The 55,459-nt window shown below is 62.5% G+C and carries 60 protein-coding genes (2 of these 60 cut by a window edge); 34 read left to right on the plus strand and 26 right to left on the minus strand.

The window, feature by feature from the left end:
• The 3 genes from OO306_RS00535 to OO306_RS00545 form a co-directional block, all read right to left on the minus strand.
• Positions 1-8, minus strand: the beginning of a protein-coding gene (locus OO306_RS00535; RefSeq protein ID WP_259139763.1) for a replication protein P. It extends 679 nt beyond the left edge of the window; only the first 8 of its 687 coding nucleotides appear in the window; its start codon is at positions 6-8; its stop codon lies off the left edge, out of view.
• On the minus strand, positions 5-733 hold the full coding sequence (locus OO306_RS00540) for a DnaT-like ssDNA-binding domain-containing protein (protein WP_265967370.1): 729 nt from the start codon (positions 731-733) through the stop codon (positions 5-7). The genes OO306_RS00535 and OO306_RS00540 overlap by 4 nt, the downstream gene beginning before the upstream one ends.
• 194 nt (positions 734-927) lie before the next feature.
• Entirely contained in the window at positions 928-1,152 is a 225-nt protein-coding gene (locus OO306_RS00545; protein WP_265967371.1) for a Cro/CI family transcriptional regulator, read from the minus strand.
• 109 nt (positions 1,153-1,261) lie between these two features.
• Here OO306_RS00545 and OO306_RS00550 point away from each other — a divergent pair, with 109 nt between their 5' ends.
• The 9 genes from OO306_RS00550 (at position 1,262) to OO306_RS00590 (ending at position 6,995) form a co-directional block, all read left to right on the plus strand.
• Positions 1,262-1,909 (plus strand): LexA family transcriptional regulator, encoded by a 648-nt coding sequence (locus OO306_RS00550; protein WP_259139767.1) that lies wholly within the window; start codon positions 1,262-1,264, stop codon positions 1,907-1,909.
• Positions 1,910-2,075: 166 nt separating this feature from the next.
• Positions 2,076-2,324, plus strand: coding sequence for a DUF1654 domain-containing protein (locus OO306_RS00555; protein ID WP_259139768.1), 249 nt, complete (start codon positions 2,076-2,078; stop codon positions 2,322-2,324).
• A 639-nt stretch (positions 2,325-2,963) separates the two neighbouring features.
• Positions 2,964-3,275: a hypothetical protein gene (locus OO306_RS00560; RefSeq protein WP_265967372.1), complete on the plus strand. Its 312-nt coding sequence runs from the start codon at positions 2,964-2,966 to the stop codon at positions 3,273-3,275.
• Between the two features lie 349 nt (positions 3,276-3,624).
• On the plus strand, positions 3,625-4,476 hold the full coding sequence (locus OO306_RS00565) for a ParB N-terminal domain-containing protein (RefSeq protein WP_265967373.1): 852 nt from the start codon (positions 3,625-3,627) through the stop codon (positions 4,474-4,476).
• Positions 4,477-4,482: 6 nt separating this feature from the next.
• The gene (locus OO306_RS00570; protein WP_265967374.1) at positions 4,483-4,866 is read left to right on the plus strand and encodes a response regulator transcription factor; all 384 of its coding nucleotides are present in this window, start codon (positions 4,483-4,485) and stop codon (positions 4,864-4,866) included.
• A 19-nt stretch (positions 4,867-4,885) separates the two neighbouring features.
• Positions 4,886-5,155, plus strand: coding sequence for a hypothetical protein (locus OO306_RS00575; RefSeq protein WP_085273453.1), 270 nt, complete (start codon positions 4,886-4,888; stop codon positions 5,153-5,155).
• Positions 5,152-5,697, plus strand: coding sequence for a hypothetical protein (locus OO306_RS00580; RefSeq protein WP_265967375.1), 546 nt, complete (start codon positions 5,152-5,154; stop codon positions 5,695-5,697). Before OO306_RS00575 ends, OO306_RS00580 begins: the two co-directional genes overlap by 4 nt.
• A gap of 93 nt (positions 5,698-5,790) precedes the next feature.
• Complete coding sequence (locus OO306_RS00585; RefSeq protein ID WP_186678569.1) at positions 5,791-5,979, plus strand: hypothetical protein; 189 nt, start codon at positions 5,791-5,793, stop codon at positions 5,977-5,979.
• A gap of 257 nt (positions 5,980-6,236) precedes the next feature.
• A complete protein-coding gene (locus tag OO306_RS00590) occupies positions 6,237-6,995 on the plus strand; it encodes a hypothetical protein (RefSeq protein ID WP_265967376.1) in 759 nt (252 codons plus the stop codon).
• Positions 6,996-7,020: 25 nt separating this feature from the next.
• Here the strand turns inward: OO306_RS00590 and OO306_RS00595 are convergent, their stop codons facing one another.
• Positions 7,021-7,317, minus strand: a complete 297-nt coding sequence (locus OO306_RS00595) for a hypothetical protein (RefSeq protein ID WP_265967377.1) — start codon at positions 7,315-7,317, stop codon at positions 7,021-7,023.
• Between the two features lie 73 nt (positions 7,318-7,390).
• Positions 7,391-7,570 carry a hypothetical protein gene (locus OO306_RS00600; RefSeq protein ID WP_265967378.1) on the minus strand — a complete coding sequence of 60 codons (180 nt, stop codon included), beginning with the start codon at positions 7,568-7,570 and terminating at the stop codon, positions 7,391-7,393.
• A 128-nt stretch (positions 7,571-7,698) separates the two neighbouring features.
• Here OO306_RS00600 and OO306_RS00605 point away from each other — a divergent pair, with 128 nt between their 5' ends.
• Positions 7,699-8,460, plus strand: coding sequence for a GIY-YIG nuclease family protein (locus OO306_RS00605; protein ID WP_265967379.1), 762 nt, complete (start codon positions 7,699-7,701; stop codon positions 8,458-8,460).
• Between the two features lie 33 nt (positions 8,461-8,493).
• On the opposite strand, the gene OO306_RS00610 is transcribed toward OO306_RS00605, so the two are convergent.
• The gene (locus tag OO306_RS00610) at positions 8,494-9,042 is read right to left on the minus strand and encodes a hypothetical protein (protein WP_265967380.1); all 549 of its coding nucleotides are present in this window, start codon (positions 9,040-9,042) and stop codon (positions 8,494-8,496) included.
• 101 nt (positions 9,043-9,143) lie between these two features.
• Here OO306_RS00610 and OO306_RS00615 point away from each other — a divergent pair, with 101 nt between their 5' ends.
• Positions 9,144-9,923, plus strand: coding sequence for a DUF2786 domain-containing protein (locus OO306_RS00615; protein WP_265967381.1), 780 nt, complete (start codon positions 9,144-9,146; stop codon positions 9,921-9,923).
• A 47-nt stretch (positions 9,924-9,970) separates the two neighbouring features.
• On the opposite strand, the gene OO306_RS00620 is transcribed toward OO306_RS00615, so the two are convergent.
• The 3 genes from OO306_RS00620 to OO306_RS00630 form a co-directional block, all read right to left on the minus strand.
• Positions 9,971-10,243: a hypothetical protein gene (locus OO306_RS00620; RefSeq protein WP_265967382.1), complete on the minus strand. Its 273-nt coding sequence runs from the start codon at positions 10,241-10,243 to the stop codon at positions 9,971-9,973.
• A gap of 1 nt (position 10,244) precedes the next feature.
• Positions 10,245-10,679 (minus strand): DUF6864 domain-containing function, encoded by a 435-nt coding sequence (locus OO306_RS00625; protein ID WP_265967383.1) that lies wholly within the window; start codon positions 10,677-10,679, stop codon positions 10,245-10,247.
• Positions 10,680-10,933: 254 nt separating this feature from the next.
• Positions 10,934-11,236, minus strand: a complete 303-nt coding sequence (locus tag OO306_RS00630) for a hypothetical protein (protein ID WP_265967384.1) — start codon at positions 11,234-11,236, stop codon at positions 10,934-10,936.
• Between the two features lie 204 nt (positions 11,237-11,440).
• Here OO306_RS00630 and OO306_RS00635 point away from each other — a divergent pair, with 204 nt between their 5' ends.
• The 9 genes from OO306_RS00635 (at position 11,441) to pbpG (ending at position 16,666) form a co-directional block, all read left to right on the plus strand.
• On the plus strand, positions 11,441-12,040 hold the full coding sequence (locus OO306_RS00635) for a hypothetical protein (RefSeq protein WP_265967385.1): 600 nt from the start codon (positions 11,441-11,443) through the stop codon (positions 12,038-12,040).
• Positions 12,037-12,363 (plus strand): hypothetical protein, encoded by a 327-nt coding sequence (locus OO306_RS00640; protein WP_099453626.1) that lies wholly within the window; start codon positions 12,037-12,039, stop codon positions 12,361-12,363. The genes OO306_RS00635 and OO306_RS00640 overlap by 4 nt, the downstream gene beginning before the upstream one ends.
• Complete coding sequence (locus OO306_RS00645; protein ID WP_265967386.1) at positions 12,360-12,872, plus strand: hypothetical protein; 513 nt, start codon at positions 12,360-12,362, stop codon at positions 12,870-12,872. Before OO306_RS00640 ends, OO306_RS00645 begins: the two co-directional genes overlap by 4 nt.
• The gene (locus OO306_RS00650) at positions 12,869-13,291 is read left to right on the plus strand and encodes a phage protein NinX family protein (RefSeq protein WP_265967387.1); all 423 of its coding nucleotides are present in this window, start codon (positions 12,869-12,871) and stop codon (positions 13,289-13,291) included. The genes OO306_RS00645 and OO306_RS00650 overlap by 4 nt, the downstream gene beginning before the upstream one ends.
• A gap of 43 nt (positions 13,292-13,334) precedes the next feature.
• Complete coding sequence (locus OO306_RS00655) at positions 13,335-13,646, plus strand: hypothetical protein (protein WP_265967388.1); 312 nt, start codon at positions 13,335-13,337, stop codon at positions 13,644-13,646.
• Positions 13,647-13,697: 51 nt separating this feature from the next.
• A complete protein-coding gene (locus OO306_RS00660) occupies positions 13,698-14,195 on the plus strand; it encodes a hypothetical protein (RefSeq protein WP_265967389.1) in 498 nt (165 codons plus the stop codon).
• A 37-nt stretch (positions 14,196-14,232) separates the two neighbouring features.
• A complete protein-coding gene (locus tag OO306_RS00665; RefSeq protein ID WP_265967390.1) occupies positions 14,233-14,577 on the plus strand; it encodes a hypothetical protein in 345 nt (114 codons plus the stop codon).
• Positions 14,478-15,611: a tyrosine-type recombinase/integrase gene (locus OO306_RS00670; RefSeq protein ID WP_323055819.1), complete on the plus strand. Its 1,134-nt coding sequence runs from the start codon at positions 14,478-14,480 to the stop codon at positions 15,609-15,611. The genes OO306_RS00665 and OO306_RS00670 overlap by 100 nt, the downstream gene beginning before the upstream one ends.
• A gap of 131 nt (positions 15,612-15,742) precedes the next feature.
• Positions 15,743-16,666 carry a D-alanyl-D-alanine endopeptidase gene (pbpG, locus tag OO306_RS00675; RefSeq protein WP_027593731.1) on the plus strand — a complete coding sequence of 308 codons (924 nt, stop codon included), beginning with the start codon at positions 15,743-15,745 and terminating at the stop codon, positions 16,664-16,666.
• A 35-nt stretch (positions 16,667-16,701) separates the two neighbouring features.
• On the opposite strand, the gene OO306_RS00680 is transcribed toward pbpG, so the two are convergent.
• The 4 genes from OO306_RS00680 to OO306_RS00695 form a co-directional block, all read right to left on the minus strand.
• Positions 16,702-18,552: a DUF3857 domain-containing transglutaminase family protein gene (locus OO306_RS00680; RefSeq protein WP_265967391.1), complete on the minus strand. Its 1,851-nt coding sequence runs from the start codon at positions 18,550-18,552 to the stop codon at positions 16,702-16,704.
• 97 nt (positions 18,553-18,649) lie between these two features.
• Positions 18,650-19,129 (minus strand): isochorismatase family cysteine hydrolase, encoded by a 480-nt coding sequence (locus tag OO306_RS00685; protein WP_265967392.1) that lies wholly within the window; start codon positions 19,127-19,129, stop codon positions 18,650-18,652.
• A 111-nt stretch (positions 19,130-19,240) separates the two neighbouring features.
• Positions 19,241-20,473, minus strand: a complete 1,233-nt coding sequence (locus tag OO306_RS00690) for a type II toxin-antitoxin system HipA family toxin (protein WP_265967393.1) — start codon at positions 20,471-20,473, stop codon at positions 19,241-19,243.
• Positions 20,457-20,711 carry a helix-turn-helix domain-containing protein gene (locus OO306_RS00695; RefSeq protein WP_027593735.1) on the minus strand — a complete coding sequence of 85 codons (255 nt, stop codon included), beginning with the start codon at positions 20,709-20,711 and terminating at the stop codon, positions 20,457-20,459. The genes OO306_RS00690 and OO306_RS00695 overlap by 17 nt, the downstream gene beginning before the upstream one ends.
• A gap of 167 nt (positions 20,712-20,878) precedes the next feature.
• On the opposite strand from OO306_RS00695, the gene OO306_RS00700 reads away from it, so the two are divergent.
• Complete coding sequence (locus OO306_RS00700; RefSeq protein WP_265967394.1) at positions 20,879-21,319, plus strand: GNAT family N-acetyltransferase; 441 nt, start codon at positions 20,879-20,881, stop codon at positions 21,317-21,319.
• Between the two features lie 51 nt (positions 21,320-21,370).
• Here the strand turns inward: OO306_RS00700 and OO306_RS00705 are convergent, their stop codons facing one another.
• The 4 genes from OO306_RS00705 to OO306_RS00720 form a co-directional block, all read right to left on the minus strand.
• The gene (locus tag OO306_RS00705) at positions 21,371-23,848 is read right to left on the minus strand and encodes a TonB-dependent siderophore receptor (protein WP_265967395.1); all 2,478 of its coding nucleotides are present in this window, start codon (positions 23,846-23,848) and stop codon (positions 21,371-21,373) included.
• 323 nt (positions 23,849-24,171) lie between these two features.
• Positions 24,172-25,119, minus strand: a complete 948-nt coding sequence (locus OO306_RS00710; protein ID WP_265967396.1) for a FecR domain-containing protein — start codon at positions 25,117-25,119, stop codon at positions 24,172-24,174.
• A gap of 3 nt (positions 25,120-25,122) precedes the next feature.
• Positions 25,123-25,632 carry a sigma-70 family RNA polymerase sigma factor gene (locus OO306_RS00715; protein WP_027593739.1) on the minus strand — a complete coding sequence of 170 codons (510 nt, stop codon included), beginning with the start codon at positions 25,630-25,632 and terminating at the stop codon, positions 25,123-25,125.
• Positions 25,633-25,742: 110 nt separating this feature from the next.
• Positions 25,743-26,669: a LysR substrate-binding domain-containing protein gene (locus tag OO306_RS00720; protein ID WP_027593740.1), complete on the minus strand. Its 927-nt coding sequence runs from the start codon at positions 26,667-26,669 to the stop codon at positions 25,743-25,745.
• Positions 26,670-26,861: 192 nt separating this feature from the next.
• Between OO306_RS00720 and OO306_RS00725 the strand changes: the two genes are divergently transcribed.
• The 3 genes from OO306_RS00725 to ttdB are packed head-to-tail and all read left to right on the plus strand — an operon-like array spanning position 26,862 to position 29,765.
• Positions 26,862-28,211: a dicarboxylate/amino acid:cation symporter gene (locus tag OO306_RS00725; RefSeq protein ID WP_265967397.1), complete on the plus strand. Its 1,350-nt coding sequence runs from the start codon at positions 26,862-26,864 to the stop codon at positions 28,209-28,211.
• Between the two features lie 49 nt (positions 28,212-28,260).
• Positions 28,261-29,160, plus strand: a complete 900-nt coding sequence (gene ttdA / locus OO306_RS00730) for a L(+)-tartrate dehydratase subunit alpha (protein ID WP_238212120.1) — start codon at positions 28,261-28,263, stop codon at positions 29,158-29,160.
• Positions 29,157-29,765 (plus strand): L(+)-tartrate dehydratase subunit beta, encoded by a 609-nt coding sequence (gene ttdB / locus OO306_RS00735; protein WP_265967398.1) that lies wholly within the window; start codon positions 29,157-29,159, stop codon positions 29,763-29,765. Before ttdA ends, ttdB begins: the two co-directional genes overlap by 4 nt.
• A 144-nt stretch (positions 29,766-29,909) precedes the next feature.
• Here ttdB and OO306_RS00740 read toward each other — a convergent pair whose 3' ends face one another.
• Both OO306_RS00740 and OO306_RS00745 read right to left on the minus strand, forming a co-directional pair.
• Entirely contained in the window at positions 29,910-30,974 is a 1,065-nt protein-coding gene (locus tag OO306_RS00740) for a sigma-54-dependent Fis family transcriptional regulator (protein ID WP_265967399.1), read from the minus strand.
• A 76-nt stretch (positions 30,975-31,050) separates the two neighbouring features.
• On the minus strand, positions 31,051-31,308 hold the full coding sequence (locus OO306_RS00745; protein WP_265967400.1) for a hypothetical protein: 258 nt from the start codon (positions 31,306-31,308) through the stop codon (positions 31,051-31,053).
• On the opposite strand from OO306_RS00745, the gene OO306_RS00750 reads away from it, so the two are divergent.
• From OO306_RS00750 to OO306_RS00775, 6 genes are all read left to right on the plus strand, one after another.
• A complete protein-coding gene (locus OO306_RS00750; protein WP_265967401.1) occupies positions 31,307-32,380 on the plus strand; it encodes a PhnD/SsuA/transferrin family substrate-binding protein in 1,074 nt (357 codons plus the stop codon). The genes OO306_RS00745 and OO306_RS00750 overlap by 2 nt on opposite strands.
• 11 nt (positions 32,381-32,391) lie before the next feature.
• A complete protein-coding gene (locus OO306_RS00755; RefSeq protein WP_099429799.1) occupies positions 32,392-33,615 on the plus strand; it encodes a lipase family protein in 1,224 nt (407 codons plus the stop codon).
• A gap of 12 nt (positions 33,616-33,627) precedes the next feature.
• The gene (locus OO306_RS00760; RefSeq protein WP_099429800.1) at positions 33,628-34,827 is read left to right on the plus strand and encodes an LLM class flavin-dependent oxidoreductase; all 1,200 of its coding nucleotides are present in this window, start codon (positions 33,628-33,630) and stop codon (positions 34,825-34,827) included.
• A gap of 4 nt (positions 34,828-34,831) precedes the next feature.
• On the plus strand, positions 34,832-36,385 hold the full coding sequence (locus tag OO306_RS00765) for an ABC transporter substrate-binding protein (protein ID WP_265967402.1): 1,554 nt from the start codon (positions 34,832-34,834) through the stop codon (positions 36,383-36,385).
• A 213-nt stretch (positions 36,386-36,598) separates the two neighbouring features.
• Entirely contained in the window at positions 36,599-39,175 is a 2,577-nt protein-coding gene (locus OO306_RS00770; RefSeq protein ID WP_265967403.1) for a TonB-dependent siderophore receptor, read from the plus strand.
• Between the two features lie 28 nt (positions 39,176-39,203).
• Positions 39,204-40,292 (plus strand): LLM class flavin-dependent oxidoreductase, encoded by a 1,089-nt coding sequence (locus OO306_RS00775; RefSeq protein ID WP_265967404.1) that lies wholly within the window; start codon positions 39,204-39,206, stop codon positions 40,290-40,292.
• 161 nt (positions 40,293-40,453) lie between these two features.
• On the opposite strand, the gene OO306_RS00780 is transcribed toward OO306_RS00775, so the two are convergent.
• The 7 genes from OO306_RS00780 to OO306_RS00810 form a co-directional block, all read right to left on the minus strand.
• A complete protein-coding gene (locus OO306_RS00780) occupies positions 40,454-42,235 on the minus strand; it encodes an ABC transporter ATP-binding protein (RefSeq protein WP_265967405.1) in 1,782 nt (593 codons plus the stop codon).
• Positions 42,232-43,059, minus strand: a complete 828-nt coding sequence (locus tag OO306_RS00785) for an ABC transporter permease (protein ID WP_186703315.1) — start codon at positions 43,057-43,059, stop codon at positions 42,232-42,234. The genes OO306_RS00780 and OO306_RS00785 overlap by 4 nt, the downstream gene beginning before the upstream one ends.
• Positions 43,052-44,131, minus strand: a complete 1,080-nt coding sequence (locus OO306_RS00790) for an ABC transporter permease (RefSeq protein ID WP_265967406.1) — start codon at positions 44,129-44,131, stop codon at positions 43,052-43,054. Before OO306_RS00790 ends, OO306_RS00785 begins: the two co-directional genes overlap by 8 nt.
• Positions 44,124-45,698 (minus strand): ABC transporter substrate-binding protein, encoded by a 1,575-nt coding sequence (locus OO306_RS00795; protein WP_265967407.1) that lies wholly within the window; start codon positions 45,696-45,698, stop codon positions 44,124-44,126. Before OO306_RS00795 ends, OO306_RS00790 begins: the two co-directional genes overlap by 8 nt.
• Positions 45,699-45,708: 10 nt before the next feature.
• Positions 45,709-46,896, minus strand: coding sequence for an LLM class flavin-dependent oxidoreductase (locus OO306_RS00800; RefSeq protein ID WP_027593756.1), 1,188 nt, complete (start codon positions 46,894-46,896; stop codon positions 45,709-45,711).
• A gap of 174 nt (positions 46,897-47,070) precedes the next feature.
• The gene (locus OO306_RS00805; protein WP_027593757.1) at positions 47,071-47,802 is read right to left on the minus strand and encodes a class II aldolase/adducin family protein; all 732 of its coding nucleotides are present in this window, start codon (positions 47,800-47,802) and stop codon (positions 47,071-47,073) included.
• 27 nt (positions 47,803-47,829) lie between these two features.
• Positions 47,830-48,885, minus strand: coding sequence for an ABC transporter substrate-binding protein (locus tag OO306_RS00810; protein ID WP_265967408.1), 1,056 nt, complete (start codon positions 48,883-48,885; stop codon positions 47,830-47,832).
• A gap of 378 nt (positions 48,886-49,263) precedes the next feature.
• On the opposite strand from OO306_RS00810, the gene OO306_RS00815 reads away from it, so the two are divergent.
• The 4 genes from OO306_RS00815 to OO306_RS00830 form a co-directional block, all read left to right on the plus strand.
• Positions 49,264-50,496, plus strand: a complete 1,233-nt coding sequence (locus OO306_RS00815; RefSeq protein WP_265967409.1) for an acyl-CoA dehydrogenase family protein — start codon at positions 49,264-49,266, stop codon at positions 50,494-50,496.
• A gap of 133 nt (positions 50,497-50,629) precedes the next feature.
• Positions 50,630-52,405 carry an ABC transporter ATP-binding protein gene (locus OO306_RS00820; RefSeq protein ID WP_265967410.1) on the plus strand — a complete coding sequence of 592 codons (1,776 nt, stop codon included), beginning with the start codon at positions 50,630-50,632 and terminating at the stop codon, positions 52,403-52,405.
• On the plus strand, positions 52,398-54,257 hold the full coding sequence (locus OO306_RS00825) for an ABC transporter ATP-binding protein (protein ID WP_265967411.1): 1,860 nt from the start codon (positions 52,398-52,400) through the stop codon (positions 54,255-54,257). Before OO306_RS00820 ends, OO306_RS00825 begins: the two co-directional genes overlap by 8 nt.
• Before the next feature lie 503 nt (positions 54,258-54,760).
• Positions 54,761-55,459, plus strand: partial view of an LLM class flavin-dependent oxidoreductase gene (locus OO306_RS00830; RefSeq protein ID WP_099429813.1) — the 5' portion only. Its footprint extends 453 nt past the window's final position; 699 of the gene's 1,152 nt are visible here — the first part of the coding sequence; the start codon lies at positions 54,761-54,763; the stop codon falls past the right edge of the window.

Consider the following 55,459-nt stretch of genomic DNA (forward strand, 5'->3'; position numbering starts at 1 on the left):
GGGTTCATTGGGCGCTCCCTTGCTCGATCCACGACGTATCACTGTCGTCGAGCTGCAGGCCACCAGGCCCCGCCCTCAGAGGAACGACCTTCGCTGCATTCGCAATGTCGCGCTTTCTCCAGCCCACCAGATCGGCGATCCACTGGCTCTCGGTTTTTGCCAGCCCCTTCGCGTCGTGATGGACGACAAAGCCCGAAATGGCCTTTTCCGAGAACTCCTCGATGGCCACCCCTGAGCGCTTGGAGTAAGCCTCAAGCTGAGCCTGGTCAGGAATCCATTCGAGGAACATCGCGAACGGTTCACGCGGAGAGTGTGTATTACTTCCCCTCCCTTCCCTTCCGGGGGTGAGGACTCGGTCACCGCTAGGCGAGCCTTCGCCGGCCCCTCGGAGAGTGCTCGGCGATGACTCAACGAATTCAGGGTGTTTTACCGTAGGCCTGTCGATCTTTTGGTGGTGCCATCCGTTGACGTGCAGGTACTGCTTCGATGCTGCCTCGTAGAGAGTAATCAGTCGGTTCGTTACCAGCTCAGTGAGCAGCCCTTCCACCGCAAGCGCAGTGATGTCGTCGCCAGGGAAAACGAGAGCCTTGATGGTCTTGGGGGACATGGGGTGGTTGCCTGCGTCGTCGCAGAAGTTCCAGATCCCGATGAACAGGAGTCGAGCCATCGCCGAGCACTCCATGACCTGCTCACTGGTCCAGAACTCAGGCTTGATAGTGCGAATACGAGCCATTACGAACGCCCTCCATGACTAACTGCCTGACGCGTCAGATTTGGCGAGATGCCGAAACATGACGTGGAATGCGCGGTGTTGCCTGCATCGTCTGTGCGGTGCATAATTCACCTCGATGTTGTTTCAAGAAGACCGCCCTGCCAGGCGGTTTTTTTTCGCCTGCGATTCCGGTACTGGATGGATTCGCAGGTGTTTCAGTCATCTACTGGCGCAACGCCAGCCTTGTCAGACTTAACGCACTCCTCAGCAGATGGATTTGCATCTGCCATGAGCACTCCGTCCGAGAGAATTTGGAGCTGGTACTGGCGAGAGATCGGCACGACCTCTCCCCACATAGTCACTGCGCTTGGCTGAATACCGAGCGCGTCGGCGAGCTTCTTCTTGCTGCCGAAATGGCTAGCGGCGTCACGCGTTTTCATTGCGCTTCCTCGATGGTGCGTCCGTGAATTTCAGCATGCTGAAGATCCATAGTCAACGACACCGTTCAGTGAACTGCATACTTAAATTCAGTTAACTTAAACTCAGCGCATGGAAAGACACGAGCGTATAGCCAAGGCCATTGCGGTCAGCGGCATGAAAAAGGGTGAAATTGCAGCCGCTTGCGGCGTCGCAAACTCAGCCGTAACTCAATGGATTTCAGGCGAAAGCAAAAGCCTCAGACCCGAGAACCTCTATGCCCTCGCGAAAGCGACTGGATTCCGAGCAGAGTGGCTTGCCATCGGCGAGGGTCCTGAGGTCGAGGAAAGCAACGTCGAAGCCATACCGCAACCCAAGATGTCGTTTCGGTACCCCGTGATCAGCTGGGTCGCCGCCGGTGCCTGGGCAGAAGCTGTCGAACCCTTCCCGCCTGGGTTCTCGGACAGGTACGAAGTTTCGGACTACGATTCGAAAGGCGTTGCATTCTGGCTTGAGGTCAAAGGTGACTCCATGACTTCGCCAGTAGGGACAAGCATCACCGAAGGCATGATGATCCTGGTAGATACCGAGGCAGACGCCATCTCTGGGAAGCTGGTCGTGGCAAAGCTAGCTGACAGCAATGAAGCTACTTTCAAGAAGCTGGTTGAAGATGGCGGAAGACGATTCCTCAAGCCGCTGAACCCTGCATATCCGGTTGAGATGTGCGCAGAAGGTTGTCGCATTGTTGGTGTAGTCGTTCGTGCGATGATGAAGCTATAGCCATCACCTCCCCCGAAAGCCCGGCCTTGAGCTGGGCTTTTTTTTGCCTTGCTGGACTCCATCTGTATCGATTTTTACAGGTAGCGCCGAATTACACATCTAGGGGCTTGAAAAATCTCCCTGCAAAGGATAACTGTATGCATATACAGTAAAAGGAGTTTTACAGATGTTGTCGCTCGCGTTCTCCCATTCGCCTTCTCGGTCGTATGAGCGCCTTGGATATCGAATCCAGCAGGCCATTGCATCGCCTCATGTGCAGAAGCGTCAGTTCATTGAGCTTACGCCGACGTCAGATGAGTGTTCAGCGGACTGGGCCAGGATCATCAATGACCTGGAGGAAACGACAGGCATTCGGGTCGAGCGACTGGAGTCAGGCGTGGTCAGGATTGGTTGGCGAGAATTCACTGAGATATGAAGACATTGGCCCGCCATGAGCGGGCCTTTTTTCGGGCGCTAATTTCAGTTTGCTTAAAATATTTATTCAGCATGCTTGACCTGTGTATTTCAGATTGCTTAAATTCACTCAACGCCGGGCCACACCGGCCGGCAGCTCCGGCAGCCACCGCTCTTTACACAACCAGACGTGACCACCTCGACGCACCCAGGCCATTACCTGGGTCGGGACAAGCTAAGTCGTCGACCACGCAGCCTCTGGATAGCTGCCGGACTCCCCCATGGGAGGACGCCAAACCATGCGAGCCACCTGATGCGTAGCCAGTAGCTGCAGCAGGCAGTGGTGGGGAAACCCGGCGACGAGCATGGAGCGGATCAAAAACCATAGGAGGAACCTGCCAATGAAGCATTAAGCCCAGCCGACAAAACGGGTCGGCAATCCGCGCATACGTGCCCTACTCAGCCGGCCAAAGGGCTGCACTCAAGCGCGGAGCAACATGATCCCCAACGACCACCGCCGTATTCAGATTGAAGGCGATGCGAGGGAAGCCCAAGGCCAACGCAATGAGCGCAGAGCTGCCATCTGAGGCGGTGACGCCAGACGATTCCCCGGTGCGCCTCAAGCGGGGCGCATCAGGGGGAATCCACTGGGAGAACGAGCGTGAACAAAGAAGAAATCTACGACGAGCAGATCAGCCCTCTGATGAAGCAGATCATCGCCATCTGCAAGGACAAGGGCATCGCAATGCAGGCCAGCTTCGACATCGCTCACGATGGCGAGGGTCCGAACGGTGAGGACTGCTCCAGCTTGGTCTGCTCAACCAACCTTCCCAATGGCGATGGGAAGTTCAATGAGCGTTTCACCAAAGCCAACGCGATTATTTGCCAGGGTCACAGATCGCAAAACTCTCCAGTGGTGCACCTCACCACCATGAGCGCCGACGGTTCCAAGACCCTGACGGCGATCATCTGAACAACCAGCGCTACGACAGCCTGTCGTTAACTGCCCGACCCACCTGGTTCCCCATCACCAGGCTGCATCGGTGTGTGATCTGAATGCGCAGGCTGATGTGCAAACCGCACCTCGTTTGGCAGCTACTGAGGCATATCGAGTTAGGCGCCAATGCCGGAGATCAGCGCCGGCCAGATCACACACCCGTGCGGATTCTAAGGCTCACCGCCGTGAGCCTTACGCATCATAAGAATTACCATCGTTAACCTTATTTAGACTGCATCGGTCGTGACGTTCGCCCTCCCCTGGTCCGGGAGGTTCGCGGCAGCGAGCGTCACGACCGATGCAGCCCCAATGGAAGTGAATTGCAATGGCAAAGTCATTCAAACAGATGATCAAGGATGGCGAGGTTCGGCGCGCCGACGCTATGAAGGTGCAGCTAGAAGACCTTCACGAAGAACCAGGCTTCAACCTTCGAACGGAAGGCGATGCCCTGGAGTCGAGCATCGATCTGCTAGCGGAGTTCATAGCCGGCGGCGGCCAAATTCCACCGCTAGAAGTCCGGCCACGGGCAGAAGGTGGTGTGTGGGTTGTCGATGGCCACCGTCGACGACGCGCGCTACTCAAGCTGGACAACGCGGGACGTTTGCCACGAACGCCGAGCAAAGCGAACCCGGCAATCTTGGAAGCGTGGATCCCAGTTAACTCGTTCGAAGGCAGCGATGCAGATCGCGTTGCGAGGATTATCACTAGTCAAGAGAACGAGAAGCTGTCTCCACTTGAGCTCGCTGAAGGTTACAAGCGGCTCAGGGCATTCGGCTGGACTCCTGAGCAGATTGCCAAGAAGGTCGGCAAGACCCGTCAGCATGTCGAGCAGGTGCTCACAGTGGGAAACGCGAACACCGATGTACAGAACCTGGTAGCCGCCGGCCACGTTTCAGCTACGACAGCTGCACAGGTTGTTCGGGAACATGGCGACGGCGCAGGGCAAGTACTGGGCGCTGAGCTGGAAAAGGCCCAGGCGAGCGGTAAAAAGCGAGTAACCGCCGGATCTATGAAGGGCCCATCCATACCGAAGCCCAGGCTTGAAGCAGTGCACACCGCGTCACGCAATTTAATTGCATCGCTGGACTCGATCGATGAGGACAGCCGCTCCCTTTCCATTCCCACTGCGCTTGTCCTGCAACTGCGCGAAGCCCTGGACGGCGCCAAACCGAGATAACAACTCATGGACACGATCACTTGCGGCTCATGGATTGGCCAGCTCGGCAAGGCGCTGGCTCCGCGTGAGCTCGAAGCATTGCTGTGGGTGGCCCAAGGCCTCACCACCAAAGAAATCGCCCGCCAGATGGCGGTCAGCCCAGGCACCGTGGCCAACCGAATCGAGGCCGCACTGTTCAAGCTGGAGGCCGGCCGCCGCATCGAGGCTGTCACCAAGGCCATGCGCCAACAGATCATCAGCCCGATCTGCATCGCCCTCGCCGGCCTCATCGCAATGCATGCGGTGATCAACGACAGCGACCCCATGCGCCGCGACCGCCGCGCGCCGGAGCGCCGCACCGCCCAAGTTCGAATCGTTCGCAAGGCCGAGGCCTTCGAGTATCACGCCTGACCCTACCGAGGATCACCCCATGCAGACAGCAATGCACCCTGCTTTTGAGCAGAAGCTTGCCGTGCTCGCGGCCTTGCTCGAGCGCAGTAAGTCAGTGAGGGCCGAGGCGCACGCCAAGGTCAACCAGCCCGCACCGCGGTACCAGGCATCGGGCAAGGACGGTAAATGGGATGTGGTGGAGATCTCCACTGGCGCCGTTCAGGGCTACGCCTTCACCTATCGGGCCGTCATGCGCTTTGTTAACGCGATGGAGGCAGGTGCGGCGAGCAAGGGAGGCGGACTTCAATGATCGGCAGCCCAAATCAAGACCAGCGCAGTGCAGTGCTAGCCCAGCTCAATGCGAGCATCGACAGCTTCTTTCTCGACGGCGGCCAGGTGCAAAGCCTGCCGACCAAAGGCTATGTGCCGCGGCGCGCGCACCGTGATCTTGAGCCGGCACGAGCGCAAGCCGATCCGCTGGATACCCGCTCTGAAAGACGCCGGATGCGCATTGAAGAGGTCCGTGAGCTGGCGAAGCGCATGACTTATGCCGAAGCCGCTGCATACACCGGCCTGTCATTGAGCTGCCTGAGCCGTTACGCCTTGGACGGCCAATTCAAATTCAAGACAGATCCAAGACGCGGCAAGGGCAACCTGGGCAAGAAGCTCAGCGACCCGGCGGCCGACAGGGACAAAGCGGATCAGATCATCGCCTACCGCAATCTCTGCATGACCAGATATCAGGTGGGGCGGCTGATGAAGATCTCCGAAAAGCAGCTAAAGCGGCTGCTGCGTGAGTTCGAGATCAACTTCCCGACCACCGCCGAAAAGCGAGAAGCCAACACAGCATGAAACGCATCACCGCGCGCGTCCGGCACGGCCGGCGCCAGCAGCACATCAATCTGCCGCCCAGCGGGCTCGCAAAAGATCGAGGAGACGCGACGCATGAGAGTCGACCTTCCGGGCCAATTCGACCTACCTATCCAGGTTGCCCATCAATCGCCGCCAGACCCCACCGGTAGCAAGGAAGAACTGGCCGTGCGCATCGCCAAGGCACTGGCCAAGTACGAAGCGCGGCCTTCTTCAGCGCTCTGGATCGAGATTCAGGCCTGCGCGCGCGCAATCCTCAAGTAACCAACATGCCGCATCTGGCCCAGGTCTGGGTGTGCAATAGCCCAAGGGCGGGCTCAGCTGATGGCCTCAAGAAACACCCAGGTCGCCCCTAAAGTAAGCATCAGCACAGCAGCCACAACGAAGATCATGTAACGGCAATCGTCATCAGTCATAACCGCGCTCCCCCAAATTTCTCAATGTTTAAGGGTTCGAGCAATTCCCATTCCAACACCATGCCGCATCCGGCCACGGAGGGCGGCGCATGCATGGAGAAAGCCATGAACGACGAACAACGCCACCAAGAGTGGATCGCTCAACGCAAGGCCGAAGAAGCCAAGCGCCGCGAGCGGGCCGCCGAGTGCCTGAAGGATCACGAATTCACCGTCCTGGCTGACACCGATCAGCTGAAGGCATGGCGCTGCAAGGCTCCGCGCTCCACCTGCTACGCCTTCGACATCCTGATCACCCAATTCGGCATCGCCACGATCGGTGATATCGACGGCCTGACCTTCAACGTCGGCCTTTCCTACGGTATCGAGTTCCTGGCCGGTGACGACATCGGCTACTACATCCATTCGAAGCTCGAAGAGCACTGCCGCGAGCGTGAATTTGATGAGCAAGCCTTCCGCGCGGCACTGGTGACTGGCGTATGCAACCAGGTCTGCGAGCAGATCGACGAGGATCAGTACAGCGCCCTTCCCGAGTGGATGCGCAACGACGGCGGGCGCCACGAGGCCGGCCGCTGGGACGAGCTCCGGAAGCTGGTTAAAGAGCATCTCGCAGCCATTGAATCTGGCGGGGATGGCCGCGACTTCTGGGACTCGCTGAATGACCGCCTGAGCGAGGCCGACGACATCAGCTACGTCGAGCAAGCCAGCATGTTCATGGGCGAGCACCACGAAGAGCTTGGCCTGGGCTGCGACTACTGGGAGATCACCATCGACAAGCCGCGCGACAGCCTGATCAACCGGCTGTACCTGATCAACCACGCCGCTAAGGCAATCGTCGCCCAGCAGGGCGAGGTCAAAGCCGCCTGACCCTTCGGCGCTGCCCGCCAGCGCCTCAGGAGCCTTCGCTTTTCACCTGGCAAATCCCGTTGGCCCGATTCTTCCCGGTATACGAGACATCAGGCGAGCCGTCCGGGTTGATCGACAATGAGATTGTCACCCCACTGCCTTTGGCTTCGAAGTAGTTCTCGTTGAACTTCTTCAGCTTGCCTTCCTTGCCATTGATGTAAATCGGGCCGCCCTTGTCGGCGTGTACCTCGATGTTGCCTGGGCACGTGGCATTCACCAGCGGAATACCAGCCTGGACCGCGCCCGACACCGCCAGCAAAGCACCAATCATTAGTCGCTTCATCTAACGCTCCTTGAGTGGATTGACCGAGATCGAAGCAATAGCCCAATTCGGCGCTGCCCGCCAGCGCCTTCCCCTATTCAACGGCAGGGTTGGCGCCCAGGCCTTTTCGGTAGCGGGCAATCGCAATGATCTGGCGTAGGCAGATAACCATGTCCTTCTCGAGGTGGTCATCCGGCAGGCCGATCTTTTTCAGCATTGCCTGAGCTTCTTCCTCGATCGAGGCAAGGGCCTCGGTATCGCTTTTCAGTGTCATGGCGACCTCCATCAGGTCGAGTCGACCATGAATTGATAGCTCAGCAGAACAATGCGCGCCACTGCGGCGCCTTCCCCTATTCAACGATAACGCCTCCCCGGCGAGGGCGGCGCCTGCATGGAGCATCCATGACCAAGTTCTACTACCAGATCAAGGGGCGCCGCCCGGCAACAAGCGCATATGGCGAGGCTGAGTGGGCTTGGCCGCCAGTGTTCAGCGGAATGGTCGAGGCGACAGACCGCAAGGCGGCGAAGGCTATGGTCGAGGAGCAATACGAACGCCAGTTTCCATCGCGCGTGCTGCGCAAGGACATGGACGCGCACGAGTATCTGCTGCACATCCAGCCGATCGACGAGAACGACAGCTACCTGCTGGGTCGCTTCGAAAACAGGCCTTGCAAGGAGTGCGGCACCGTTTTCAAGCTAATCGACAAGTACAACGACCCGCACACCGAAACGAAAAGCCACGACTACTGCACCGAGAAGTGCCAGGCGGCCGCTAAGTTCCGCGACCTTTCCGAGTTCCGCATGGCCAGTGAGGGTCGGTCTCCGCCGGTGATTTACCAGGTACGGCAGAAGTCCAGCGGCCGCGTTTACGTGGGCCAGACGACCCAGCCATTCACGCTGCGATGGTGGCAGCACCTGAGCAACCCAACCAGCTGTAAGTTCCACGCGGCCCTGGGCGGCTCAGACATAACCGACTGGGAGTTTTCCGTCATCGAGGTGATCGCTTACCCGGATGATTGCAAAAACCGGGCAGCCTACATCACTCAGCGGGAAAGCCACTGGATAGAGGTCCTCGCGGCGGTAGAGATCGGGTTCAACACCGTTCGTCCTACCGGCGCTGTCGATCAAGCTCAGGTGCCGCTGCCTCTCATGGACCTAGCCTGACCCTGCGGTGCTGCCCGAGAGCTACCCTGCACACTACCTTTTCATCCGGATCCGCTTCAGCTCAGCGCGCTCTTGAAATTGAACCCAGTCGACCTTAATCATCGCTGATAGCTGCTTCAAATTATCATAAGTATGGGGTTTCGAATCCGCAGTCGGCGTCGCAGCCATGTATTTCTCAACTTCGTGATGAATTTTATAGATCGAGCCCATCAGGCCGCTGTAGTACACAACAAGCTTATAGTCGGAGAGCTCGTGCACCAGAATCGCTTTGGCTGCCTCCAAAGAGGTCCTCAACGATTCACTCAGATACTTATCCCAAACCGAGCGAAACTCTAAATCAGCAACCTCATTGTATGCAAAGCTGGAAACCGACTGTGCGCTTTCGACCGCATTTTTAATGACAGCACAGTAGGCGTCGAAACGATCTATAGCATTTCGTTTTGCAAGCCTGCTTTGGCGCCTGTTTTGCCCACTGCTGATTGCAAAAGCACCAAAAATCGCACCAATCGAGCCAACTGCCTGCACCCAAGACGCAAGACCCGGATGATGTTCAACCCAAAACAAAACGCCTTCCCAGCTCACTCATATCCCCTTTAGTTCATCACTGCGTCGGGCACTCATACCCGACTTCACCAACTTACGCCACCCCGGCGAGGGCGGCGCCTGCACGCAAGGACCACAATATGACCGAACAGCAGCAAGACGAGAGCAAGCTCGAGCGGGTCATCCGCAAGATCAAGCGCTGTCTGGCCCTATCCAAAAGCTCGAACGAGAACGAGGCGGCCACGGCAATGCGGCAAGCCCAGGCTCTGATGCGCGAGTATCGCCTCACCGAGCTCGATGTCCGCCTGAGCGATGTGGATGAGGTCCAGTCGGAGAAGTCCAGGGCGCACCGCCGGCCAACCTGGGATCGGCACCTAAGCGCAATTGTGGCCCGAGTGTTTAGCTGCCGACCACTCTCGTATCGCCACTGGTGCGGAACCTCCGGGCGCATGGTTGAGCGCGCCTTGTTTGTCGGTGTCACGCCAGCACCCCAGATTGCGATGTACGCCTACGAAGCCTTGCTTGCCAAACTGACTCAGGCCCGTCTTGACTATGTGTCTCGTGTCCGATCCGGCAAGAGCCGCAGCACCTACTCGCCAGAGACAGCCGGCGACCATTTCGCAATCGCTTGGGTTTCAGCGGTGCACGGCAAGATCCATGAGCTGGTTCCCCGCGGCGAGGAAGATCTGGCTATAGAACAGCACTCCAAGGGGAGTGGCCTGGTGGCAGTAGAAAGCCGGGACAACGCACTGATTGAGCAGTATCTGGCCGGTAAGGAGATCGGCAAGCCTCGCAAGGCCCGCGCCGTTGAGCTTGATATGGCGGCGCAGATCGCTGGGATGCTCGCCGGGCAGCTCGTCGAGATCAACCCGGGCCTGGCTAATGGTGGCGAAGCCCAGCGCCAACTTGCAAGCGCATAAAGAGGAACCATGCCCATAGAAAACCGATCCAGCAACACCAAAATCGTTTATTTCTTGCCGCCGGTTAGCAGCCCAAGGAAAACACCCAAACATAACTTTGCCGCATCAAAAAACCAAACGCTAGACTTAACCACTTCAGCCCCTCCAAGACACAAAGTTGCCACACCCGCAATAGCGAAAACAAGCATAACGCAAACCACAACTACAGCAATCCAATTGTCGGCAAGTTTGATTGAAAGATATTCAGAAACACTTGGCTGCGCCCCACTACCAGGTGCGATCGCCGCGCGAGACTGCGCATAAGTTTTCCAGTCATTCATTTTAATACCCCCAGCCGACAGGGCACTCATAGAATGAATAGACCATTAAGTAAGTTGGGGCCCCAGAGTTTCTTTCGATGTGAAAAACGAGTTGTAAATCTGTGCCTTGGAAGGCAACAACACTTAGCGGAACACCCATACCACTAGGACCGTTCCTTGTGCAATTATGGAAATTTACTACTACTTTATTATCTTCAATTTCACCCACTTCAGTTGTTGCCGGGCTTTTATCCGACCCATCCACTAGGCGAAATTCAACGGTTAGTGGCGCATCAATGTCTGGCACACTCACTTCAAATAGTAACGAATGACCCTCATCACCAATAACAACACCATTGGCTATAAGCTTCCTTCCATTTGTACTGCCAGTACAACTAACCGAAAACATTCCAATATCCTTTGATAAAAAAACGGATTTGACCACAATGGCCATCATTTTGCCAGCTCAGCAATCCCTTTAGCGGTGGCCAGAGAAGCCCGGCCGCTGCACCAGCTGCGATAACTGCAAAGGCTTCAACACTGGGCACGACAGCAGCCAGCAGAAGCCATACAGCATCCGCTGTGACAACTGCAACAAGGAAGCCCGAGCGGCTGATTACGCAGGCCTGGCCAAGGCCTGGAACGCGGTCAATCAAGGCGAATGATCGAAGGAGTACATCCGTACTCTTTCCGCTGTAACCCCTCTCCCCTCTATTTCGAGCAGGCCGCAATCTTGTCCGTTGCAGCCAGGCCTTCGGTGGCAATCCGGCGTGCACGCCCTACACCCCAGGCCAATGCCCTGGTCATCGATTCGCCTGGGCGGGAGTCGAAAGCTTCCTCGTGGAGCGCAGCACCAGAGGCCGCATAGACGCCGATGAACATCTGCGTGTTGCCCGTGCGAGACAGCCGCACCTGCACATCGATAAACGTGCCGTCATCGAGAGTTTCGTCGTGGTCCCGGTGGTGCAGGGTTGGGTCCGACCACTGCCAATAAACGTCGCCGCGCATGCGCATGCCGCCTCCTAGGACTGATGTCTTTTTGTTTAGGGCCAAAGACCACCATAGCGAAGCGGTACCAGTGCACAACCGGTAAAGGCCGAACTGTGAGCTGAATCGGACCACCGGCCCAATAACCTCTACAAAATCAATATTTTGTACAACTAACTGCCGCGATATGGCGGCCCAGGCGAAGCTATGTCTCAAGTGAAGGAACGCCCGATGCTGTTCAACGGGCCGATGGCCAGCGCTGTGCTGGATGGCCGCAAGACGGTTACCCGCCGCGTGGTCAGCGCAAAGTCACTCAAGGAAATTGGCTACGGCGTTCAGTTAGGCGAATGCCATGAGCTGCCGGCAGATGGCAATCTGCACCCGAACAGCGCCGGCTACTACGCCGACCTTTGCCCTTATGGCCAGCCAGGCGACCTGCTGTGGGGGCGCGAGGCGTGGGCGACTGACTCCCAGCTAGACGGGATAGCGCCACGCGAACTGAGCCGGGGCGAGCCTATTCGGTATCTAGCCGATGGAGCTGTACGCGCAACCGGCAGTTGGATGATTGCGCCAGGCCGAACAGGCCCCAGCATCCACATGCCACGCTGGGCAAGCCGCATCCTGCTGGAAATTACCTCAGTCCGCATCGAGCTTTTGCAGCACATCGCCATGGGGCAGATCTGCAAAGAAGGCCTGGCCCGCTCAATGTACGAGTTCAAGCCCGTCACCCAGGCCTTTGATGCTTTCGCTGAGCTGTGGAGCTCCACAGGCGGGGATTGGGACGCCAATCCCTGGGTCTGGGTCGTCGAGTTCAAGAGGATTCAGCCATGACCCGCCTCGCCCTCTGCCTCCTGCTGCTGGCCACCCTGGCCGGCTGCATCGAGCAACCAGGCCATCTGGAAGTGAAGGAAGACACGACGCGCGCGGTCACTTGCTGGCAGTCGGATAGCGGCATGGCCTGCCTGCCCAACTGGATGCTCAAGAAGCCTGAGCCAGAACGGTGCATGACGCATGACCTCAAGTCCGAGGCCTGCCGCAAGCTCTTCAGGGAGAACGCCGGCAACCAGCGCCAGCTCTCCCCGCACGAAACCCAACCCGAACCTACACCCGCTCTGGCGCCTGGGCGCTGGATTGATGAGAGGTATCAGCTGTGAAAGAAGACGACATCATCAAGCTGTCGGCTAAGGCCATGGGTTTTGACCTGGAGTACCGGCGCGGCAGTGACTCCTTCTACTACGACGACCCCGAGACAGGCCGGGAGGTTTGGCTGCCGATGCAGGATGACCGGCAGACGATGCTCATCATCGCAAAGCTCAGGATGGACATCTGCTGCTTGCACCACCTCGCTCGAGCAACAGCCCATGTGCCGTATGTCGGCTTTAAGCAAAGTGAGGTATCGCATGCAAACGAACCCGGAGCCCGGATGAACGCGCTGCGCTTGGCAGTGGCAACAGTGGCTGCCAAGTTTGGCCAGGGCATGCTCGTCGGCGGGACAGATGAGCGAGTTCTGGGGCACTTGATTGGCATTGAGGGCTCAACTGCCCACGCCATGCGCGGCGCCATCCGCGAATCTCGTGAAGAGATCAGCAAGGCATGTCAGCGACTGAAGCGAAAGGGTCTGGTGACCAACAAGGGGCCATTCTGGCAGGCGGTGCAGTCATGACCGACCTGATCGAAGTGAGGGTATCCAACCTTTCCGGTGAGGCGCTGGGCTGGGCAGTCGGCAAGGCCGAAGGTCTGGATGTGTACTTGGAGCCGCCCGGGTACAACGGCATTCCTTGGCGGGTGTTCGCCCTGTACCAGGGCCAGGCCATCGAGCACGCCAAACGCTTCAACCCTTGGGAAGACTGGGCGGTAGGCGGGCCGCTGATCGACAAACACCACATTCAAACAAGTTTCAATGGAAGCGGCTTCAGTCGTAGCCCGACCGGCGAGTACTGGTGCGCGTATGTGTGCAAGCCAAGCGGCCAGCAGGAACTCCCAAGCGGCGGCGGACCTAACGCGTTAACTGCCGCTTGCCGGGCAATAGCGCAGGCAAAGCTCGGCGATACCGTCCAGGTGCCCAAGGAGCTGATGCCATGATCGCCCTCGCCTACATGGCCTACCTGATCTACAGGGGGCCGAGATGACAGCCGAAGTTTTCCAGTTCCCCACCACCCGCCGATTGCACAACAACCAGGTTGCGGCCAACCAAGCCGAGCGCAAGAGGCTGGCCGATTGGTTTCGGGCCATCGCCCAGCACATCGAGGGTAACGAGGTCGAGCACGAACCGCTCGCAGCCATGATCGTGCTCAGCAGTGCCGCTGGCGACGAAGTTCTGCATGTGGGCTATGCGGCGGATGCCGTATGCATCCGTCAGGCCGGCAGCGCCGCTTCCCGCTGGTCGGGGCTCTCGTATCAGCGTCGTGGCGGCAACTTCTTCGACCGCATCAAGTAACCCCTCCCCCTACTACTCAAGCCCGCCGACATGCGCGGGCGAGGATGACCTATGTCCGCAACAGAACGCTTCCACCACACCGCGAACGACTGCCTGGAGCGCCTAGCCGCCGACCTCTGGCCTGATGCCAAGTTGGCTCTGGTGATCTACACCGCCGGCAAGCCGGAGCTCGACATTGTCCTCAAGGACAGCGGCCTGAACGTCGACGAGGTCGTGAGCACCCTGCGGCGGCGCGGTGGACTCGGCCTGGATGGCGAGAACATCTACAAGCGCTTGCTCTGTGACGCAATCCTCGGAGCCATGGTTTTCGGCAAGCAGAACAGCAACCCTCCGCCTGCTGGGCATTGGGGTCAGGAGTTCTGGGACATCGGCCGAGCCGAGGGAGCCCTGCAGGAAGAGCTGGTGCACGCGCTGCGCCTAGTTCGCAAAGAGCTGGATTCCTGCCAGCGAGTGATTCACTACGCCGGCGGCTTCAATCCGGCCTACATCAACGACGCCCAGGCCGCTATCAAAGTGGCTGACGCCGTGCTCGAGAAGATCCCCGCCTGACCACCAACCTGCCGCCACCGGCGGCGTGGAGACCATTATGCAAAACGAAGATCGTCAGCCGGTGGCCTATGTATCCGACAAGGTCCCTGAGGAGAAAATGGCCGAGCTGGTCGGAACGACCAAGCGAGCCTTGGAAGGCAAGCGAAGCCGCGGCGTGATCCCCGAGGGGGTCTGGAAGAAGATCGACGGCCGGATTTTTTACAGCATCAGGAGATACGAAGCGTGGCTGGAAGGAAGCTGGGGCTACCCACTGGAGTTGAACTCATCGGTAAATCCATCCGGATCCGTTTTACTTGGAACGGTGAGCGTCGGTCCGAAACTCTCGCGTATCCCCAAACCGCCAAGGGGATCAAAGCGGCAGCCGATTTACGCGCTCAAGTAATCAGCCTTGCCAAACACGGGGTGCTGGACGAGAAGCGGTATGCCGAGCTATTCCCCACGTCCAGTTATCTCGCGCATGTGAATGAAATCATGTTCGGCGAGTACGCCCAGACCTGGCTAAATAGCCTGGAAGTGGTGCACGACACCCGCGTCAACTACAAGGGGTTGATGAACAACTATTGGATGCCCCATCTGGCAACGCTGCCGATCAAGGCTGTCACACCGATGGTGCTGAGGGAGGTGGTCGCAAAGACCCAGTGGAAGAGTTCGACAGTCAAACGCGCCGCTATCGCCAGAGTCAAGGCGATGTTCCGAGCAGCGGTGTATGACGAGGTGGTAGACAGAAACCCGGCTGCTGCGATCCAACTGCCTCAGAAAAACAAGAAGCAGGTGGATCCGTTCACGGTGGAAGAAGCTGATGCTCTGATCGCGTGGATGTATGCGAACTTCTCCCGATGCAACCAGGTATTCGCCGCGTTCTATGAGTTTGCCTTCTACACTGGCATGCGTACTGGAGAGGTCATGGCGCTGCGCTGGGACGAGATTGATTTCAACAAGAGGACGGCACACATCTGCCGGATCGTGGTGGAAAAGCAAGTGGTCGAACGTACAAAGACGAAGTACACCCGGACCGTGATGCTCAACAGTCGAGCTTTGGGCGCCCTGGCTAAGGCAAAGGAGATCGCACACTATCGATCCAGACAGAAGCGCCGAGTCTCTACAGAGTCATCCTACGTATTTCAGCCTTCCGGCTCATCGCCGTACATGAAGGGCACCGATACCCCCGGGGTACACTTTAATGAGGCTATCGCGGCATTGAAGATTCCTGCGCGCCCTCAGTACAACTGCAGGCACACATATGCCACGATGTGCCTCATGTCTGGGATGAACCCTGCGTTCATCGCGGGGCAGCTTGGGCACTCGGTCCAGGTGCTGTTGACGACGTACGCGAAGTGGCTGAATTCAGCCAACGATTGGTCCGAATTGGCCAAGCTTGAACAGCAGGTAATTGGTACAGAATTGGTACAGGATTAAATTTCGTTCACGTTACGCCCTTTAGTCATAAGGCATTCGACACGGTTTAGGCCATACTCCACAATGCAGCGGTTTTTTGGGGGAAAACCCTTGCACAGCCAACGACATACCAACTTTTAGTGAGCCTCAACGTGAAAACATCCCTGTCCATCCTCAGCCTGCTGCTGTTGCTCACAGGTACCGCGACCCTTCCGTCGACTGCTGCTGCACAACCCCCGGCCCAGGTGCAACGTGACCCGGCCAAATTGCACTTGGCTTCGGGCAGCGCATTGCTGATCGACCTGAACACCAATCAGGAACTGTATGCCAGCCACGCCGACCGCGTGGTGCCCATTGCCTCGGTGACCAAACTGATGACGGCGATGGTGGTGCTGGACGCCAAGCTGCCCATGGATGAAATGCTCACCATGACCATCGCCAACAACCCGGAGATGAAGGGTGTGTATTCGCGGGTGCGCCTGGGCAGCCAGCTGAACCGCCGCGAGACCTTGCTGATTACCCTGATGTCGTCGGAAAACCGCGCGGCCAACAGCCTGGCCAACCACTACCCCGGCGGCTACCCGGCGTTCATCAAGGCCATGAACGCCAAGGCCCGCAGCCTGGGCATGGCGCACACCCGCTATGTCGAGCCGACTGGCCTGTCGACGCAGAACGTGTCCAGCGCCCGCGACCTGTCCAAGCTGTTGATGGCGTCGCGCAAGTACCCGATGCTGAGCGAACTGTCGACGACCCGCGAGAAGACCGTGGCCTTCCGGGCGCCCAACTACACCTTGGGCTTCCGTAATACCGACCATCTGGTGAACAAGAGCAACTGGGACATCAAGCTGACCAAGACCGGCTTCACCAACGAGGCTGGCCACTGCCTGGTGTTGTTGACCCGCATGGACAACCGCCCGGTGGCCATGGTGATCCTCGATGCCTTCGGCAAGTACACCCACTTTGCCGATGCCAGCCGCATGCGCCAGTGGCTGGAAACCGGTGCAGCCAAGCCTGCGCCAGCAGTGGCAATGCAGTACAAGGCTGACCGGGTGAAGGGGCGCTTGGCGGCCGAGTAAGCCAGGCGCGTTGCTATTGGCGTACGACCTGGGGGCTAGCTCGCTTGCACGATGATCTGGCTCTGCAGGTCCTTGACCATCGCCTCGAGCGTCGGCTTCATGGCGGCAAAATCCTCGGGTGAACACACCACGTTCGGGCGGCTGAACTTGAAGTGCCGCTCGATCACCACCGCATTCCCCTCCTGAGCGTAACGCGCGCTGTATTCCACATTGGCGTCTTGCAGACGCACCTGCTTGGGGATTGCCAGCACGCTGACCTCCGGTGGGAATTCGAAGCGCGATGTTTCCACGGTGTCGTTGGAAATGCACACGAAGTGCTGGCTGCGTTCCTTTTCCATGGCGAAGCTGTAGACGTTCTGCGAGATGCCCCCTGCCAGGCTGCTCAAGGCCACCACCCCCACCGGCCCGGGCAAGTTGACGAGGTTTTCCGTGCGCCCATCGACGGTGCTGACAAACTCGCCACTGGCGCTCGGCGGGCGTACCTCGAACGTGCCGCTGCCGCGCTGCCCATAGGCGCCGAGCACTTTTTCGACGAGCAGTTCACGGTCGGCCGGCTTCATCGATTTAACCCCGTAGCGGCTGACCTCGCTGGCCCAGCCTTGCACGGTGGCAACGTTGGTGAAGTCCGCCGCTCCCTTGCCGTTGACCTTGAACTTCAGTTCGCTGGACACCTTGTTGAGCTGGATGGCCGGGGTACGCCCGAACTCGCCTGTGGCAGTCAGCAGCACGCGCTTGTTCAAGGTGCCCAGCGGCAGGTAGCCTGCGGCAATCGAAGGGTCGGTGGAGTCCAAATACAGGTCCAGGCTCGGCACGTAGGTGATCACGTGGTTCAACACCCCCAGCGCAGGGACCTTGGGGAACACATAAGCATTGCCCAGGTTGATCAAGGCCGGCGTGCTTTTGATACCCGCCGCCGTCAGCAGCGCTTCAAGCAGTGCCACATGGTCCTTGCAATCACCGTAGCGGTTGTCCAGCACGGTCTGCGCGGCATGTGGCACCACCCCACCGGCACCGACATACACGGCGACATAGCGAATGTTCTCACGTACCCAGTCGCTGAGCGTCAGCGCCTTTTCCCGTGCGGTAGGCAAATGGGCCGTCAGGCGGTGCGCCAACTCGGTGATCGGTGCCGTGACCTCGACCTTGGCCCGTGCCTGGTAGGCCTCGGCGAACTGTTTGAAATCGGTGAAGGTCGAGACGGCCAGATAGTGCCCGTAGTCCAGGTAGGACACCGCACTGGCTTCGATCCGCGCCCGGTCCGCCGGTACGTAATCCCAGCGGTAGACCTTGCGCCCGGGTGCAGCCGCTGGCATCGACGCCTTGAAGCTGCGCGCGTCCGCTTGCAGGGGCATGTCCTCGGGCATGTCGTAGGTCAGAGTGAACTCCCCGACCGGGTGGAATTCCGGCACGGTGATGTCTTCGAACTGCCCCGGGAACAGCGGCGTGACACGGTTGCGCTGGTAATGCAGAACCAGGCGATCCCCCACCGCGACCTCAGGGAAGATGATCACCTTATTGACGCTGTCCTGAAACATCGGCGCCTGCACAGACGCCTGCTCTTGCTGTTCCTTGATGTGCGCGGCATCCACCCGCACTTTGCGCCCATCGGGCTTTTGCGTGTAGGCCTCGATCACTTCCAAGGTTTCCAGCGAGCGGTTGAAGCTCACCGGCTGCTGGGCGCGGGCCTTGATGGCGCGCTCGTCATTGATCAGCAAGACGCTGTCGACGTCCAGGCGGTGGCTGCCATCCTTCTGCACGACAAAGGTCTGCTCGACCTTTTCCAAGGTCACGGAGCGGTCAGTGCCATCGGTGAAGGCTTGCGCCGAGCCACACCAGCTCATTGCAAGCGGCAGCAGCACAGCGACAAGGTAAGACTGTTTCAGCATGGAGATCCTTCTCAATCCAGGTGTATCGAGGCCGTCATTAATCGACAATGATACTCATTGGCGTAGAAAGATAGCAAAATGATTGCACTTCCTGTGCTCACATCGCCAGCGCGGCCAACACCTCGGCAGACGTCGTCACCTGGCGGAAGTGGTGTTTCCACAGGTCGATGCCGATCTTCCCGGACCTGTCCAGCGACGACCCTACCGTCATGTCGGTCACCAGGGTTGGCGTGAGCCCCGCATCGAACAACGCAAAGCCTGCAGCCAGCACGCAGGTTTCGGTTTGCATGCCGCACACCAGCACCCGCTCCACGCCCAGTTGCTTGATGTATTCGAGGGTTTCGACGGTCTGCCCGTAGCCATGCTTGACGAACACCTGGTCCGCTTCGATCAGGCTCTCGTCCTCGGCTGCCGGGTGCCAGCCCAATTGACGCTGGAACGGCGTGGCCTGCTCATCGTGCAGTTCGACCGAGGCGATGGTCGGGATATTCGCCGACAACCGCCGCAAACCGTCGACCAGCCATTCGGGCGGGCTGAAGGTGGATTGAACATCGACGATGAGCAAAACCTGGCGCATAAGGGTCTCCGGCCATGGGCAAAAAGCGCCGAGTATAACGTGGTGCTAGCACTGCGGTTTGCTGAAAACAGTGCCTGCATGACCCGCATCGAGGCTACCGCCGATGCAATGCTAAGGTCTGATACTTCTAGCCATCCCCGCGATCCACGCAGCTTCCATCTTTGCCCCAACCACCTCGAATTCAGGATGGTGGTTTCGGTACTCGGAAATCTCCGCCAGTGCAGAGTTCATCCCTGTATGCACTCTACCGAGCAATTCGTTGCAGCGGGCTTCTGTGAAATTGCAGGTGCTACGCCCGAACTGAACCAGCATCTTGCGCTTCGGCCACGCCTTGGACCCTCCCAGCAACAGCCCCATGATGTCATTGGCTTTGTACACGGTTGTCGTCACTAGGTCGTAAACCGGTGCGAGCCAGATGTCGGCGTCTTCAGCGCAGTTTTCATAGAGCAAACCAAAATTCTTCAAATGCGCGTCGCCGTTCTGAATACCCGCAGAAAGCGCCACCATGATGAAAAAGTCCTCCAGCGCCTTGGTCACTCGGCTAGGCGTGACGTAGGACTTGATCAGCTGTGCGCAGCCCTGGTAGCTGCCGTCATACTTCTTTCTTGTCCCCCAGCCGGATAGCACGCACATGTCCTCGAAGCCGAGGTAGTTGCTATCGCCGATGTCGAACCGCTTAACAACCAGGAACCTTGCATGCTGACTGAGTTGAAACTCAGGGACCTCTAGACCGCAATAGAATGCTGCCCGCATACAAAAAAACTCATTCGCCGCCAGTTGCGGGAAGTCAGATTCGTTGAACGCCTTGACTATGTGCGTGGCACCACGATGCGTGAGCCGCTCAACCTCGACCTCGGCATCGCCAATGTCACGTACCAATACCTTAGGTTGTACACCTGACACCCCGGAGTACGACGCGTAAGTTCTCATCAGATCATCAAACAGATCCTTTGCCCCATCATGAATCAATAACGAGGCGAGCTTGACCCCCGGCAGCGGCTCGCCATTTACTTGATGGGCGATGCTGATACGGCCCAACTGGTGCGGACCAACGATACCGAGCAAGGCGAAGTCGTCAAAACCGCGTACTGACTTGCTGAAACGCCGCACGAGTTCGTCTCTGAGGTATCCCTCAGGGATGTGCATTTCGAACAGTGGATGGATTCCGTATTCCCAGGTATAGCTCTCAAGACGTACTGGCATGGTCAGCGAGACTGCTTGCTCCTGAGCGACCGCCCCGTTATAGGAGAAGATCGAATCGCGCGTATTGGCCTCGCTGCGCCCGAGCGTGCCGACGGCCACACCGCTGGCACCAATATACAAACGATCAGCGACCATGATCATGGACACTTGCGGATTTTAGTTCGTCGAGCGTCATGCGTCGACGCTTGGGTATAGCCGTCAGCTCATACCCCAATCCCTCCAGGATCGCTGCAACCTTGCGAATCCCGACCTCCGCAATCGTATTGTTTTCAATCCCCGAGATGGTCGCGCGGCTCATGCCGTGCCGTAGAGCAAGCTGCGCTTGGGAAAGGCCTGCCTCTTTACGCAATTTTTTGATCAGAAGCCCTAGGTCGCCCATATCGCCACGCATCATATACAGTGCATTAATTGAAGAATCCGATAAATGCATCGTATTTGATTCAAAAAACGCTGTATAGCGTTTTATAGATCAAATCGGATGAGTGCTCGCAGCTTACTCGTCTTCGCCGCTAAACTCGCCACTCTCCTTCCATGGCAGCCCGCACAATGGATTTGCACTCAACCCCACGCCTCGCTCAGCCCGAAGACGTCGATGCGCTTATAGCGCTGGACGCCATTGCCCGGCATGCGCCGCAACGGCGGTCCTTCATCGCCCAGGCAATCGCCAGTCGCCAATGCTGGGTAGCTGCGGACGCGCACGATGCCTCGCTACTGACGGGGTACGGCGTGCTCAACGACGCCTTCTACGACCATTCCTTCATTGCGCTGGTCGTGGTGAGGGAGTCGGCACGCCGCCGCGGTATTGCCGGAGCCATCATGCGGACATTGGAGGCGCAATGCAGGGGTAGCAAGTTGTTCACTTCGACGAATGCATCGAATGCTCCGATGCAGGGTCTTCTTAGCAAACTGGGCTTCATCAGGAGCGGGCAGATCGACAACTTGGATGAAGGCGATCCCGAGCTCATCTTTGTCAAATTCCTCTCGTGAGGCGGGTGTTCGCACGCGAACCCGCGAACACCGGTCATGGCTACCCCCCGATCACCAATCGTAGGTCATCTCCACCGACGCCACGCGCTCTTGGCCGTAATAGCAACCGAACGCGTAGTTGCAGTCCGACACATACTCGCGGTCGAAGATGTTCTGTACATTCAGGCTGGCCTGCAAACCGCGAAGGCTCGCGTCGAATTTGCCCAGGTCGTAGCTGACGGTAGCGTCATACACCGCGTAGGCCGGCACGTCGAACGAGTTGGATGAATCACCCGGTTTACGGCCGGTGTAGCGGGCACCTGCGCCGAAGGTGAGGCCGTTGAGCATGGCCTGGGTAAAGTGGTAATCCACCCACAGGGACGCCGATACCGGCGCCTGCGACTCGCTGCGGTTGCCTTGGTCGCCGTAGTTGCTCTTGGTGTAGAACGAGTCGATGTAGGTGGCTGCCGCCAGCACGTCGATGTTGTCGAGGGTGGACTTGAGTTCAAGTTCAACGCCACGCGAGCGCACCTCACCGTCCTGCGCCTGGTACTGGGGGTTGTCGTCGTCCTGAGTCAGCACGTTCTTCTGCTTGACCTGGAACACCGACGCGGTGAGCAAGGTGCCCTCGACCGGCTGATACTTAACCCCCACTTCGTACTGTTCACCCTCGGTCGGCTCAAACGACTTGCCGGCGCTGTCCGTGCCCAGTGTCGGCAAGAACGACTGGGAATAGCTGACGTAAGGCGCCAGGCCAAACTCGGTGACGTAGGTCAGGCCGATACGGCCCGTGAACTTGTTGTCACGCTGTGAAGCGATGCTTTTGGCCAGCAGGTCTTTGTTGTCGATTTCTGCCCAGTCCTGGCGGCCACCAACGGTCAGGATCCACTGGTCGAGCTTGATCTGGTCCTGCACATACACCCCAGTCTGGCGAACGGTATTGTCCCATTGGGTGTCCAGCACAGGGGTCACGCTGCTGGTGTCGTAGTTGTTCTTGCCGTAGAGGTCGACCGGCAACACGTTGTAGGCGTTGTAGCCATCGTATTTGCGGGAGAAGTGGCGGTAGTCCACGCCGGCCAGTGTGGTGTGCTGCAGCGCGCCGGTATTGAATTTGTACTCAAGATTGTTATCGAGGGTGTAGGCGATATTGTGCTGGCGCCAGTCGAGCTTGACCCGGTTGGCCCGGGTGTAATCCACCCCCTCGTCGTCCGTAACGAAACTGCGCAGGTAGAAGCCTTTGTAGCGGTCACGCACATCGGTGTAGCGCGCTGTGGAACGTAGCGCCAGGTCATCGCTGAAGCGGTGGCTGAAGTCGTAGCCGAAGATGTACTGGTTACGCTTGTAATCGTTGTAGTGCGAGTCGCCCGAGAAGAAGTCGCGGTCGATGCGCTGGCCCGTCGGGCCACGCTTGAGCGAACCGATCATCGGCAGCGACTGGTAGTCGGCAAGGCCGTCGTCGCGCTGCACCTGTGCCAGCACCGTCAGGGCGGTGTCTTCGTTCGGCGCCCAGGTCAGGCTCGGTGCCAGCAGCAGGCGCTCGCTGTGGGTGTGCGCCACCTGCTCATTACCTTTGTCAGCCACACCGACCAGGCGATAGGTGAACGTGCCCTGCTCATCCAATGGGCCGCTGGTGTCGAACGCACCGTTGGCCCGGTTGTAACTGCCGGCACCTAGCTTGACCTGGTTGCGCTGCTCGCGGGTCGGGCGTTTGGAGACCATGTTGATCAGCCCGCCCGGCTGGTTTTGCCCGTAGAGCACCGACGATGGGCCCTTGAGCACCTCGATGCGTTCCAGGGTATAGGGGTCGATCTGTGGCGCGCCGCCCAGGCTGCCCGCATACGGCAGGTACGCGCCATCCAGGTACAGCGGGGTCGGGGCGAAGCCGCGGCTGGTGATTTCGTCGGCAATGCTGTTGCGATCGGTGAACCCCCCCGTTGCCAGCCCCGGCGTATAACGCAATGCCTGGGTCAGGTTGCGCGCGCCCTGGGCCTGTACCTGGTCAGCAGTGACGACGTTGATGGCCTGCGGGATTTCCAGAATCGGCGTATCAGTCTTGGTCCCCGTCGCGCTGCGGGTGGCGACATAACCGGTTACCGGCCCGTAGGCCGACTCCACGGACGTGCCAGTGATGCTGGTACTGTCGAGTTGCAGCGTCGACGCGTCCCCGACCATGGGCAACAGCGAATAGCTGCCATTGGCCTGGCGCAGCACCTGCAACTGGCTGCCCACCAGCAATTGGCGCAGGCCGGCCTCGGCACTGTAGCGGCCATGCAGGCCTGGCGACTTCAACGACTGCACGTAGGACGGTTCGAACGACACGGTCACCCCCGCCGCCTCCGCGAACTGGGTGAGCGCAGCGCCCAACGGGCCGGCCGGGATGTCGAATGCGGCTTCGACACGGGTCTGGGCCATGGCTGGCGGGGCGATCATCGCCGCAGCCAGAGGCGTCGCGAGCGCGATGCTGAACAGCGCGCGATTGACCGCCCGCGTCAAGGGGTTTTTGGCACAGTTGATGAGGATAACGGGGTTGCGAGTGTCTGAAGGGAGCATGGGTATTCCTTTCGCCCTGCGGCAGTTTTTTACGGCGTCTGATGCGCCTCTACTTAACAAGTCGAATGAGAATTGAAATCGATAACCCCCCTTGGGTAAAAGAGTGCCTGCTTTTGGTTTTGATGTGAGGCATATATCGAGCGCCGCACGCGGCGTTTCGCAGCACAAGGCTGCTCCTACATTTTTTCGGGCCAATTATTCCTGCGCACAGGCGCGACTGGCCCGAAACAACTGTAGGAGCAGCCTTGTGCTGCGAAGCGCCGCGCGGGCGGCGCTCGATCTCATAGGCGCTGAAAATGCTGAGCGAACACCTTAAAAAACCCTCAAACAGCCTCGACCCGCGTCCAGAATCGGCTGAACCGCCGAATGCGTACCGGCAAGGTGCGGGTGAGGTTGTCCAGGGCAGTATCGATATCGCCCAGCTGAAACGCGCCGGACAGGCGCAGCTCGCTGACGGCCGCGTCACACCCCAGATGGCCGGCCCGATAACGTTGCAGTTCGCTGACAACATCGGCAAGGCGCCAGTCGTCCACCACCAGCATGTCGCGGGTCCAGGCATCCGCCAGCGCTGTCGCGGGCTGCACCAGGCCGGCTTCATCCGCGCGAAAGATTAGCTGCTGACCGGCCTCGACACGCACGGCCGCCAGCGAGTGCGCCGTGCGTACCTCCACGGCATGTTCCAGCACGCAAACCCGAGTGACGTCAGCATCACAGCGGACAGTAAAACGCGTGCCCAGGGCGCGAATGCTGCCTTGTTCGGTGTGCACGATGAACGCTCGGGCCTGCGCGTCGCGCGCGGTTTGCACAAGGATCTCCCCGCCCAACAGGTGCAAGGCGCGCCATTGGGCGGTGTAACGGATATCGACAGCGGTGGCGGTGTTCAACTGCAAGCGGCTGCCATCCTCCAGGCGCAGCGAACGGCGCTCGCCAACCCCTGTGCGTTGGTCGGCCATCAACCGCGCGATGCCCCCCTCGTGCCAGGCCAGCCCCCCTGCCCCACCCGCAGCCAGCACAATCGACATCACCTTGAGCACTTCGCGGCGCTTGGCCCTGGCACTGCTCAGGGTTGGCCGAGCGATGCCCGGTGCCACGTGCTCGAACGTGCCCTGCAAGCGCGCCAGGCGCTCCCAGGCCTGCCGGTGAAGTGGATCGCTGAGCAACCAGCGCTGATGCGCGGCGCGCGTACGTTCATCGGCATCGCAGCGCAACTCGACATACCAACTCGCCGCGGCTTCGAGCACGTTCCGATCCAGTGGCGGGGCCCCGGCCACGGTTCAGTCCTCAGCCAGCATCAGGCAATGGGTCAGTGCCCGCACTGCATGCTTCTTGACGGTGGTAACCGAAATATCCAGGCGCCGCCCGATCTCGACATAGCTCAAGCCATCCAGCTGGGCCATCAGAAAAATCTCCCGGGTGCGGGCGCCCAGGCCGTCGAGCAGGCGGTCGATTTCCATCAACGCTTCGATGATCAACGTACGCGCCTCGGGCGAGACGTCGACCTGCTCGGGGCGGGCGGCAAGCGTTTCCAAATAGGCCTGCTCAACAGCACGGCGGCGGAACATGTCGATCATCAGGCTACGGGCGATGCTGGAGAGGTACGCCCGTGGCTCGCGCAGCTCGGCCGCCTTGCGCAGGGTCAGCACGCGGATGAACGTGTCCTGGGCCAGGTCCGCCGCATGTTCGACACACCCGAGCTTGTTACGTAGCCAACCGCACAGCCAGGGATGGTGCTCCGCGTAGAGGGTATGCACGGTTTTTTGCAGGGAAGGGTCAGCGCAGGACATGGGGTGAACCGGTCAGGACGTCTTTAATAATGACTCTCATTTAACATGAGCCATCCAACGCTGTGCAACTCTTCATTCACGCGACATCATTCATGGCTTCATTCATGCCGCTACTGCCATGCCGCCAAGCTGTCTTCCGGCCCATCGGCATGGCTTTTAAAAAACGCCCTCAAGTGCTCGATGAAACACGACACCTTCGCGGACAGGTTCAAACGCTCAAGGTAAACCGCGTAGATATCCGCCGGCGGTGTCTGGTAATCACCCAACACCTCCACCAGGCGCCCGCTGCGCAAGTGGTCCGCCAGGTTCCATTCGGCCCGCATCAGGATGCCTTGCCCCTCCAACGCCCAGTTCAACGCCACCTCACCATCGTTGGTGCTCAGGCTTCCACGCACCTTGACCGATTCTGACTGCTTGCCACGGCTCAAGCGCCAGACGCCAAAGGCGGCATCGTTCTGGCGTAACACGATGCAATTGTGTGCAGCCAGGTCCTTGGGCACCTCGGGTGTGCCGCAGGCTTCCAAGTAGCTGGGTGCGGCACACAGCCTGCGGCGGTTGGCTGCGATCTTGCGCGCGATCAGGCGCGAGTCAGGCAGTTCACCAAAGCGGATGGCCACATCGATTGCGTCATTGGGCAGCTGGATGGGCCGATCGGTCAGGTGCAGTTGCACCTCCACCTCGGGGTAACGCTTGGCAAACGATGAAATCGCCGGCCCCACATGGGTACGGCCAAAGCCCAACGGCGCATTGACCCGCAGCAGGCCCTTGGGCTCGGCGCGGCTGCTGGACACCTGACGCTCCATCTCCTCGATCTCACCCAGTATGCGCCGGGCATTGACCAGGTAGGTCTCGCCCTCGGCGGTCAGGCTGATGCTGCGCGTGGTGCGGTTGAGCAACCGCACACCCAGCCGCTGTTCCAATTGCGCCAGGCGCTTGGAGACCGCAGGTGGGGTCAGGTTCATCTCACGCGCGGTGGCAGCCAAGCTGCCCACGCGGATGAGCTGGGTGAAAAAGGCCAGCTCGGACACTGGGTTCATAATTAACCTGAAGGAAACAATGAGTTGAATTTCATTGTATTACACGGTTTTTGAAAAACCATTACCTTGGCCCTGCGTGATTAACCCTAAAAAATCTGGGCTATCGAGCTGCCACGGCCAGGTGTTGCCTGCCGCCACCGATAAGCCCAGCCGCCACAAGAACCGACTCACAACAATAATTCGGAGACGGCAATGGCCAAGCGAGTGTTAGGCAAGTTGTACGTGCAGGTGCTGATCGGGGTAACCCTCGGGGTACTGATCGGGGTGTTCTGGCCACAGGTCGGCGCAGACCTCAAGCCGGTGGGCGATGCCTTCATCAAACTGATCAAGATGGTCTTCGCACCGATCATTTTCGCCACAGTGGTGCTGGGCATCGCCAAAATGGAAAACATGAAAGAGCTCGGCCGCGTGGGCGTGCGTGCGCTGATCTACTTCGAAGTACTGTCCACCTTTGCCCTGGTGCTGGGCCTGGTCGTGGTCAACCTTGTACAGCCTGGGCAAGGCATGAACGTCGACCCGGCCACGCTCGATGCCAAAAGCATTTCCACCTACACCGCGGCAGCTGCAAACAGCTCGGGCGGGTTCATCGACTTTCTGTTGCATGTCATCCCCGGCAGCGTGACCGATGCCTTTGCCAAGAATGAGATCTTGCCGATCCTGCTGTTCTCGACCTTGTTCGGCATCGCCCTCTCGCACCTGGGCCCGCGCGGCAAACCGATGGTCGATGTGCTTGAAGCGTTCTCCCACGGCATGTTCTTCATCGTCGGCATGATCATGCGCGTGGCGCCGCTCGCGGCCTGCGGTGCAATGGCATTTACCGTCGGCAAGTACGGGCTGGGCTCGATCGTCTCGCTCGGCAAGCTGATGGCAACCATGTACCTGACCTGCTTCCTGTTCGTGGTGATTGTGCTGGGCGCCATCGCTCGGCTGTCCGGTTTCAGCCTGTGGAAGTTCCTCAAGTACCTAAAGGAAGAACTGTTCACCGTACTGGGCACCAGTTCATCGGAGTCGGTGGTGCCGCAACTGATGAACAAGCTGGAGAAGGTCGGCGTGTCCAAACCGGTGGTGGGCCTGGTGATTCCTTCCGGCCTGACCTTCAACCCGGACGGGCAATGCATCTACTACACCATGGCGGCCATTTTCATCGCCCAGGCCACCAACACGCCACTGACGCTGATGGACCAGTTGATCGTGCTGGGCGTGCTGCTGCTGACCTCCAAAGGCTCTGCAGGTGTGACCGGCTCCGGCTTCATCACCCTGGCCGCGACCTTGGCAACCATGGACAACATCCCCGTGGCCGGCATGGTGCTGCTGCTGGGCGTCGACCGCTTCATGTCCGAGGCCCGCGCCATCACCAACACCATCGGCAACGCCGTCGGCACCGTGGCCATCGCGCACTGGGTTGGCGCGTTGGACAAACCGCGCATGGCCCAGGTGCTGGACGGCCAGCTACCCGCAGAACCCGAAAAACCCGAGGCCGCTCAGCTACACACCCCGCTTCTACACAGGGAGGCCAGCACCAGCGGCACCCTGGCCCCCTGAAAACGCAGACATCGAACAATCAGCCTTGTGATGCAGTGAGGAAAAAACCGTGGATAAAGAATCAGCCGTGTCATCGCTCACCGACGTGATGGCGAAGTTCACCGCCTATATCGGCAAGCGCCTGCCCAAAGACGTCAAGGAGAAAACCGCAAAACTGCGCGCCGCAGAAACCAACCCACTGGCCATCGCCGTGTATGACTCGATGGCCGACAACCAGGAATACGCCGACAAGCTCGACCGCCCCAGCTGCCAGGACACAGGGGTCATTCAGTACTTCATCTCGGCGGGGGCCAGGTTCCCGCTACTGAGCGAGCTTGAAGGCATTCTGGAAAACGCCACCAAAGAGGCCACCATCAAGGGCCCGCTGCGCCACAACGCGGTAGAAACCTTCATCGAAAAGAACACCGGCACCAACACCGGCTCGAAGATCCCGTGGCTGGACTGGGAAATCATCCCGGATGCCGACTACGCCATTGTCGATGTGTACATGGCCGGTGGTGGCTGCACCTTGCCAGGCTCGGCCAAGGTACTGATGCCAGGCCAGGGTTATGAAGGGGTCACTGAGTTTGTTTTCGACGTGATCACTTCGCGAGGCGTCAATGCGTGCCCGCCCCTGCTGGTTGGCGTTGGCGTGTCGACCTCGGTGGAGACCGCTGCGCGCCTGTCGAAAAAGGCGATCCTGCGCCCGGTCGATTCCAGCCACCCGAACGAAAGCGCCGCCATGATGGAACAGCTTCTGGAAGACGGCCTCAACGAAATCGGCATCGGCCCGCAGGGGCTGACTGGCAACAGCAGTGTCATGGGCGTGAACATCGAGTCTTCCGCGCGTCACCCCTCGACCATTGGCGTCGCGGTATCGACCGGTTGCTGGGCGCACCGCCGCGGCAAGATCCGCATCAACGCCGACCTGTCCTACGACATCCTCTCGCACGAAGGGGTAGTACTGTGAAAAAGATCCTGACCACCCCGATCAAAGACGAAGACCTGTCCAACCTCAATGTCGGCGACGTGGTTTATCTCACCGGCCAGTTGGTGACGTGCCGCGACGTCGCGCACCGTCGTTTGATCGAGCTCAAGCGGGAGTTGCCGGTTGACTTGCGCGGCGGTGCGATCTTTCACGCTGGGCCTATCGTGCGCAAAAAAGACGATGGCAGTTTCGAGATGGTGTCCATTGGCCCGACCACCAGCATGCGCATGGAGAAGTTCGAAAAGCAGTTCATCGAGCAAACCGGCGTCAAGCTGATCATTGGTAAAGGCGGCATGGGGCCGGAAACCACCACCGGCTGCCTGGAAAACAAAGCCGTGCATGCGGTGTTCCCAGGGGGCTGTGCGGTGCTGGCTGCAACGCAGGTAGAAGAGATCGAACGTGCCGAGTGGCAAGACCTGGGGATGCCTGAAACCCTGTGGGTCAACCGGGTACGGGCGTTCGGCCCGCTGATCATTTCCATCGACACCAAGGGCAATAACCTGTTCGAACAGAACAAGGCCCGCTTCAACGCGCGCAAAGGGGCGGTGATCGAGAAGATCAACAGCCAGGTTCGCTTTATCAAATAACCGCGCCAAATCGGGGCCGCTAGGCGGCCCATCGCCGGCAAGCCGGGCTCCCACCTCGACTGCACAGACCTCAAGCCATGTGCAGTACCTGTGGGAGCCAGGCTTGCCGGCGATGGGCTGCGCAGCAGCCCCCATACAAGCACCTCATGCCTTCGACAATTCGCCAATCTTCTCCAGCCGCGCCCGCACGATGTTGCGGCTGATGTTCAACAACCGCCCGGTCTGCAGCTGGTTCCCGTGGCAATACCGATACGCCGCCCGGAACACCGTCTCCTCGATGTGCTCATACAGGTTCGGCACGTTCTGCTCGAACAACGCCAACAAGGCGCTTTCAAGGTTAAGCGGCGCCGCGAGCGCGGCCGGGGCGTTGGCCTGCGTGGCATACACCTGGGCCGCACCTTGCGGCCTCATGTCCACCAGGTGCAGGTCTGCGGGCGCTACCACCTGGTAGCGGCATACCAGCAAGGCATGGTGGATCGCGTTCTCCAACTCGCGGATGTTGCCCGGCCAGCTGTGGGCCAGCAATTTGCGCTCGGCATCCGGGCTGAGCGACGCACGTTCATAACCCAGGCGCCGGCAATGCTCTTCGATGAAAAATTCGGCCAAGGGCAGGATGTCGCCGGGCCGCTCACGCAGCGGTGGCAGGCGGATGGTGGCGACGTGCAGGCGGTAGAACAGGTCTTCGCGAAAATGCCCCGCCACCACGGCGTCGGCCAGGTTGACGTTGGTCGCGGCCACCAGGCGCACGTTGATCGGGATCGGTGTACGCGAGCCCAGCCGCACGACTTCGCGCTCCTGCAGCACCCGCAGCAACTTCACCTGCATGTTCAACGGCAGGTCCCCAATCTCGTCGAGGAACAGCGTGCCGCCATTGGCCGCCTCGAACCAACCGGCCTTGTTCGAGGTGGCACCGGTGAACGCCCCTTTCTCATGGCCGAACAGTTCGCTTTCCACCAGGGTTTCGGCAAAGGCACCGCAGTTCACCGCCACAAACGGTTCGCGGCCACGGCGGCTCAGCTGATGGATGTGGCGAGCGACAAGTTCTTTGCCGGTACCGGTTTCGCCGATGATCAGGGTATTGGCCTCGCTGGGCGCCAGGCGCTCGATACGGCTGAGCAGCTCCTGGGAGCGAGGGTCCTTGAACACAAGCACGGTGGCACGTACCGACTTGGTCAGCTCTCGGGCATTAGGGTGGGTGATCAGCGACATGGGGGCATTCCTGGCAATTGACGCGCAGCCCCATAGTGCCCGAAACAAATTAGATCAAAAAATTATTAATTCATCTTTATATATTCCATTTTTGAATATTTGATTTTCCAGCAGCCGACTGCTGCTGCAGCAGCAACGCGCCAGCACTGCCCTGCGTGCCGATCAGCAGGCTGGGCTGCCCGCCGCGCCCCTCCCATGTGCTGAAGGCCCCGCCGTTAAAGGCCTGCAGCCACCTTTTCAAAGACTGGCATGCATTTCGCTCCTGGCCTGGCAATGCCTGGTTCGCTGCAGCACGCGGCCCAGACCTGTTGAACCCTTGTTTGGAGCCCCACATGAACACATTCTGGCGTCACGGCCTGGCCCTGTTGGGCGGCCTGTTACTCAGCCTGACCACATTGGCCGCCGAACCACCGGCAACGGTGCGCATCGCCATCGTTGCCTTCACCCAAGGCGGCGCGCCGGTCTTCGGGGGCATCCCGGGGCGGGTGATCGAAGACGGCTGGCTCGAACAGCAGTTGGCCGCCCGCGGCGTGAAACTGCAATGGACCGCCCTGCCCCACGCCGGCGCCGGGCCACAAATCAACGAAGGCTTCAGCAACGACAGCCTGGACTTCGCCGTACGCGGCGACCTGCCCTCGGTCATCGCTGGCGCCGGCCAAGTGCCCGGCAAGCTGATCGTGCCGGGTGGCAGCGGCAACAACATTTACCTGGTGGTGCCCAGCGGCTCTGCGGTGCGCAGCATCCAGGACCTCAAAGGCAAGCGCCTGGCCCTGCACCGCGGGCGGCCATGGGAATTTGCCTTCAGCAACTTCCTGGAAAGCCAGGGCCTCAAGCTGACCGACTTCAAGATCGCCAACCTCAACCCACAGGTCGGCGCCGCCGCCGTGTCGGCCGGCAAGGTCGATGCCGCCGTCCTGCTCAACGAAGCCTACGCCCTGGAAGACAAAGGCGTGGCGCGGATCCTCTGGTCGACCAAGCAAGGCGCCAACGACTGGCGGCTGGTGTCCGACCTGTGGGGCACCGACCGCTTCGTGCAGCAGCACGCCGACCTCACGCAGCTGGTGGCCACGGCCTGGGTGCGCGCGGCCTGGTGGATCTCCCAAGCGCAGAACCGCGACGCCTATTACGCGCTGTCGTCCCGCGCCGGGGTGGCCGAAAGCGTGCTGCGCCGCGATGACCAGGACGACCCGGTGGCCTGGAAAGCGCGCTGGGCGCCGAAAAGCGATGCCCAACTCAAAGCCCACTACGACGCCCTGGGCCACTACGCCTTGGCCAACCGCCTGATCCGCACGCCCTACGACATCACCAGCGACCTGGCCACTGGCTTCACCCGCCAGGCGCTGATCGACCTGCAGCTCACCCACTACTGGCCGTCCCTGGACGCTCAAATCAGCCAACAACCTTGAGAACATCTTCCATGAAATTGCCTGTTTCCATCGTTTTCGGCCTCAGTGCCCTGGCCTTTTCCATTGGCGCCCTGGCCGCCGACACCTACGCCCCCAAACCCGACCCGCAACAAGGCGACGGGCGCGTTTCGAGCTTCTACACCTGGTCCAAGGCAATCCCGGCCACCCCCGGTAAACTGCTGCGCAGCGAGCCGCTGGACTCAGCGCTGAGCTTGCCCAACGCCGCCAGTGCCCAGCGCATCCTCTACACCTCGCTGGACGGCATCGACGGCAAGACGCCAATCGTGGTCTCTGGCGCGCTGTTCATTCCCAAGGGCCCGGCGCCCGCCGGTGGCTGGCCGGTCGCCAGTTGGGGCCACGGCACCGTCGGGGTGGCGGATATCTGCGCACCGTCCTGGGCCGGGCGTTCCTACCGCGATGTGCAGTACCTGAACCGCTGGCTCGAAGAGGGCTATGCCATCGTCGCCACCGACTACCAAGGCCTGGGTGTGCCCGGTGGCCACCCGCTGCTGAACAACCGCATGGCCGCCTACGGCATTCTCGATGCCGCCAAGGCCGTGGTCGCCGGCGTACCGGGGCTGGCTGACAAGGTCCTGATCATCGGCCAATCCCAGGGTGGCGCTGGTGCCTTTGCAGCCGGTGCCTATGCCGCAACCTATGCACCCAAACTGGGGGTCAAGGGCAGCATCGGCACCGGCGTGATCTACACCGTGGGGTCGAAAAACGTCGGTGAGCAGGACCAGAACAAGGTCGACCCGGCCCTGGCCTACGGCTTCTACACCTTGCTCGCCGCACAGCAGTACGACCCGAGCATCGACCCGCGCGACTTCTACACCGACAAAGCCCTGCCGCTGTTCGAGCAGGCGCGCACCAGTTGCCTGTCGGCACTGGTCAGTGATGTGGTCGGCACCGGCCTGACCCCCGCCAACGCCAAAAAGGACTACCAGGGCGACCAGCTCAAACCGTGGCTGGCCCAAGTGTCGTACCCCACCCTCAAACTGGCCCAGCCGATCTTCATCGGCACCGGCGCCGAGGACAAGACCCCTGCCGCCGCGACCCAGGTTGCACTGATGCAGGATGCCTGCAAGGCCGGCTCGGTGGTGCAGGGCCATCTGTACAAAGGCCTGGGCCATAGCGAAACGGTCAACGCCTCGCTCAAGGACTCGATCCCCTTCGCCCGCCAGGTCATCAGCGGCCAGCCAGTCACGCCCAACTGCAGCCCCAGCGTCCAGTAAGGAGGCCACCCCATGAGCATCGAATTCTTCACCCGCCTGCCACTGCATGGCGAAACCCAGTACCTACCTGGCGACCCGCGTAACCGCGGCGACTGGCACGCGGGTGGCGACAGCAGCGGTGCGGTTTCCGGGTTCGCGGTAGGTGATCACTTCACCTACATCGATTACCTCGGGCAAATCGCCCGCGCTGCGGAAATCAACGGCTTCGGCGGCGCGCTGATGGTCAATGCGCCCACCGGCGAAGAGCCGTGGACCGTGTGCTCGCTGCTGGCACGGGAAACCCGCACGCTCAAATTCGTCACTGCGTTCCAGCCCTATCACTACACGCCCTGGGTGGCCGTGCAACAGGCCGCAACCTACCAGCGCGCCACCGGCAACCGGCTGGTGTGGAACATCATCAACGGCGGCTCCGATGCCCTCCAACGCCAGGTCGGCGACTTCGAGGGCCACGACGAGCGTTACGCCCGCGCCACCGAGTTCATGGACGTGGTACGCGGCTACTGGCACAACGAGCAATTCCACTACGAGGGCACCTATTACCGTGCCGAAGGTGGCGGGCTGCGCGGGCCGCTGAAAAAAGCCGAGCTGCCGCTGATCTGCACCGCCGGTTCTTCGCTGGCCGCGCGCGAGTTCGCCGCCAAGCATGCGGACTTCTACCTGATGCGTGCCGAACACCCGGACGAGATCGCCGCGCTGATCGCCGACATCCGCGCCCGCGCCTTGAAGTGGGGGCGTACCGACATTCGCTTCGGCCTGTCCATCGACGTGATTGCCCGCGAGACCGAAGAGGCCGCGCGGGCCGAGGCCAAACGTTTCTTCGACGAAGGCGTGGCCAAGGGCACGGTCAAGGCCCGCGCCGCCCACGCGGGCCTGCGCACGGCACGCAAGCTGAGCTACGAGCACGGCTACAGCGACAAGGACGAGCAGCAGGCCTTCGACGATTTCTTCATCCACCCCAATGTGTGGACCGGCTTCGGCTATATCGGCATCCCGCCAGGCTGCGCGCTGGTGGGCAGCTACGCCAACGTGGTGGCGCGCATCCGCGAGTACCACGGCATCGGCATCGACCTGTTCTTCCTTGCCGGCTACCCGCACCTGGAAGAAGCCTACCGCCTCGGCGAGCACATCTTGCCGCACTTCCGTGGCCAGCGCGCCGCCCTCGCCCGCCCGGCGCCCACCCCCGTGCAACTGCACGCCAGCAACGGGGGCTGACACCATGGCCTGGGACGGTTACCCATTGAGCCGGCGCGCCTTCATTGGCCATGCCGGCGTACTGGCCGGTGGGCTGCTGGCCGGCTGTGGCCCAAGCGACAGCCCTGGCGACGCGGTCGCCGACCAGCCACGCCATGGCGGGCGCCTGCGTCTTGGCATCATCGATGGCAACCAAAGCGGCAACCTCGACGCCCATAAACCGGTCGGCAGCGGCATCGTCCGCGGCTTTGCCTTGTACAGCAAGCTGTGGGAGTGGGACGAGCAGATGCAGCCGCGCCTGGCCCTGGCCGAGTTCGCCGAGCCCAACGCCGACGCCAGCGGCTGGACGTTGCGGCTCAAGCCTGGGCTGGAGTTTCACCACGGCAAGACCATCGACGCCGACGACCTGATCTTCTCCATCAGGCGCCTGACCGACCCGCAGCTGGCCTCGCCCTATGCGGCGCTGCTGCACTGGGTCGACCGCGACAACCTGGTCAAGCTCGACGATCGCACCGTGCGCCTGGCTTTTCGCGAAGGCCGCAGCTACCTGCCGTTGCCCGAGACGTGGGTCAACTTCGGCGGCATCGTGCCGGTGGACTACCACCCGGTCACCAACCCGGTCGGTGCCGGCCCTTACAAACTCAAAAGTTTCACCCCGGGCCAACGCTCGCTGTTCACCCGTTTCGACAATTACTACAAGCCCGGCAAACCGTATGCCGATGAACTGGAGATCATCGACTTCAAGGACCAGACCGGCCGCCTGGCGGCCTTGCGCGCCGGGCAGATCGACATGGCCAACGTCATGTCCACCGAGCACCTGCAAGTGCTGCAGGCCGACCCACGCCTGCGCCTGCTGAAGTCGGTGAGCGGCAATTGGTTGTCGTTCGACATGAACACCACCAAAGCGCCCTTCGACGACCCGCGGGTGCGTGAGGCGTTTCGCCTGCTGGCAGACCGAGAGGACTTGGTGCGCCGGGCACTCAATGGCCAGGGCCGGGTGGCCAACGACCTGTACGCCCCTTTCGACCCCACCTTCGACCACAGCCTCGGGCCACGGCCGCATGACCCACAACGGGCGGCGCAATTGCTCAAGGACGCGGGCCACGAAGGCCTGCAGGTGGAACTGGTCACGACCCCAGGGCCTGGGCTTGCCTCGGCCCTGGTGCTGGCCGAACAGGCACGGCGCATCGGCGTGACGATCACGGTGCGCCAAGTCGACCTGGCGACGTTCCAGGGGCCGCAACGCGACGACTGGACGTTGAGCACTGGGGGCAGCATCGGTGCGCCGTTTCTGGCCAGCGCCATCCATACCGACGCGCCGTTTGCCGTGGCCAACAAGACTCACTTCCACGACCCGGCATTCAGCGAGGCCTTCCTCGCTGCCATGGCCCAGCCCGACCTTGAAAAACGCAAAGCCCTGGTGCACCGCGCCCAACGCATCCAGTACGAACGCGGCGGCATGCTGATCTGGGGCTTTGCCGACTTGCTCGACAGTGTCAGCACACGGGTCGGTGGGGCGCAGGCGGAGCAGTCCCTGTTCAGTACCTGGCGGTTCGAGAGCCTGTGGCTCATGAGCTAAACGCTGGGCCAGCACAATCTTCTGTGGGAGCGGGCTTGCCCCGCGAAGCAGGTACCCCGAGTGGATGGCACGGGCTTCGCCCGTGTTCGCGGGGCAAGCCCGCTCCCACAGGGGGCGCATAGCGCCCCCGGCAGTCGCCATAGGCACCCAATAACCGCAGGCGCGGCTGCGCCCTCGCTTTTCCCATTCCCGAACAGAACGAGGCTCAGCCCCATGCTCCGCGTTGCCTTGCTGCACCCGACATTCCAGCCCAGCGCCCTGGCACTGGCCATCCTGGCCGCCAGCGTACCGCTGGCCTACGCCGAGGACACCCAACTGCAAACCGTCACCGTCCAAGCCGAACAGGCTGACGACGACGCCCTGCCCACGCGCCCACCGGCCTCGATCTACGGCGGCCTGGAAAGCAAAGTCCTCGACACCCCACGCTCGGTCACCCAGATCAACGCCGAGCAACTGGCCCGCGACCCGATCCAGAGCTCGGACGACCTGGTCAAGTACGCCCCCGGCATCACCCGAGGCGGCGGCCAGAACGCCGGCATCGCCCCGCAAATGCGCGGGCAAAGCTCCGAGGTGTTCCAGGATGGCCAACGCGCCTACGGCGTACGCCACCCCGCCAACTTCAACGCCTATGAAGGCGCCGACATCGTCGCCGGGCCCTCGTCGGTCACCTACGGATCGGTCAGTGGCAGCGGCGGCTACATCAACTACCTAAGCAAGAAGCCCGACTTCAACCGCTTCCGCACCCGCCTGAGTGGCGAAATCGGCAGTTGGATCCCCGATGGCGAATCACGCGATGCCACCCAATTCAGCATCGACAACACCGGCCCCCTCAGTGACAGCCTGGCCTACCGGGTCAGCATCACCCGCCAGCGCCAGGAAACCTTCTACGACAACGTCGACAACAACTTCGACGCGTTCTACGGCGCCCTCGCCTGGCGCAACGACAACCTGCGGGTGGACTGGAACGCTGCCTACGACGACTACTACGACTACAACATCACCCACGGCTGGAACCGCGCCACCCAAGACCTGGTCGACCACGGCAGGTACAACGCCGGGCGCGCCACGCCGATCATCCAGAACGGCAACAGCCTGTGGTCGCCGGTGCTGTCGTCGGGTGCCAGCGATGCCCAGGTACTCGGCTGGGTGCAGCGCCAGCGCAACGCGCAGGGTCTGTACCAGGTGGTCGATGGCAGCTTCCAGGGCGCCTCACCCAATACCCAGGCCAGCCCAGGCAGCTTGCGCGGCTGGGTGTACGACCCGTCGCTGGCAGGCAATGGCCAGACCTCGCTGTCGTCACAGACCGGCCAGCGCGCGCAGGACCAGAACCGCTCGCGGCGCTTCACCACACAACTGCGCGTCGAGGGCGACCTGACCCCGTCGATTACCCTGGCCAACAGCACCTTCTACCAGCACTCCACCGACACCACCGATGCGGTGGGCGCGTTCCAGGTGCAGGGCAAGGACGACATCTTCGACAACCGCTTCGAGTTCCGCGCCCGTGGCCAATGGCAGCTGGGCGGCCTGACGCTGGTCGACGACAGCAACACCGGGCTGATCTACCGCCGCGAGACCAACGAGTCGATCGCCGCCAACAACAATTTTGGCTCCACCATCAACGCCTACGACCTCACCCTCGACCCGACGCTGAAAAACCCTGGCGACCTGCTCGACCTGAGTGGGCGCAACCCCGCCGGTGGCAACGGAGCCTGGATCGGCCAGCCCGGCGTGCCACAGTTGTCCAATTACTATGGCTGGCTCAACCTGCCCGCCATGTACCCGGCAGGGCACGGTTTGTACGCTGAATCGGTGGCGCCCTACACCGCCGACAGCACCTGGACCACCCAAACCCTGTTCAGCCAGCACAACCTGCGCCTGGGCGAGCGCGTGGGGCTGAACGTGGGGGCCAGCCGCAGCTGGATCGATGCCCGTATCGAAAACCCCTTCGTGCTCGCGGGCGGCAACCCGCGCAAGGACTCGGACAATTACCGGTTGTTCTCGGTACAGGTCAGCCCCTATTTCAAACCCACCGACAACAGCACCCTGTACTACACCTTCGACCGATCCCTCGCCGTCAACACCGGGTTCTTCACCAATGGTTTGGGCTGGGGCAGTGGCGCCGGGGCCAACCAGCTCAACCCGCTGGCGTTCGAGAGCCTTAGCGTGCTGCACGAAGTGGGGCTGAAGGTCGAAGCCATGCCCGACCAGTTGTTCTTCACCTTGGCCGCCTACAAGCAGGCGCGCGACCAGTCGCCAGACAGCAACAACAACATCGCCCGGTTGATCGTCAAAGGCTGGGAAGCGACCCTGCGCTACCAGGACCCGCACCTGCGCGGCGGCCTCAACCTCAGCCGCATCAGTGCCTACAACGAGTTCACCAGCCAGGCCGGGTTCGCCTCGGCCGGGTTCATCCCCGACAACGGCACCGTGTTCGGCGACAACAACAGCCTCAACCAGCGCCCGTCCGGCAAGTTCGATGCGGTGCAGATTCCTGAGTACAACGCCGGCGGCTATGTCGATTACCGCTTCGATTCCGGGTTCGGCGTGGAACTCTCTGGCTGGTGGACCAGCAGCTGGTACCTGAACCTGAGCAAGACGGTGAAGGTGCCCGACGAATACAACCTCGACCTTGCCGCGTATTACCGCCAGCCACAGTGGGGCGTGACGCTGCGCATGCTCAACGTCACCGACGAACTGAATTTCGTCAGCGGCCTGGCCGGCTCGACCAATACCTTCCTGCAACCCATGCCTGGGCGCACCTTGCTGGCCCAGGTCGATTACCAGTTCTGACCCTTCCTCAACGTAAAAGGCCATCGCCATGTCCATTGAATTCGTCGGCATGATTTTCCCCCGCCAGTGGTCCGAAACCCGCGGCGTGCGCTCGCCCGACTTCGACCTGCCGTTCATCCGCCACCACGCCCGCGCCCATGAGCATGCCGGTTTCGACCGGGTACTGATCGCCAGCGGCCCAGGCAGTGCCGACAGCCTGCAGATTGCCGCCTATGCGGCCGCGCACACCGAGCGCCTCGGCTTCATGATCGCCCACCGCCCTGCCCTGACCGCGCCGACGGTGGCCGCGCGGGCATTCGCCACCCTCGACCACACCACCGGCGGCGGGCGCATTCGCCTGCATGCGATCACCGGCATCACGGCCGAGCCGCAAGAAGGCGACACCCTGCTGGACAAGACCGCGCGTTACCAGCGCGCCGACGAATACCTGGAGATTGTCCGGCGCACCTGGACTGCCGAGGAGCCCTTCGACTTCGAAGGCCGCTACTTCACCATCAAGGGCGCTTTTTCGCCGGTCAAGCCGCTGCAGCAGCCGCATATCCCGATTTCCTTTGGAGGCTCGTCCGACATCGCTTACCAAATCGCCGTCAAACATGCCGACCTGTATGCCCTGTGGGGTGAACCGCTGAGCGGCGTCGCCGAGCAGATCGCCAAGCTCAAGGCTGCGGCGAGTGCCGCTGGCGTGGCGGCGCCACGGGTGAGCTTGTCGGTGCGGCTGATCCTGGGTGCTACCGAGGAACTGGCCTGGCAGCGCGCTGAGCAGATCCTCGCGCAGATCAAGGCCAACCCGCAGTTTGCGGCGGATAGCCCCTGGCAGAAGCGCATCAAGGGCACCGGTTCCGACCGCCTGCTCGCCGCCGCCGCCCGGGCGGACCGGCATGACCGGGCATTGTGGATGCCGACGGCGACGGCGGTGGGGGCTTATGGCGATACCACCGCGCTGGTGGGCACGCCGGAGACCGTGGCCCAGGCGTTGCTGGATTATGTCGATTTGGGGGTGAGCACCTTCCTCAACCGCGGGTATGACCCGTTGTACGACACGGTGGATTACGGGCGCTGGGTGATTCCGGCGGTGCGCGAGGAAGTGCGGCGGCGGCAGGCGCGATTTGTCGGGTGATACCCCAACCTGTGCGCACCGTTACTGTAGGAGCGGCCTTGTGTCGCGAAAGGGCCGCGAAGCGGCCCCAGCAATCTAGGCGTCGATGCTTAGATCGTGGGGCTGCTGCGCAGCCCTTTCGCGACGCAAGGCCGCTCCTACAGAGATCGCGTCAGCAGAATTCAACCTACTGACAGGCTAGGCGAATGCGCCACCAAGGTCCGGGTATAGCCATCAACCGGCCGCCCAAGCACCTGCTCGGCCGACCCCTCTTCCACCACCCTGCCCTGGCGCAACACCAACACCCGGTCGGCTATCGCCCGCACCACGCCCAAGTCATGGGTGACGAACAACACGGTCAGCCCTTCACGCTGCAAACGCCGCAGCAATGCCAGGATCGACGCCTGCACCGACACATCCAGCGCCGAGGTAATTTCGTCGCAAACCAACAGCCGTGGCTCACAGATCAACGCCCGGGCAATCGCCACGCGCTGCCGTTCTCCCCCTGACAGGCTGTGCGGATACAGATCGGCCACACGGGCCGGCAGCGACACCCGCGCCAACACGGCCTCGACCCGGCTGCGCGCCTCGTCACCGCGCACACTGAAGAAATGCGCCAGGGGTGCGCTCAAGGTCTGCGCGATCGTCTGCCGAGGGTTCAACGCCCGGTAGGGGTTCTGGAACACGTACTGGATCTGGTGACGCAGCCGCGCATCCCGTTGACGCGCGGTGAACGCCAGCGGCTCGCCGCCGTAACGCAGTTGCCCCTGAACGTTCTCGCCTAACCCCGCGATGGCCCTGGCCAGGCTGGTCTTGCCCGAACCGGACTCGCCCACCAGCGCCAGGCATTCGCCTTGCGCTACCTGCAGTGAAATATCGAACAGCACTTGGCGGTCGTAAGCCACATCCAGCCCCTGCACCTCCAGCAACACCTCTGCACTTGGCGCCGCTGCTACCTCGACACCCCGCTCGCCGAGGGGCAGCGGCTCACGGTAGGGCGCCAGGCAAGCGACTTGCTGACCGCCCTCGAACGCCAGCAGCGAAGGCTCGATTACCGCACATTCGGCACGTCGCCTGGCACAACGAGGGGCAAACGCGCAGCCCGCAGGCCGCTGCCCCGGCGCCGGCGCATGGCCGCCAATGGCTTGCAGCGGCTGGCGTCGGGCAATATCAGGAATGGCCGCGAGCAAGGCACGGGTGTAAGGGTGTGCCGGTGCTTTGAACAAGGTTTCGCGCCCCGCCACTTCCACCAGCCGCCCGGCATACATCACCATCACCCGGTCAACCAGGTCGCGCACCACGGCCAGGTCGTGCGTCACGTACAACGCCGCCACACCGTGCCCCCGGCACAGGCGCTTGAGGGTTTCCAGCACATGCGCCTGGGTGGTCACATCGAGCGCCGTGGTCGGCTCGTCGAGCACGATCAGTTTCGGCCGCAGAACAAACGCCAGTGCCAGCATCACCCGCTGTTGCTGCCCTCCGGACAACTGATGAGGAAAACGCCGCAGAAAGGCTGGGTCGTCTGGCAGGCCGACATCCACCAGGGTCTCATTGATGCGTTGCTGCAATGCATCTGTGGTCAGCTTGGGCTGATGCGCCAACACGGTTTCACGCAACAAGGCGCCTATGCGCAGAGCCGGGTTCAGCGCTGTGGCCGGGTCCTGGGCGACGTAGCCAACCAACCCGCCCCGCGCCAGGCGCAAGGCTTCGCCCTCAAGCTCCAGCACCGCCTGCCCCGCCACCGCAATGCGCCCGCCGGTAATCCGCGCACCTTGCCGCGCATGGCACAGCAAGGCCGTGGCCAGGGTGGTCTTGCCCGAACCGGACTCGCCCACCAACCCCACGATCTCTCCCGCCGCCAGGCTGAACGAGACATCGGCCAGCACATCGACCTGCCCCGCCAGTTCCACCCGCAGGTCGCTGACTCGCAACACGTCGCTGTCGACTTTCAACGCCGCCGTCATGGTTGCTTCTCCCCAATACGTGCACTGACCCGGCCGATACCTTCCGCCAGAATGTTGGTGCCATAGGCGAACACGGCAATCAGCAGCGCCGGTGCCAATACTGCCCAGGGCTGCACCAGCAGGCCGGCCTGGTTTTCGTTGATCATCAGCCCCCAGTCCGCCGCCGGCGGCGCTACGCCATAACCCAGGAAGCTCAAGCCCGAGAGCATGCCCACCGCCCAGGTCAGCATGTTGCCGAAATGCACCAGCAGCGGCGTCAGGATGTTCGGCAGGATTTCGCTGAACAGGATGCGCCAACGTGAGTAGCCCATCATCTGCGCCGCCTCGACGAACTCCTGGCCCGCCACCGCCACCGCGCTGCCACGCGCCAGGCGCACGACCCCTGGGGTAAACGCGATGGCCACGGTCAACACGATCAGCCACGGCGCACGGCCGAGCATCGAGACGATCAGCAGCACCAGAATCAGGTCCGGAAAAGCCAGCGAGACATCCGCCGCCCAACTAATTGCCTGGTCCAGGCGGCGGCGCGAAAAACCGGCCAACAACCCAAGGCTGCCGCCGACCACCAGCGCAAGGGTGGCCGCTGCCACCGACATCCACAGCACCGAAACGCCCCCGCTGAGCAAGCGAGACAACAAGTCGTGGCCAAGAAAATCATGCCCCAGCGGCGCACCGGCAGTCGGCGGCCCATACACCGGCCCGACCATGGCCGTCGGCGCATGCGGCGCAAGCCAGGGGCCCAGCAGCGCCAGCAACATCACCAGCGCGGTAATCACGGCGCCGCGCCGCACCTGCGGGTCGGCCAGCCAGCGGGTCTCAGTCATGGGTTGCCTCCTGGGCAGGTGTACGGCGTGCGCGTCGCCACCACGGGCGAATGCCGCGCCGGTTGCGGCGGATCATCTTGACCCGGCGCGCAGTGCGCAGCTTGGGGGTGAGCAGAACAGTCAGCAGGTCGGCCAGCAGGTTGATCAGCACCACAGCCAGGGTGATGACCAGCACCACGCCCTGGATCATCGGCAGGTCGCGCATTTGGATCGCCGCATTGAGGGCAGTGCCGATGCCCGGGTAGCTGAAGATCACTTCGGCCAACAGTGCGCCGCCGACCAGCGTGCGCAGGGTCAACGCCACGCCCTGGATGGCCGGGGTCAGGGCGTTGGGCAAGGTATGGCGCCAGACGATGCGCCGCTCCGGTATACCGCGCAAGCGTGCGGCCACCACGTAGTCGGACTCCAGTGCCTCAATCATCGAGGCGCGGACCATCCGTGTCAGGTACGGCAGCGCCGACAGGCTCAGGGCAACCACCGGCAGCACCAACGATGGCAACTGCCGCCACAAGGGCAATTGCGGGTCGAGGATCGACACCGCCGGCAGCCAGCCCATGCCGGGCATGGAAAACAACAGCACCAGGCCAATGGCCAACAGAAAGCTAGGCGTAGCCTTCAACAGGATCAAGGCCGACAACCCCCAGCGGTCCAGCGGCCGGTCACGGCGCAGCGCCAGGCTCACGCCCAGGGTCAGCGCCAGTGGCACCACCAGCGCCAGCACGCCGGCCAGCAAGGCCAGGGTGTGGCCGAGCCGCCCGAACAGCAGCTGTGCCACCGGCACCTGCGAGTCCAGCGAGAGGCCCAAGTCACCGCACAATGCCGCCCCCAACCAACGCAGGTACTGCACCAGGATCGGCTGGTCGAGGCCTAGCTGGCGCTGCAAGGTCACGATACTGTCCAGTGGCGCATCGGGGCCAAGGATGACCCGCGCCGGGTCCGAGGGCAGCGCCTGGGTGGCGATGAACACCACCAGGCTGATGACCCAGGCGGTTAGCAGGCCGTAGCCCAGACGGCCAATGAACCAGGCCAGCCAGGCCGGCGTACGTGGGGAACGGTGAGCGTGATCAGGCATGGTTCAACCAGAGTTCGTCGAAGCGCCAGGAGGCGAAGGTGGTCTGTTCGGGGGCGAGCCCGCCGACCTTGGCGGACGCTGCATCAAGCACGTCCGAGAAGCCCCAGATCAACAGCCCGCCACGTTCGTGTTGGATTACCTGGGCCTCATGTACCAAGGCCTTGCGCCGCTCCAGGTCGGGCTGCGCCAGCGCCTGGCCGTACAGTTCGGTAAACCGTGGGTCGTGAAAATTGCTGCGGTTGTAGATGGCTTGCGGCGCATCGTTGTGCAGCGCCGAGGCGAGGAAACCGCGGGCCGGCGTCGAACCCGGCGACAGCTGCCACTGCTCGCGCTGTGGGCCATTGAACACCGAGCCGTCGACCTGGTTGACCTTGACCTGCACCCCCGCCTTCTGCGCCTGCTGGGCAAACACCAACGCCGCGTTCACCCCTGGGCCTGGTGTGGTGGTCAACTCGACACGCAAGTCGTCCTGCCCGGCCTGGCGCAGCAGTGAACGGGCCTGATCAAGGTCGTACGGGCGCTGGGCGATCGCGTGGTTGTAGGTCGGGTCGTGTGGCGAATACAGGTCGTTGGCGATACGGCCGAAACCATTGAGCCCACGCGCCACCAGCTCTTGCCGGTCGGCGAGCAGCCGGAACGCCTGGCGCACACGTACGTCCTGGAATGGCGCCTTGGCCAGGTTCAGGTTGAAACCGGTGAACGAGGTGCTGGGCGAGGCGAACAAGCGCAGGCGCGGGTCAGCCTTGAGCAAGGCACTGTGCTCGGCCTGCACCCCGCTGGCCACGTCGATCTGCCCTGCGCGCAAAGCCGCCGCGCGCGAGACCTGGTCCTTGAATTCGATGATCTCCAGCTCATCCGCATAAGGACGGTTGGGTTTGTAGTAGTTTTCGAAGCGGGTGTAGAGCGAGCGTTGGCCAGGGATGAAGCTTTTGAGCTTGTAGGGCCCGGCGCCGACCGGGTTGGTCAACGGATGATAATCGGTCGGCACGATGCCGCCGAAACTGATCAGCGTTTCATCCAAGGGATAGAAGCTTTGCCCCTGCTTGAAGCGGATCTCGATCGTGCGCGCATCCAGTTTGCGCAGCGCCTGACGGTCGATGGCGCCGACCAGCCCGGCAAACGGCGAGGCCAACTGCGGGTCGGTCAAACGCAGGATCGAGAACAGCATGTCGTCGGCGGTGATGCTTTTGCCATGGTGAAATTCCAGCCCCGGCTTGAGGCGGATGGTCCAGGCGCTGGCATCGGCATTCGGCTCGGCGAACTCGGCCAAGGCCAGCCGTGTGCTGACATCCGGGTTCCATTCCCAGAACTTGGCGTACAGCGCCCAGCCGCGGATGATGCCGCCGCCCACCGGCTTGTGCGCATCGAGGTTGCCCGCCTGGTCTCCGTCGATGATACCCACGCGCAACTGCCCACCATGTACCGGCGTGGCGGGTAATGCGATACCGCCAGCCGTGGCAGCGGGCGCGCCACCATCGCAGCCGCCGAGCAGCCCGCCACCGAGCAGCAGGCCGCCCCCGACGGCCAGGCTGTTGCCGAGAAACACCCGGCGCGAAAACTCACTCATCACCCTCTCCTTACGCCGGTTGGGCCACGGTCGGCTTAGTGCGGGCGCTCAGGCGCGGCACCTCGAACCCGTGGTCCAGGTCGAGCAGTGGGAACAGCAGGTCGGCCACCCGGTGGGCTTCGTCGATCAGCGGGAAGCCCGACAGGATGAACGCCGAGGTGCCTTGGGCTTCGTACTCGCGGATGCGCTCGGCCACCTGTTCGGCGCTGCCGACCAGGTAGGTGCCCGCGGCCGGGCCAAGTATGTTGAAGCCGAACAGGCTGGGGCCCAGCCAGACGTTGGGGTAGATCTCCAGCTCGCGGGCAGTGGGCAGGCGCCCGGCGCGAATGCTGTCGAGGTTGCGCTGAATGCGCGGGTCGTCGCTAACGTAGGTGTCCAGGGTCTGCCCTGCCGGCAATTGACGCTCGATGGCCGCGCGGGCGGTGGCCAGCGAAGTGCGCTGCAGCAGGCGTTCGGCATGCGCCCAGGCCTCTTCTTCGGTCTCGCGCACGATGACTTGCAGGCGTGTGCCGTAGGTCAGCTCGCGGCCGATTTTTGCTGCCTCGGCGGCCACCCTGCGGAACTTGTCGCCGAGCTTTTGCGGGGTATCGGCAAAGCTCAGGTAGACGTCGAGTAACTGCACCGAATGGGCCACGCCCGGCGCCGATGTGCCCGCGCCCCACAGCGGGATGCCAGGCTTTTGCTTGGGTGGGTGCCAACCGCCCAAGGGGTGGCTGGCCGCCGCAGGTGAGCGTGGCGAGAGCTTGACGTAACGGCCGTCGTAGCCTGCCGTTTCACCGGCGTAAAAGCCCTGGAACGCGCGCCAGTATTCCAGGCTGAAGTCGTAACGTTCATCGTGTGGGTAATGCACGCCCAGCGTGGCCAAGCCGGCGTCATTGCCGTTGACCACATTGAACAGCAAGCGGCCGTTGGAAAACTGATCGAAGGTCAGTGCCCACTTGGCCAACACCGCAGGTGACAGCTCGCCTGGGTGTTGCGCGACCAGAAAGCGCAGGCGTGACGTGGCGTCGATCAGCGCGGCCGATACCGCAAGGCTTTCGTTGGGGCTGGAGCCGAGCAGCGAGCCGTAGAAGCCCAGGCGATCGGCGGCGATGGCCAGTTGCTTGAGGTGCTCGAAGTCGGTTTTCCAGCGGCCTTCGGGCTCCCAGGGATAGGGGCCGTCGGGGGTGGTGAGGTACCAGAGGATTTTTACTGCCATGGGGGTGGTCCTTGCTTGGAGTGAAATACCAAACTGTCACTCGTCCCCCTGTAGGAGCAGCCTTGTGCTGCGAAGAGGCCAGTCCAGGCGCAGCAACTGCATCTGGCGGGCCGGCCTCTTCGCAGCACAAGGCTGCTCCTACAAAGGAGGGCGTGGTGGGCTTGGAACTGCGAATCAGCTGCGCCGATCGATACCCGGCACCAGCCCCAGCTCGGTAGCGCGCTCGTACAACCCACTCATCTTCCACTGCTGCGTCAGCACCCCTGGCCCGTACGGCCGCGAACCGCCCAGCGCATCGGCCAGCAGCTGAATCTGCGCGCCTTCTTCCAACAGCAGGATGAACTCGGCCGTCGCACGCAGCCCCTGCTTACCCCACACCGTGGAGCCGCCATTGGCTTCGAGAATGGCCAGGTTGAACGGGTTTTCGGCGATCTTGTCGAGGATGAAGTCCACCTCGGCCTGGCGCCGGTCGATGTACACCGGTAGCTCCCGCGCCAGCTGATAGCGCTGCACCGGCACATAGTGGAACGGCAAAGTACGGTGGGTCTGGGCCCAGGCGCCGAGGTACGGGCTGTGCACATGCGAGATCGTGGTGATGTCAGCGTGGGTCTGGAACAGTTTGGTGTAGCGCCCCAGCCCGCCTTTACCCTTGCCGACGATCACGTTGCCGGAGAAGTCGGTCACGGTCGCCTGCAGCGGTTTGCGGTGGTTCCACGGGCCGCCGTAGTTGACGGACACCAGCAGGTCTTCACCGGGCACACGCTCGATGAAGCCGACAGTGCCATTGGCGGTGATGGTGTTGGTCTCGCGGAATACGGTAAACGCCGCTTCGGCTTCGGCGACCACCTGGTCGATGAAAGCGTGCAGTTCGGCAGTGACGGGGCGTTCGTTGATCAGTACGGTCATGTTCAATCTCCGGAGGCGGATGCAAAGTCAGGCGCGGCGCTGGGCCAGCAGTTCATGGGCAGCCTGCAGGGGCCGTGGGTCGACCCAGTCGGCGATGCTGAAGTCGGCTTCGAGGAAGCCATGCAGGTAGAGAAAGTCCTTTTGCGTGCCCAGAAACGCCAGGCGTTGCTCGGACAGGTCCGGCGCCAAGGTGGTGTGGAACGCGCCGCGATAGGCTTCGGCAACACCTTGGCTGCCGGCGCGGGTCTCGTCCTCGAGGAAGCTGTTGAGCGCATCGCGGTTGCCGGCCGCCCATTCGGCTGCGCGCAGGGTCTGGGCCAGGAAGCGCGCAACCAGCTCGAAGTGGTTGTCGAGCAGGCTCTGGTGCACGGTGATCGGCCTTGGCGTGCCGTTGTTGATGCGGTGGCGCGGGTCGGCTAGCAGGTCGAGATCGACGCCCACCACCAGGCCCAGGCGCCGCGCCGCATCGGCAGCGGCCGCGCCCTTGACGTAGACGGCATCGACCTCACCGCGCGCCAGGTAATCCAGGCCCGACCACAGGCGCTGCAGGCCCAGCTGCGGGGTGGCGGCGCTGGCCTGGTCGAGCAGCGCCACTTCCACCAGTTGCACGTCGTCCAGGTGCAGGCCGGCCGATGCCAGGGCGCCTTTGTAGCCGTGCAGGCTCATGGCCCGGGCGATGCTGCCGGGGCGGCTGTCAGCCCATGCCGGCAGGGCCAGGCGCTTGCCGCGCAGGTCGGCGGCGTTGCGGATGCCTGAGTCCGGGCGGACCAGGATGGTCTGCCATTCCTCGATCCAGGTCAGGCCGATCAGCCGGCTCGGTGAGCCTGCTGCACGGGCGGCCAAGGCCGGCACGTTGCCGCCTTCGCGAAACAGCCCCGGGAGCTGGTGATCGTAGTGGTGATGGCCGAGCTGACGGGTTTCCTGCAGGGTCGAGACCGGCAGGCCGTCGCGGGCGAATTCTTCGTCCAGCCAGCCCAGCTTGTAGGCGATGCCCGAAGCGGTGGGCACCGGGCAGCGGGTAAACCAGATGCGGTCCAGGGCAGTGGGGTCGTCGGTTTGCGTTGCGGCAGTAGCGAGTGTCATGGGGTGGCTCCTTGGGCGTCGTGAAAGCGCTATTGCAGCGTGCGTGCCAACCGCTGGAGGCCTTGATTTACGGGGACTTGAGTGTCGTTTACAGGCGTTGAGTGCTGGGCACGGAGCAGGATTGCGGGCGGGGTGCTGCCAGATCAGCAGGCGGGCTGTTGCTGGGGCAGCAGGCGCGGCCCGAAGCCAAGCAACACGGGGCCTGGTGAGTCATGGCAAAGAACTTGCTCAAGGCTATGGGACCGCGGTGCAGCCATTCGCGGGCAAGCCCGCTCCCACAGGACCTTCATTGCCATTGAAACCGGCACTTCACCTGTAGGAGCGGGCTTGCCCGCGAAGCAGGCGCACTGGCCCTTGAAGACCCTTGCGAGACGACCCATGAGCGCCATCGAACCCAGCCCTATCCACCGCCTGACCAGCGAAGCCGAAGCCATCGCCGCCGCCCGCGAGGTCGCCGCGCAAATCGCCGTGCTCGCCGCCGACCCCAGCAACAACGGCCAGCTGCCGCGCCGCCAGGCCGACCTGCTGTCCAGCAGCGGTCTCACCGCCATCGCCGTACCGGCCGAATTCGGCGGCCTTGGCGCCTCGGTGCAGACCATCGTCGAAACCGTACGCCTGATCTCCACCGCCGACGGCGGTGTCGGCCAACTGCTGCAGATCCACAACGTGATGCTGCGCGGCATCTTCACCAGCTATGCCGACGACGTGCGCGACCGCCTGATCGCCGACGTACTGGCCGGCAAGCGTTTCGGCAATGCCCTGGCCGAGGTGGGTGGCAAGAACAAGTTCGCCCTGAAAACCCGGGTCGAGCGCCGCGCCGATGGCAAGCTGGTGCTCAATGGCAGCAAGTTCTACTCCACCGGCTCTTACCTGGCCGACTGGATCTCGCTGACGGCCGCCAGCGAAGACGGCGGCGTCGGTGTGCTGCTCCACCGCGACACCCCTGGGCTGACCCTAGTCGATGACTGGCAGGCCTTCGGCCAGCAGAACTCGGTGAGCGGCACGGTCAACTTCGACGAGATCGTGCTGGACGAGCGTTACCTGTCGCGGCGCACCGGCCCTATGAAGCGCACAGGGCTGACCTTCCCGCAGATTCTTCATGCCGCCATCGACACCGGCATCGCCGCCGGCGCGCTGCAGGCAGGCGTCGACTACCTGCGCGAGCATGCCCGGGCCTGGGTGGAAAGTGGCGTGGACCGCGCCAGTGACGAGCCGCACGTGATTCGCCAGATTGGCGAGTACGCCGTGGCGCTGCGCGGTGCCGAGTCGGTACTGCGCGATGCCGCACGGGTGTTCGACGCGCATGAGCGCGTCCCGGAGGACAAAGCCCTGCAGGATGAACTGATTCTCTCGGTGGCCACTGCCCGCGCCCACTCCGATGCGGCGTCACTGAAGATCTCCAGCGACCTGTTTTCTCTGCTTGGGGCCAGTGCCTCGTTGAGCAAGTGGAACCTCGACCGCTTCTGGCGCAACGCCAGGGTGCACACCACCCATGACCCCCTTCGCTGGCGGCTGCACAACGTCGGCAACTACTACCTCAATGGCGCCGACCCAGGGGAGTACACCGCCGTGCTCAATGCCAAGGAAACCCAGGGCGCAACGCGCCGTTGAACCTAACCCTGGGGGCCGCTGCGCGGCCCATCGCAGGCAAGCCAGCGCCCACACACCAAGCCACGCCACCGTACCTGTGGGAGCTGGCTTGCCTGCGATGGGCTGCGTAGCAGCCCCAGTACCGAGCCTCTACATGAACCACCCTCTTCTTCGCGCCCTGGCCATCTACCGTGAAATGCCCTGGCGCTTCGCCCTCGTGACCGCCTTGTACATCGCCGGCAACCTTGGCCTGGTCTGGCAGCAATGGCTGATCGGCCACGCGGTCGACGATGTCAGCGCTGGCCGCGCCGTGGTGCGCCTGCCCGAGGGCGGCCTGGATGCCGCCGTGGCCTGGCACTGGCTATGGCTGCTGCTGGCCATCGCCCTGGGCCGTGGTGTGCTGCAATACGCCGCCGCGGTGCTGTCGCTGGTGCTTAGCCAGGCGCTGCTGACGCGCCTGCGCGAGCGCATCCTCACGCAGGTCCAGCGCCTGCACCTGGGCTACCACTGGCGCCACGGCATGGGTGAACTGGTCACCCGCACCACCCGCGACGCCGACAAGGTGCGCGATGCACTGATCACCTTCTGGCGACAGATCATCGAAACGCCGTTGGTGGTGATGGCAGCCGTGGGGCTGCTGAGCGGGTATGACCCACTGCTCGGCCTGGTGCCGCTGCTGCTGACCGGGGCCGGGCTGTGGCTGTTCGTCGTGCAGACCGATCGCCTGGTCACGCTTGATCGCGCCGTGGGCGCTGCCTACGACCAGGTCAGCCAGGACTTGGCAGAAGGCATCGGTGGCGTGCGCGTGATCAAGGCGTTCGGCCTGGAGGGCCAGCGCATCGAGCGGTTCGCCCACCAGGTTGGCGCGTTCACCGGCCACGCACGCGCGGCCCTGGCCTATGCCAGCTCACGCATCCCGCTGCCACAGGCGGTGGTGGCGCTGGGGCATGTGTGGATCCTGGTGTACGGTGCCCACCGCGTGGCGGCGGGCGCGCTGGGCATCGGCGAGCTGGTCACTTCGCTGCTGGTGGCCACCACGCTGGTGTTCCGTATCGAAGGCATCGGCCGGGTCATGCAGACCTTCGCCGATGCCCGCGCCAGTGCCGAGCGCATCTGGCAACTGCTGGACGAGCAACCGGCGATACTTGGCGGCCAGGCCACCCTGCCCCCTGGGCCATTGGGCCTGAAACTGGCCCAGGTGCGCGTCAGCGCCCCTACGGGCGAGCGCGCCATCCTGCAGGACTGCTCGCTGACCCTGCAGCCCGGCGAGGTGGTGGCACTGGTCGGCGCCACGGGCACCGGCAAGAGCCTGCTGGCCAGCCTGCTGCCGCGCCTGGCCGACGTGCAAGGCGGCGCCGTGCTGGTCGGCAGTGACGCCGTGGGCTGGCAGGATGTGCGCGCGCTCGACCTGGCCGACCTGCGCCGACGCGTCCAGGTGTTGCCGCAAGAAAGCTTCCTGTTCTCTGACAGCCTGGCGGCCAACCTGCGCCTGGCGGCAGCCGATGCCAGCGCCGCTGAGTTGCGCGAAGGGCTGCGCCTGGCGGCGGCAGACGATGTACTCGAACGCTTGCCCCATGGCCTCGACACGCCGCTGGGCGACCGTGGCGTGACCCTCTCCGGCGGCCAGCGCCAACGCCTGTGCCTGGCCCGCGCACTGCTCGGCGCGCCAGACATCCTGTGCCTGGACGACGCCACCAGCGCCCTGGATGCCCTGGGTGAGCGCCAGGTGCTGCACAACATCCGCCGCCTGCGCGGCGACACGGGCCAGGGGCCGACTTTGCTGCTGATCACCAGCCGCCTTTCGACCCTGCTGTTGGCCGACCGGGTACTGATGCTGGAAAACGGCCGCATTAGCGCCAGTGGCAGCCATGCCGAGCTGAGCGCGAACAATGCCCACTACCGCGACCTGCTGGGGATCGACCATGAGTAATGCACCCAACAAGGCCCCCAGCGATATCGAGATCGAGCAGCACCTGGCGCGCCAGGCCCTGGACCGTGGCATGTTCCACCGCCTGTTGCCGCTGCTGCGGCCCATTCGCCGGCAGATCCTGGCGGTGATCGGCATCGAACTGCTGCTGGTGTTCACCGTGTTCCTGCGGCCCTGGTTCGTCCGCGAGCTGCTCGACAAGGGGTTGGTGGCCAGCGCCGATCACTGGTTGCTGGACGAACGCCTGGTGCTGTGGCTGGGCCTGGGCCTGGCGGCCAGCTGGCTGGGGCGTTTCCTGCTGGCAGGCGTGTCGCAGTTCATTGCTGGGCGGGCGGCGATCCGCGTGCTCAACGACCTGCGGGTGAAGGTGTTTGCCCATGTGCAGGCGCTGTCGGTGAGCTACTTCGACCAGACCCGCGCCGGGCGCATCATTTCCCGCGTTGACCGTGATGTCGATGCGCTCGAACCGTTGTTGGTGCAAGGCCCGCCAGAGCTGCTCGGCGCCCTGCTGCGCTGCGGCCTGGCGGCGGTGATGCTGTGGCGCATCGAGCCGAGCTTCTTCTACAGCCTGGCCGCCACGGTGCCACTGCTGGCGTTGGCCACCTGGCGCTTCAAACGGGTGTCGCAACGCAACTGGGCCAAGGTCGCCGAACAGCGCAGCCGCTTCACCGCGCACCTGGTCGAGAGCGTAAGCGGCGTGCGCTTGATTCAGCAATGTGGCCAAGAGCAAAAAAACCAGGCGCGCTACCGGCGCCTGCTGGAAGATTTCAACCAAGCCCTGATCCGCGGCAGCCTGCGTGCCGGCTGGTTCGCGCCGTTCACGGCACTGTTGAGCACGGCAGGCATGGCCGTATTGCTGCTGGTAGGCGCCCACGGCCTGGCCGAAGGCAAGGTCACTGTCGGCCAGGTGGCCGAGAGCCTGTTCTACGTGTTCCTGTTCCTGGGGCCACTGCAGGAGCTGTCGGACCTGTTCGAGCGCTATGCCACCGGCAGTGCGTCGGCGCAGCGGATCTTCCTGCTGCTCGACACCCGCCCACAGGTACTCGACCCGCAATCACCCCGCCCGCTGGCCAGGGCACGCGGCCAGGTGGACTTCGAACAGGTGGGCTTCGCCTACACCCCGAACGGCCCGCGCCCGGTGATCGATGGCCTCGACCTGCACATCCGCGCCGGTGAAGTGTTGGCCATCGTCGGCCCGTCCGGGCATGGCAAAAGTACCTTGGTGCAGTTGCTGACGCGTTTCTACGAAGTGCAACGCGGCGCCGTGAAACTGGACGGCATCGACCTGCGCGAACTGGCCCAGCGTGACCTGCGGCGCAACGTCGGCGTGGTGCTGCAGGACAACGTGCTGTTCAGCGGCAGCATCCTCGACAACCTGCGCCTGGCGGCACCCGGTGCCGACGATGCACGCCTGGTGGCAGCTGCCCGCGAGTTGGGGGCAGACGAAGTGCTCGAGCGCCTGCCGCAGCGCTACCACACCGAAGTCGGGCCCCTGGGCGCGCACCTGAGCCATGGCCAACGGCAACTGGTGTGCCTGGTGCGCGCCTACCTGGCCGACCCGGCGGTACTGGTGCTCGACGAGGCCACCTCGGCGGTGGATGTGCACACCGAGCGGCGTATCCAGCAGGCCTTGCGGCGGCTGTGCCAAGGGCGCACGGCGATCATCATCGCCCACCGCCTGGCGACCATCCGCGATGCCGACCGCATCGCCGTGGTCCGCCATGGGCAGGTGGTGGAGCAAGGGGCGCATGCCGAGCTGATTGACCGGGGTGGGGCTTATGCGGCGTTGTATGAGGCCTACCTGCGCAGTGCCGGGGAGGTTGTGGCCGAGAGGGGCGAGTCGTGCCAGGTGTAAGGTTTGGGAGGTGCAGCGCCTGATAGATCGAGCGCCGCCAGGTGTAAGGTTTGGGAGGTGCAGCGCCTGGGAGATCGAGCGCCGCCCGCGCGGCGCATCGCGAGCAACGCTCGCTCCTACGTTTGTTTTCGGCCAATAACGCCTGTGACAGGCGCGCGCGAACGCCTTGTTTGTTCGACGCAATACCGAGCCATGCGCCAAGGCGGTCGCGCGCGTTTGCCCCAGGAATGATTGGCCCGAAACAAACGTAGGAGCGAGCGTTGCTCGCGATGCGCCGCGCGGGCGGCGCTCGATCTCCCAGGCACCGCAAACCCCAAGCCCTGCCCCCCTCCCCTCAGCCCCCATGCTGCTCTCCCAGCATCCACTGCTTCCCGGTTGCTGCCACAGCAGCACCCCGCCCCTCTCCTGCACCGCAAGCCCCCGCCGCACAAGCCCAACGCCACGCATGGCACAGCCGTTGCACCACCCTCCCCATCCGCACAACCTCCCCTTCAGGAGCCCCCATGACCACCGAATTTTTCTGGCGCCTGCCCTTGGGCACCGATGGCCCGCAGTTGTCCACCGACCGCCACAACCGTGGCAACCCGCAGCACCGCCCCGGCAACATCGCCCCCGGTCGCCTGCCCAACGGCGAAAGCGACGGCTTTACCTACATCGACTACATCGCCCAGGTGGCCAAGGCCGCCGAGCTGGCAGGTTTCGAGGGTGCCTTGCTGCCCACCGGCCCCGAGCCGTGGATCGCTGCCGCAGCGCTGGCCCGCGAAACCCGCCGCATACGCTTTCTGATCGCGTTCCAGGCCACCTGGACCTTGCCCGCCTATGCGGCCCAGCAGGCTGCGATCCTGCAAAACCTCAGCGGTGGCAGGCTGGACTGGAACATCATCACCGGCGGCAACCCGGCCAGCCAGCGGGCCAACGGCGACTTCCTCGAACATGACCTGCGCTACAAGCGCACCGGTGAGTTCCTTGACGTGATCCAGGGCCTGTGGGCGCAGGACAAATTTTCCTACGACGGCGACATCTATCGCCTGGAAAACGGCAGCCTGCCACCCGGCCTGCAACACGAGCGCAAACCGGGCGTGTACTTCTCCGGGTTTTCCGATGCAGCGCTGGACGTGGCGGCGCGCCACGCCGATGTGTACCTCAACTGGGCCGAGCCGATCGACACGCTCAAACCGCACATCGAGCGGGTCAGGGAACTG

This window comes from Pseudomonas sp. DCB_AW, assembly GCF_026240895.1.
Classification (GTDB): domain Bacteria; phylum Pseudomonadota; class Gammaproteobacteria; order Pseudomonadales; family Pseudomonadaceae; genus Aquipseudomonas; species Aquipseudomonas kermanshahensis.

Coding starts and splice junctions, on each gene's coding strand:
- OO306_RS00540 (WP_265967370.1), bottom strand. CDS start 733: ATGGCTCGTATTCGCACTATCAAGCCTGAGTTCTGGACCAGTGAGCAG.
- OO306_RS00565 (WP_265967373.1), top strand. CDS start 3,625: ATGGCAAAGTCATTCAAACAGATGATCAAGGATGGCGAGGTTCGGCGC.
- OO306_RS00590 (WP_265967376.1), top strand. CDS start 6,237: ATGAACGACGAACAACGCCACCAAGAGTGGATCGCTCAACGCAAGGCC.
- OO306_RS00810 (WP_265967408.1), bottom strand. CDS start 48,885: ATGACACTCGCTACTGCCGCAACGCAAACCGACGACCCCACTGCCCTG.
- OO306_RS00650 (WP_265967387.1), top strand. CDS start 12,869: ATGACCGACCTGATCGAAGTGAGGGTATCCAACCTTTCCGGTGAGGCG.
- OO306_RS00625 (WP_265967383.1), bottom strand. CDS start 10,679: ATGATGGCCATTGTGGTCAAATCCGTTTTTTTATCAAAGGATATTGGA.
- OO306_RS00720 (WP_027593740.1), bottom strand. CDS start 26,669: ATGAACCCAGTGTCCGAGCTGGCCTTTTTCACCCAGCTCATCCGCGTG.
- OO306_RS00820 (WP_265967410.1), top strand. CDS start 50,630: ATGAACCACCCTCTTCTTCGCGCCCTGGCCATCTACCGTGAAATGCCC.
- OO306_RS00805 (WP_027593757.1), bottom strand. CDS start 47,802: ATGACCGTACTGATCAACGAACGCCCCGTCACTGCCGAACTGCACGCT.
- OO306_RS00770 (WP_265967403.1), top strand. CDS start 36,599: ATGCTCCGCGTTGCCTTGCTGCACCCGACATTCCAGCCCAGCGCCCTG.
- OO306_RS00705 (WP_265967395.1), bottom strand. CDS start 23,848: ATGCTCCCTTCAGACACTCGCAACCCCGTTATCCTCATCAACTGTGCC.
- OO306_RS00695 (WP_027593735.1), bottom strand. CDS start 20,711: ATGGGCGACCTAGGGCTTCTGATCAAAAAATTGCGTAAAGAGGCAGGC.
- OO306_RS00680 (WP_265967391.1), bottom strand. CDS start 18,552: ATGCTGAAACAGTCTTACCTTGTCGCTGTGCTGCTGCCGCTTGCAATG.
- OO306_RS00755 (WP_099429799.1), top strand. CDS start 32,392: ATGAAATTGCCTGTTTCCATCGTTTTCGGCCTCAGTGCCCTGGCCTTT.
- OO306_RS00765 (WP_265967402.1), top strand. CDS start 34,832: ATGGCCTGGGACGGTTACCCATTGAGCCGGCGCGCCTTCATTGGCCAT.
- OO306_RS00635 (WP_265967385.1), top strand. CDS start 11,441: ATGCTGTTCAACGGGCCGATGGCCAGCGCTGTGCTGGATGGCCGCAAG.
- OO306_RS00580 (WP_265967375.1), top strand. CDS start 5,152: ATGATCGGCAGCCCAAATCAAGACCAGCGCAGTGCAGTGCTAGCCCAG.
- OO306_RS00615 (WP_265967381.1), top strand. CDS start 9,144: ATGACCGAACAGCAGCAAGACGAGAGCAAGCTCGAGCGGGTCATCCGC.
- OO306_RS00780 (WP_265967405.1), bottom strand. CDS start 42,235: ATGACGGCGGCGTTGAAAGTCGACAGCGACGTGTTGCGAGTCAGCGAC.
- OO306_RS00785 (WP_186703315.1), bottom strand. CDS start 43,059: ATGACTGAGACCCGCTGGCTGGCCGACCCGCAGGTGCGGCGCGGCGCC.
- OO306_RS00550 (WP_259139767.1), top strand. CDS start 1,262: ATGGAAAGACACGAGCGTATAGCCAAGGCCATTGCGGTCAGCGGCATG.
- OO306_RS00790 (WP_265967406.1), bottom strand. CDS start 44,131: ATGCCTGATCACGCTCACCGTTCCCCACGTACGCCGGCCTGGCTGGCC.
- OO306_RS00665 (WP_265967390.1), top strand. CDS start 14,233: ATGCAAAACGAAGATCGTCAGCCGGTGGCCTATGTATCCGACAAGGTC.
- OO306_RS00545 (WP_265967371.1), bottom strand. CDS start 1,152: ATGAAAACGCGTGACGCCGCTAGCCATTTCGGCAGCAAGAAGAAGCTC.
- OO306_RS00815 (WP_265967409.1), top strand. CDS start 49,264: ATGAGCGCCATCGAACCCAGCCCTATCCACCGCCTGACCAGCGAAGCC.
- OO306_RS00620 (WP_265967382.1), bottom strand. CDS start 10,243: ATGAATGACTGGAAAACTTATGCGCAGTCTCGCGCGGCGATCGCACCT.
- OO306_RS00795 (WP_265967407.1), bottom strand. CDS start 45,698: ATGAGTGAGTTTTCGCGCCGGGTGTTTCTCGGCAACAGCCTGGCCGTC.
- OO306_RS00630 (WP_265967384.1), bottom strand. CDS start 11,236: ATGCGCATGCGCGGCGACGTTTATTGGCAGTGGTCGGACCCAACCCTG.
- OO306_RS00825 (WP_265967411.1), top strand. CDS start 52,398: ATGAGTAATGCACCCAACAAGGCCCCCAGCGATATCGAGATCGAGCAG.
- OO306_RS00660 (WP_265967389.1), top strand. CDS start 13,698: ATGTCCGCAACAGAACGCTTCCACCACACCGCGAACGACTGCCTGGAG.
- OO306_RS00555 (WP_259139768.1), top strand. CDS start 2,076: ATGTTGTCGCTCGCGTTCTCCCATTCGCCTTCTCGGTCGTATGAGCGC.
- OO306_RS00775 (WP_265967404.1), top strand. CDS start 39,204: ATGTCCATTGAATTCGTCGGCATGATTTTCCCCCGCCAGTGGTCCGAA.
- OO306_RS00585 (WP_186678569.1), top strand. CDS start 5,791: ATGAGAGTCGACCTTCCGGGCCAATTCGACCTACCTATCCAGGTTGCC.
- OO306_RS00570 (WP_265967374.1), top strand. CDS start 4,483: ATGGACACGATCACTTGCGGCTCATGGATTGGCCAGCTCGGCAAGGCG.
- OO306_RS00605 (WP_265967379.1), top strand. CDS start 7,699: ATGACCAAGTTCTACTACCAGATCAAGGGGCGCCGCCCGGCAACAAGC.
- OO306_RS00655 (WP_265967388.1), top strand. CDS start 13,335: ATGACAGCCGAAGTTTTCCAGTTCCCCACCACCCGCCGATTGCACAAC.
- OO306_RS00600 (WP_265967378.1), bottom strand. CDS start 7,570: ATGACACTGAAAAGCGATACCGAGGCCCTTGCCTCGATCGAGGAAGAA.
- OO306_RS00575 (WP_085273453.1), top strand. CDS start 4,886: ATGCAGACAGCAATGCACCCTGCTTTTGAGCAGAAGCTTGCCGTGCTC.
- OO306_RS00725 (WP_265967397.1), top strand. CDS start 26,862: ATGGCCAAGCGAGTGTTAGGCAAGTTGTACGTGCAGGTGCTGATCGGG.
- OO306_RS00800 (WP_027593756.1), bottom strand. CDS start 46,896: ATGGCAGTAAAAATCCTCTGGTACCTCACCACCCCCGACGGCCCCTAT.
- OO306_RS00595 (WP_265967377.1), bottom strand. CDS start 7,317: ATGAAGCGACTAATGATTGGTGCTTTGCTGGCGGTGTCGGGCGCGGTC.
- OO306_RS00760 (WP_099429800.1), top strand. CDS start 33,628: ATGAGCATCGAATTCTTCACCCGCCTGCCACTGCATGGCGAAACCCAG.
- OO306_RS00640 (WP_099453626.1), top strand. CDS start 12,037: ATGACCCGCCTCGCCCTCTGCCTCCTGCTGCTGGCCACCCTGGCCGGC.
- OO306_RS00700 (WP_265967394.1), top strand. CDS start 20,879: ATGGATTTGCACTCAACCCCACGCCTCGCTCAGCCCGAAGACGTCGAT.
- OO306_RS00690 (WP_265967393.1), bottom strand. CDS start 20,473: ATGATCATGGTCGCTGATCGTTTGTATATTGGTGCCAGCGGTGTGGCC.
- OO306_RS00685 (WP_265967392.1), bottom strand. CDS start 19,129: ATGCGCCAGGTTTTGCTCATCGTCGATGTTCAATCCACCTTCAGCCCG.
- OO306_RS00750 (WP_265967401.1), top strand. CDS start 31,307: ATGAACACATTCTGGCGTCACGGCCTGGCCCTGTTGGGCGGCCTGTTA.
- OO306_RS00715 (WP_027593739.1), bottom strand. CDS start 25,632: ATGTCCTGCGCTGACCCTTCCCTGCAAAAAACCGTGCATACCCTCTAC.
- OO306_RS00745 (WP_265967400.1), bottom strand. CDS start 31,308: ATGTGGGGCTCCAAACAAGGGTTCAACAGGTCTGGGCCGCGTGCTGCA.
- OO306_RS00740 (WP_265967399.1), bottom strand. CDS start 30,974: ATGTCGCTGATCACCCACCCTAATGCCCGAGAGCTGACCAAGTCGGTA.